Source organism: Pseudomonas coronafaciens pv. oryzae str. 1_6 (assembly GCF_000156995.2).
Classification (GTDB): domain Bacteria; phylum Pseudomonadota; class Gammaproteobacteria; order Pseudomonadales; family Pseudomonadaceae; genus Aquipseudomonas; species Aquipseudomonas tremae.
This window is the reverse complement of record NZ_CP046035.1, coordinates 5,467,672-5,525,179: the sequence shown is the minus strand read 5'-3', so window position 1 is coordinate 5,525,179 and position 57,508 is coordinate 5,467,672. Positions and strand designations below refer to the sequence as shown.

Genomic DNA, 57,508 nt, shown 5'->3' with positions numbered 1-57,508 from the left:
AAAACCGCATCAGCGCCAACATGCAAGTCCCTACGCAGGGGAAGTAGCTCAATCGAAAGGCGGCCCACTGTTCAAAATCGCGCCTAGGGACTCCCTTACATGGCCGATATAAGAACCTAGACCTGCTTTTACGCTTTCTGCTGAGGCCGCCGATGATATTCCGAACACCATGTCCAAGGCCTTATCCACTGCTGGATTTGAACGCACCGCATGTTGGGTTGCGTCTGCATCAAGAGCAACGAATCCTTGGACTAGAGCCTCAAGGGTGATGACCTTTTTAATCAGCTGAGGTCCGACGTGCTCAAGGTGCTGATCTGAAAGTCCCGCTAGTGCACGCTTGTCTCCCGTCAGGACTCGGCCCTCCGTACCTTTTGCGGCGGCGGCAAACAGCAAAGCCTCGCCGGCATCGATCCCTGGCGTAGCGTATAACCGCTCCAGTACATCGATATCTACATTTGCAGGCGCCAAGCTCGTTGCTTGTTCGAGAAAGGCTTCGATACACAAGGCTGCTGCTTCCGTTTTGCACAGCTCGGTTCGATTCCGCTTTGGAAGCAGTTTGTAGCGTGCAGAGTCCAATGCGAACAGGTGAGTCTCTCCGTGGTGGTTTGGAAATAACTTGGTCAGATGCTCAAGGATTCCGTATTGAGCAAGCTTCAAGATGACGTCGTTATCTACGAAAAGATTGAGCGCCATGCGAAAGTCCTATTCGGCTGGTGCCACACGGCGGAGCAGGTCGATCGTGTCATCAGGAAGAACACCTTGATGCACCCGCCGCCAAAGCAGTTCGTTAACGATGCGACCGGCAGGCTTAAAGCCAGCCTGCAACTCATTGATCGCCGCCATTCCTAGGGCCCAAGCGTTGTTGTGCTTCGCAAAATTAAGCACTACATGGCCTGGGTCGATTTTATTTGCCGTTCCATAGGCCATGGCAGCATCTGCTAGACCGCGCGCAGACATCCTGCCCGCTTCATGGCCATACGTAGCATCCTCTCTGCCATTGAGCAGTGCGATAGCAAACCGATCTGCAGCTTGTTCATCTTCGTCAGGATCATCGAGGGCATATGACTGCTCACCTAACGACTCGTCAATGAGAATTTCGTCAGCTTCAATGTGTCCAAGCGCGCAATGGCCGATTTCGTGGGCGATGATGAATAATTGCCAAGCCCATGATGTACTCTTCTTGGAGAGAACGATTACTGGACGTCCTTCGAATATGGTTACCATGCCATCCATCTTTGGAAGGCCATCACCGACGTGGTCCAAGTAGATCACCGGAACTCCGTGTCGCCAGCAAGCCTGAAGCAGGTTGCGAAGCCCCAGCCATTTCCCACCTTCAGTACCGAGGACTTCGGTTCTGAACTGAAGCGGATCCTGGGGGAACGGGGTATAGGCATGAGGTGTGGCGTACGCGACCGACTCTGCCACAAACATCGCCAAGGATGTCGCGGCGCTGAGGTTCTTCGATCTGTTAGGTATCGATCTTTTATACTTTGTGTCTCTCCGTCGAAGCTCCTCGAGCCCCGGCTGGTCGGAGAACAACGGTGCCACCCTCAGACCGAGGCGCTTTGCCAAAATTGAGGCCACCTCAAGCGTAGCGCCCTCATCCTGCAACATCTCACCAGTCACCCATCCGGGTAGCAACGAATGCTGAAACTCTCGCGGATAGCCTGCGGACTCCAACGCGCCGAATATTCGATCAATTTGTGTGGTCGGCATCGCGACCTCCTTCAGCAATAAGCTGGGCAGATTGACCATGGATAGTTGGTGCAAGCCCTTTGAGGCTACGAAGTACTTTGATCAGCGCCCGGGCATGAGCATCAGAGCCGTCCCATATTGACATTATCGCATCCTTCAACGCGCTCTCCAATGAAGCTTCGGGCATTGTAGGTTTCAATTCAGTAACGCCGTAAAAAGAACATAGCTTGCTGAATTGAGAGCTAGTCCGCGCCCTTTGTTGCCCACCGTTGCGGAGACGCCACACGGTAGGCTGTGACACCCCGCTTTTGCGCGCTATTTCTGCGTCGCTGCGGAGATCTTGCCTTAGGTAATCGGTGAGTTGGCCATAGAGGGCCCGAGTTTTTTCACTATTCATAATATTCAATATAGGCGAATTTTCTTCTAAAATGAATAGAAAATTGGTATGCTTGTGTCTGTCAACGTAACCCCGGACCGTTTAGTAATGATTCCCTCTACCTTCTGCTGGACTAAAATGGGTGTCGAATCAGGCGAAGACTTGGCCCTGATCATTCGTCGCAAGGAGTGGGAGAGGCAGTTGGGCGACGGCCTTTTTTTCTGGGGAATTGGCCAGTCTCTGGGTGAAAATGCCCGCGATGCGGCTGCGTCTATCGATCAGGAGATGAAAGTGTTGTTCTCCCCGATGTCCAGTAAGGCCAAAGATATCGACGTGACTCCTGGGGACGTGTTCGTTTGGAACAGCTGGATCGATAGCCGGGGTAATACTGTTCCGCTCCCGCAACATGTATTGATTACTAGCCGCGCAGACCTGCCGTCAGGACGTCGGAAGTCAAGTCACTACGCGCTTGTCTGTAAATCCGCTGATTGTTTGGGGAAAGGAACAAACTTTGAGGTAACGGCGGCATTTCTGAGAAACTTCTCCAGCGACAAACCTCTTGGAGCGTCGCAGGTCACTGCCGTGGTCAAAAACGCTGAGTACGCCATTAGCGGCAACGTCGCGAAAAAGTATGCAGTAAGCTTCGTCGCAACCATGGAAGCTCCCTATTCGGTCCAGCTCTCCGACCCTGAGTTGCTTATGCCGCGTGACCTGCAGGCCATCAGTGAGGTAACAGCGGCCGGGGACGTTGCCGCTTGGAATCGGCTGGTTTCAAGACTCCGCACTAGACGCAAGCCAGAGCCTTGCGCGCTTTTCACCCTTGATCTATTTGGTGCCGATCACGGGTCAGCTGCTGCGGTCTGAGATTGTGATTCGAGATACCTGTACGAAGTTCTCCAATACTTCAAAACAAGGCTTTGAAGCGTCTAGATAGTATAAGGAAGCCCCTGTCTCGAATGCATACAGAGAGGCAATCTCGCATTGCAAGCCCACATGCCGATCTAGCTCGTTTGCCGGCGGCAGAGGCCTCCCTTCAGGGGTTGCCGTAATACGTGAAGCAAGTGTTGTTGCGTCAGCATATAGGCAAACAATCACGTCCGGCGCTAGGTCCTGCAGCAGCGCTTTGGAGAATGGGGTAACCCTGAAGCCAAAACTCTCAATAGTCACGGGGTGTGAATCAATCACAAGGTAGCCGTCTGTTTGCCTGAACCGGCTGCTATCTGAACCAGTTCCTTGTCAACCAGCCTAACATCCTCCCGAGTGATCAGTCTGGCCGATTTCTCTCGCATATCAGCCTGGCTGATTGGCCCCACTCGGGTAGAAATAACCCTAGCGAGCTCTTTACTGTAAGTGAAGACAGTAATCCGGGATGACAACTCCGCAAGACGCTCGGTCAGCGTGGACTTACCCGTCGCCGGTGCGCCCGTGAGGTAGATTATTTTCCCCATATGTAGCCACTCCGTTCAGTTTTTGAGAAACACGGCGTATGGAGGCTTCACTCTCGCGATAAGTCCTATCTGCTTGATCACCCGTTGCTCAGGTGGCGGAGGAATATGCAGCTCGTGGTAGATCAAGCAGCCCTTATCATTCTGTCCTTTCAAGTAGTCAGAAGCGACTTTGCCTCGGGATTGGCCTAAGCCCACCTCAAATTCATTGAGGTTGACTTCAAACTCCTCGACCCGAAGCTCATCAAGGACAAGCGCAAACCGAGAACCTCGCACTTCTATGCCTTTTGGAACGGCTTCCCAGTCGACACCATCTTCAGAGTAATGGGAGGCGGCAACCGGGGGGGCGGTGTGCTTAGAGTTCATCTCGTTCATGATGATAAGAAGATGTTTGCCCTCTTCCTGCATCGACTTCCCAAATGGCTGCACCATCGTACGAGGATGGCACGAACTACCGCCATAGCCCCAAAAAATTGCCCCCGCTGCTTCAAACTCCTGCTGCTTTCTTTTTACGATATCTTCGAGGGTTTCTGAGGCATGCAATCCGACCTTCATAAAGATCACACCTTGCCCATTTTCAATTGGATTAGGCATCGCGAAACTCCTCGTAATGCTCAAGGGAATAGCGCTGGTCGGCCTCTCGGTTGACATTGAGGTCGGGCGTTTCACGCACATATTTGTAGGTTAGCGGATTGTTTTTACCGTAGAAGTTTCTTAGCCGATCCGCTGACAATTTGTCGGAGCTATTCTCCATCAAGCTGGGAACCACTCGCCGAAATAGGCAGGAGCAGGAGCGTAAATCCGGTGCGTCATCTAAATGATAAAGGTGAAGCTGGGGGAGCATCTCTGATACGACATATCCCAGTTCGATAGCTCGTTTTTGTGTATCCCTGAGCACTTCCTGAGTCCACGGCAGATTTGGGTCATCGGCGATGACTACGATCCCCAACCCTCTCGCGTTCGTGGCCTGACTTCCACGCTCTAGAAATGCTGTGACACTCTGGCCACCGTTACTTGCCCCCCACGGTGGGTTGATATGAAAGCCATCGTAGACGCCGAAGTGACCCAAAGGTAAAGGGTCCGCGACGTTGTACAAGTGGGCAGTAATTTCGACCTTAGGGGCGAGTTTCTCGCCGAATCTCAGAACAGAGTTCACGATGCGTTCGTCGAAATCGAGCAACGTAATCGAGGATGGGCCGTAATCAATCACGTCTTGGGCCTTCAGATGTGCTGCGGACAGCGCGATGCCATCGCCGTCGCCTACGAATACGACCTTTTTTCCATTGAAGACCCTAGCTACGTATTCAGCCTGGATGACCATATCGGCCACCTTCATGTATATCTGGTCGAACTCACGGAGCGGCGCAGGTCGATTCATCACGACATCTGAGATGCTGTTGATCGCATTCCTTAGATCGAATTTCACTTTCAACCTTCCTGTGTTTCGAGTGAATCCCTAGCGGTAGAGGGGGTGATAGCTAAGGGCTTGCTTGAGAATAGTCTTGGATCCAACCAGAGTGGAAGCCTCACGTATCTCTATTTCGACAGACGGGTGGTGTACCTGTCAGCGCCAATGCTTAATTGATCCGAGTGCTGACGTTAGACCAACCCACCTTGAAATCAACACGAATCCAGTAAAGGTAGTGGTGGGCGAGGAGTCTGACTGGGTCAGTGATACCCCGGTAATGGAATCAATACGGCATAGGCGCCAATACATCAGGAGGCAGACGCTTACCTTAAGCAAGCACTGCGAACCTCGAGGTATCTGGATCTATGGCGAGATGAGCTTGAGAGGAGTGCCTGGCAGTATCAGGTCGCTATTATGGAGGCATACGAGCTTTCAACCCGTCTCCCAACCGAGCCCATCCAAGGGAAGGGCCAGTTTTCTAAATTGGCTACCTGCCTGCGTAGGGCTCTCTCTGATTTGGGCGGATGCGCTCAACGCTTTCTCAGGCACCCAGAGTGACGAATATGTTCGGTACTATATCGCTTGGGTGGGCCGTCGATTTACCCGTCAGCAATGATTCAAGGCACACTCTTCTCTTTTTCTCTGGGCGCCATTCATTTGTTATGGCGGCATCCTTCCCGCTTTTTACGTACAAAGGCCAGATGTGACGAATCTTGATGATTTTATGAACCCCACGGCTAACCAGCATTTCATTTCTCAATCCGAGCAGCGATTGAACTCATGCTCAGACCCGAGTGCCAAAAAGCCTGAAATCTATCGATTTTCAATCGTCGATAGAAAAACGCCGACCATGCAGCTGAAAGGTAAGATTCCAATCTGGAAAAACCTCGGGTTTCAGGATCTTTTCACGCTCATGAGGACAACCGACAACAGTCGGTTGAATTTTGAGCATTTGTTCGAACGTTACGAAGGGCCGTACCCCCAGCATGTGTCTAGCTTACTTGCGATGATCAACGATGTCAGAAATAGCCTGTATGGCCAGTCTCCGATTCATTTGCGTGATGTAAAGGGATTCGATTTCGAGAGGTTTCTGGACCACGTCAAATTCATTTATACTTACAAAACAATGAACTGGCTGAGAAATCCACACAAAATCAAGGAGGTGTTAAAGCAGTTTGATACCTTTTTAGACCACGTTCTTGATAAGCCTGGCGCGATGGCGCTGTATGTGGCGTTAGCTGAAAAAAATCCCGCTGAAGAAAATTATATCTGCAAGACCTATGACGTTTCGTCGAAAGAGTACAAACAGTGGATCCGGCTGTTGCTTCTATTCCTCTATATTGACAAAGATGAGGACTCATCCGTATTGGATAGCTTTATTCACGAATTTTTCATAGCTCCAGAGTTTGCCACAACTATATTCGTCGCAGTGTTCGATGAGCATTGCGCGCTGCTCACGGATACTGGGGTGGTTAAAGACTCTGGAAATGGACCGCTCACCTACATGAACGTGGCCAAAAACTGCATTATCGCACTTGAACACGCGCGTCTTGATGTCACGTTGGACAAGCTGATAAAGGGAAAGGCCATTGATAAGCCTTTAATAGAGGAGCTCAGGGCTAGGATAGCCACGGATGTGAACGCAGTGCTTATGGTAAATGACTACGATATTCTTCATGGTTATAACCAGATTTGCGTTCGGGCGACTGCAAAGGAAGTTTTTTGCGCAGCACCGGACGTCCATGGCGTTCACGTTCTTCCACCCGAGCAGGATAGAACTTAGATCGCTGCCTCGGTTGCCAAGCAGTCGTTTTGCGAAGACTGGCCGATGCATTTGTAGGACGAGAAGGTGATTCCCGAAAAGGAGCGCCCTCAGGCTTTAAAGCACTGCAAGAAGCGGCACCTAGTCCTTTGCAAAACTTGTCTCATATCAGCAAATGCTCGACCCAGCTCACTGAACTCAAGACGGGAAAATTTATTTTTAATCGCGGCGGCAGGTGCACACCATTGGCCATCTGGCAGTTGCCGCTGATGCAGAATTGACCCAGCTGTCGAAATTTCGCCGACCCAAGCGTCTACTTCGTAAAGCATTAGCAGGTCTGACTTTGGGCTGAATACTTATGTGACAATGCCAAGTAGGCAGATGGGTCAATTCTGCATCAGCGATACCAAGCGGTTACGCAGCCAGGGAGTCGACGGCTGCAGCGGACTGTTGCTAAAGGGGTTTTTCCAGGCTACGAATATTCAGCAATATGCTCGAACCATGCCGCATAAAGTGCTGCCAGCCGTAGCAGGTTACGCAGGTTGCCATGCAGGTGGGAAATTGCACGGACTTGCTCACCCATCTGCATTCCACCTGACCAGTCATTTCCATCGGATATGACCAGTACGATTCGTAAGCATGACGGCAGAGATCTACCCTTTGCGGCCGTTCACTTCCGTCGCTATTCGACCCATCGCGGTCGGTCAGCAGCGTAAGATATCGGTTAAAAGCAGCTATTTAGGGAGCCGTAGACGACGAATAATTTTTCGCAACGAATCGAGCGTGAACATTTAATGAGTAGCGATGCGTGCGAAGTGGTTGCAATGCGTGTCAGTTATCTGTAAATCGAACCGTTGATTGAGGTCAAAATGTGTTTTGACCTAAAAATACTCCTTCAAGGATGGATGCCGAATGGCTCAGATGGATGTGTTTGTAAGCGTTGGTGGCACAGCTACCGCAGAGCAGGAAGCGTTCGTGCATGCCGTCGAGCAACGGCTACGTAGCGAAGGATTGATACCTCATACACTAGGCCGAAATGCTTTTGGCTCAGAAGCACCGCTTAAGACTATTAGTGACATGATGGGAAAATGCGTCGGGACTGTAGTCATCGCGCTGGAGCGCACATGGTTCGCGCAGGGCCTGGAGAGGCGTAATGGGCCTAAAGAGCGGCAACTTAAAAATGTTAGCTATCCCACACCATGGAATCAGATCGAAGCTGCCCTTTCGTACAGTCGAGGCCTTCCGCTCCTAGTTATTTTGGACGAGAGTGTCCAAAGTGAAGGCTTGCTCGAGCCAGGTTATGACTGGTACGTGCAGAAAATACTCCCAACCCCCAGCTCCCTTATCTCTTCAGAATTTAATGGCGTGCTCGCGAGTTGGAAGCAGAAACTAGCTGATCAATCGTCTAAACCCAAGCTATATAAAAACCCGGCAGAAATGACCATCAAAGAGCTGCTTGCTGCACTCAAGCCTAGTGATCTCTGGAAGGTGCTCGGAGCCTTGATAGTCATAGTCGGTGCGGCTAGTACCGCTGCCGTTGCATTGAGCAAGCTAGCGTCCTAAGTTCTGTGCGTGGTAGCTGGTTGATAGAGCGGATCCTTTAAGGGCGCCTGCTCTCGGTTCGGACAACGTAAACTGTTCAGCCCCAAGACGGGATCCTAGGCAGATCAGCTACTTCGAGTCGATTTCGGTGTTTCGTAACCGGCAGCTACCTGCTTGGTATGGACGTCTTCGACCCCTCTCTTCAATCACTCGGGGCTGCATTCGGCAGTCCCTTAACTAGGAAATTTAGTCATGCTGCTACTAGTTCGAAAAACCGGTTGGGGTGAGGTAACAGCTGAAGAAATACAAAACCTGCTGACTGACGTTACCAAACAACTCCTCCAGCACGTTCAGGTAGAGCAGGATGTGAAAATCAACATCGAGCCAGGCAAAGATGACTATCCTGAGGTCAGGTATCGAAATGTCTCTTCAGATCCATACTTAGTACTTCTCTCTGCTCGGAACCGCAAATGGAGCCAGTATTCTTACCAGTTCGCGCATGAGCTTTGCCACATTCTATCTAACTACGAACGGCTGAGGTTGCCCCAAAATAAATGGTTCCATGAATGTCTATGTGAACTAGCTTCCATTTTCGTACTTCGGCAAATGGCGGTCACATGGCAGGCTTCCCCGCCGTACTGGAACTGGGCATCCTACTCAGCCGCCTTGGCTAGCTACGCAGCAGACATTCTCGCACAACCTGCAACCACTCTACCGAGTGGGCAATCTTTTCAAGACTGGCTAGGACTCAACGAGCCTAGGCTCCGAGCTGATCCCTATCAACGTACGCTAAATCGCTTGGTTGCGGTGCGGCTATTGCCCAGTTTCGAGCAAACTCCTGGTATATGGCGAACCATCCCATTCCTACCGAACTCCACGGCGAACTTGCAGCTCTATCTCGAGGAGTGGGCCTCGGCATGTCCCGAGAGTGATCGCATCTATGTTCAGGAGGTCAAAGCTGCTCTCTTCGATTTGGGCGCTATCTAACAGTAGCTTAAATCACTGACTTCATTTGCATGGGCGCTTAACGCTACCCTGTAACCATTCTGCGGTCGATGCTTGAGCATTGCCACCTGGGTCTCAACCAAACGGCTCTTCCCTGTACTGCGCTCGCCTGATATCAACAGCGGCACACCAGGCAAGCGTGCGAAACGAAATCGGTTATCGAGTGCGAATTTCTTTACCAAAGTTCATATAAATCAGTTGGTTACATGTGTCCGACAGACTTTATTTGGTAGATATTGTCGCAGAGTCCGCAAAAACCGGTATAGCGACAGACTTTATTTCTGATTCGTCCACTTGCTACCCCATGAATTTGCTGGGATCGATCCGACAGACTTTATTCCGTAGGATCAATGTGAAGTGAAGCTAAGAAATAAAGTCTGTCGGAAATAAACAAAGTCTGTCGCTGGCGCCTCCGAACCCTGCGGTCGAGTAGCCGGTGACGCTTTTTCCGGGCCACTGTGCTCGGGACGTACCACAAGGTTTTGACGAGCGAATGGTCTTAACTGCCGATTGATAGAGCAACATCGCAATCTTTCGCTGTCAGCTCAGACCGCTGTCGGCAGGTCCTCACCGAACCACACGACACCCAGGTCGGAGTTTGCAGTTTCAGCTTGGGCAGTGTGGCCGCTCGATTCTGCGCTGGCGGTAACAGAGTGAGGCATTTCTCGGCCGTCATAGCCCTATTGTGCTTGCACTGGGTACATTTGCTGGTTTTATTGAAAATCATTTTTTAACCAATAGCTTACATGTCCCCGACAGACTTTATTCCGTGGGATCAGACCTGCGAGATCCAAAACTGCCGCAGGCTTATCAAAAAATCAGCCCTCACCTGCATTAAATAATCCCCCCGCCCTCTCTGTTCTGATTGATACAAACCCCAATCCCCAGTTCTGGAACCAGACTGATCCCGCTGACCACTCATCAAAAATACATGGCTGCCGGTTAGCAGTATGCGAGAGATTTTCCAGGCAGTGCCCTGTACAAGGCATCCACATCGACGAACAAATGCCGTCGCCAGGTTATTCCAAGTCAGGGTAAGTTTGTTGTCCCTACAAAAGAGTTGTTGAATAAGGAGTTTTCATGAAAGGTTCTGCGACGTTGGGTCTTTTGGTCGCCGCGCTGTTTTCCTCCGTCTCCCAAGCCGCTGACGTCAAGTCATGCAGCGATCTGGCGGGGCGGTGGGAGACAGCAGCGGGCGGTCAGCATGTCGTGATGGACATATCCCCATCAGCAGAGGCGTGCGGGACTGACTGTGTGACGCTGGAGTTAAAGTACAACCTTGATGAGACGCGCGTTAACAAAGCCTACTGTCACGAAGGGGTTGAGGGCGTCAAAGGGCAGGGGCCAATGGTCATCTCGTTTGAGGGGGCCTACGGTGGGCATTCCATAGGGACATACAATCGAAAACTGAACGTGCTGTGGGCCGGCGTCATACCGAAAGACAGCAAAGGGAACTGGGAAACAAAAATGGACAATTACTGGTTCAAGCGAGTGGGCAACTAAGCATCCGGCTGTTTATCAAGTGTGGCCGGAGCAGCCTCAATCCCGCTTCATCATGAAAATGAAAAACATCCCGCCCAATAGCGCTGTCGCGATACCTATAGGCAAGTCCTCAGGCGCGATCAGCGTGCGGGAGACGACATCCACCCAGATCATCAGTAACCCGCCCAGCAGGGTGGCGACGGGCAACAGTCTTCGGTGCTCCGAACCCACCAGGCGTCTGGCGATGTGCGGCACCATCAGGCCGACAAAGCCGATGGAGCCACACAGGGCGACCAGTACGCCAGTCATCAGTGAAGCGATCAGGAAGACCAGCAGGCGCACGTTGCGCACTTGCAGGCCGAGGCTTGTGGCGGTTTGATCGCCGCCCATCAAGGCGTTCAGGGAGCGACCCAGCCCTTGCAACAGCACCCAGCCGGACAGGATCGTGATCAGTGGCACGGTCAGCAGTTCCCAGCGCGCAAGCCCCAGCCCGCCGAGCATCCAGAACAGCACTGAGGAGCTGGCGCGGTGGTCGCCCAGAAACAACGACAGGTTGGCGATCGCCATCATCACGAAGGACACGGCTACTCCGCCGAGCAGCAGACGCTGGCTGTCCAGGCGGCCTTTATGGCTGGCCAGCCACAGCACCAGGCACAGGCTGACCAGCGAGCCGACAAATGCGGCCAGTGGCAACGTCAGCATGCCGAACACTTCCCCTACGTGCATGACCACGATCACCGCGCCGAGCGTCGCGCCGGAGGTTGCTCCCAGCAAATGCGGGTCGGCGAGAGGGTTGCGGGTTGCTGCTTGCAGGACGCTGCCGATCAGCGCCAGCCCCGCACCTGCCAGCACGCCCAGTAACACACGTGGTGTGCGTATCAGCCAGACGATGGTTTCCTGTCCCGCTGTCCAGAGCTGGGGGTTTTCGTTAATGCCGAACAGTTTGAACATCAGGATACCCATCACCCGGTTCAACGGCACAGGCGCTGCGCCGAAGGTGATGCACACCACGCAGGACGTCAGCAGCAATAGTGTCAGGGCGATCAGTAAACCGGTGTAACGGCTTGGGCGCTCGGTCAGCCACTGCGCCAGGGTCATCGCTTCACGTCGTGAAATGCTGCTGCAAGTGTTTCGATGGCCGTGACGTTGTCGAGCCCGGGCGTCACTGCTAAGTAAGGCAGTACCACATAGCGTCGGTTGCGGATCGCGTCGATGGACTGCAGGGCCGGGTTGCTTTCGAGGAAGTGCTGTTTCTGCGCAGCGCTGACTTCGCCATAGTCGACGATCACGATCACCTCGGGATTGCTTTGCACCACCGACTCCCAGTTGACGTGGGTCCAGCTGGCGTCCACGTCGCCCATCACATTGTGCCCGCCAGCGGCGCTGATCAGTGCCTGGGGGATAGCCAGGCGGCCGGCGGTCATGGGCCGGTCTTCGCCGCTGTCATACAGAAAAACCCTGGGCTGCGATTTGCCTGCAACGCTTGCCTCGACGTCACTCACGCTGCGGCGCATTTGTGCAACCAGCGTTTCTGCACGGTTTTGCACGTCGAATATCCGGCCCAGATTAAGCAGGTCGTTATAGACATCCTCCAGTGTCGCCTCGGCGCGCGGCATTATCTGCGCGCAGGACTCGGTCAGCTCGTAGGCTTTGATGCCCAAGGGTGCCAGGCTCTGCGGCGTGACGTCGCCGCCCACCCGCATGCCATAGTTCCAGCCGGCAAAATAGAAGTCGGCGTTGGCGTTGAGCAGTGTTTCCAGAGACGGGTATTTGCTGGCCAACTCGGGCAGTTTGCCAAGATCGCGCAACAGAGCCTGATCAGGTTTGTTCCAGCCGGTGATGCCGCTGTAGCCCACCATGTTTGATTGCAAACCCAGCGCGACCATCATTTTGGTGAGGTTCACATCGTTGCTGACCGCACGCTGCGGCGCAGCCGTGAACGTTACCGAGCGGTCGCAGCTTTGCACGGTGACGGGGTAGGCAGTGGGGTCGGCTTGCGCCATCGGGCTGCACAGCAATGTGAGCAAAGTCAGCCGGGCGAACAGGGCATTCATCTCAGGGGATCCAGGTAATGCGCGGGTAGTCGCGCAAAGGATGATTGTCGACCAGCGCCTTGGCGCCGAAGACGTTGAGCAGCATTTCCGGGGTCAGCACTTCCCGAGGTGTGCCTTGGGCGATGAGCCGGCCGTGATGAATGACACACAGACGATCACAGAATGCTGCCGCCAGGTTCAGGTCGTGAATGCTGGCCAGCGTCGCGACGCCAAGCTGTTTGACCATCCCCAGCAGTTCCAGCTGATGACGCGGGTCCAGGTGGTTGGTCGGCTCGTCCAGCACCATCAGCCTGGGTTCTTGCACCAGTGCCCGTGCCAGCAGGCAGCGCTGCTTCTCACCACCGGACAGCGTGTCGAAGCGGTGCTGTTCATAGCCTGCCAGGCCCACGGCAGTCAGGGCTTTTTGCACTATGGCGCGGTCGTGCGCACTGTCAGGGGCGAAGAAACCCTGATGCGGCGCGCGACCCATGCTCGTGACGTCCAGCAGCGTCAGGCCGAATGCGTCGGGAAACTCCTGGGCAACCACTGCAACGTGCCGGGCGCACCAGCGTGGGCTGCGCGACCAGATATCGTGAGCGCTGATGGCGACCTTGCCGCTGTGCGGACGACTGAAGCGGAACGCGCAACGCAGCAGGCTGGTCTTGCCGCTGCCATTGGGACCGATCAGGCCGACGAACTCGCCAGTGTCGATCTGCAGGTCGATATCCTTCAGGGCGAAGTGCTCGTGCGCACAGACTGACGCCTGTTCCGGTGCCCACGCGAGGCGCTCTATCGCAAGCATCAGAAACTCAGGTCCGCAGTCACGTACAGCGAGCGAGGCTCACCGAGAATCCATTGCTGGCCGCCGTTGTACTGGCTTGCTGCGTATTGGCGATCAAACAGGTTGCGCGCCTGCAAGCCGAGTGTGGTATTGCGCAGTGCCTTCCAGGACAGGCTTGCATCGGCGACGGTGTAGGCGGGCAGTTTGCTGGTGTTGGCGATATCAGCGTACCGGCTGTCGACATAGCGCAGCCCGCCGCCGATCTGCACAGAACTGCCGAGCTGCTTGTCGAGCCACAGGTTGGCCGTGCGCTTTGGCACATCGACGGGCGTGTTACCGTCGCGCGATACAGCTACGCCCGATACGCTCTGGTCAAATTGGTCATAGCGGGCGCGAACGAAGGCTGCGTTGGCGGTCAGCGCCCAATCCTGCGGCAGTTGCAGTTTCAGGCTCGCCTCAAGCCCGTCGGAAGACTGCTGGCCTACCTGCTGGGTGAGGTCAGGATTACCGGCATCGGTGGTGAGCAGCTTCTTCTTGACGATATGGTAGGCCGCCAGCGTCCACTCCAGACGCTTATCCCAGAGCATTTGCTTGAAGCCCAGCTCCGATTGCCTGGCAGTAGCCAGGTCGAATTGTTGCTGCGTGGGGTTGAGCGAGACAAGGCTGCCCACGCCATCGGTGCTGGTCGAATATTGAGCGTAGGCGGAGCTGTCCGGCGTCAGCGCGTAAACCAGGCCAACCTTCCAGTTGTTGCCGATCAGGTCTTTTTCAGTGCGGCTGTCATCACGCAGGTTGTTGCGTTCGATATCCACGTAGTCACGCCGCACGCCGGTTATAACCGAGAGTTGGTCGCTCAGTTGCGTACGGTTTTCGCCGAACACGGACAGTTGTCGGGTCGTGCTTTTGAAAAGCTCCGAATAGGGTGACGCACTCTGAAAACGACCCGCTGCGGGGTTCTCGATATCGACCGGGTCGCCCGCCGGGTTTACATCGTCGTAGGGCGAATTGTTGGTCAGCTTGAAGCGGATGCGGTTGACATCCATGCCCAGCACACTCTGGCTGTCCAGCCCGGCGAGGCTGTGTTTGAAGGTAAACGTCTGGCGATCGCCGGCCTGTTCCTGATTGTGCTTGATGCTGAAATAGCCGCTGCGCGACAGTTGCTGAGTGGCGGCGTCCCAGTTGTAATTTTCGGCGTTCTGCCAGCGTCGGTGCGAGGTCAGGTAGTAAAGCTCGTTGGATGAGGCTACCTGATCGGAGATCTGCCAGTCGGTGGTCAACCGGGTCCATTGATCGTCGTAATGCTGCTTGTCGTTCTCGATGTTGTAGTTCTTGTCGCGCAGGCCTTCGTGGTAGCGGCCGTTGATCATCGGCACGCCGAAGTAGTTCATGGGCCGCTGATTGCCACCGTCATGGGCGAGGGTGAACGACAGGTCTTCGCTGGCCTGCCAGTGCAGAGCGCCACTGACGAACGTGCTTTGCGAGTCGCCGTTATCGATCCAGCCATTGCTGTGCAGCTGATTCAGGTTCAGGCGATAGCTCAGTTGATCGGTTAACGAGCCGCCACTGTCGAGCGCTGTCTGCCGGTTATCGTAAGAGCCGTAGCCAAGGCGCAGGTGGTTCTCGATATCGCCTTCGAAGGGTTTCTTGGGGATCACATTGATCACCGCGCCCGTCGCACCTTCGCCATACAGCACAGAGGCCGGGCCGCGTAACACATCAATGCGGTCGATTGCCCAGGTGTCAACGGGCATGGTGACGGTACCCATCGCGCTGTACATACGGCTGCCGTCATACAGTTGCATCACCGACCCCTGGCCTGTGAAACCACGCGCAGACAGGGCAGTGCCTCCGTCGCCGGGTGTACCGACAGCCGTGATGCCGGGGCTGCGTGCCACGGCTTGCTGCACGTTGGCGTCACCGCGACTGCGCACTTCGTCCCCATCGAGCGAACTGGTGCTCGCCGGAGTCTGTAACGCCGTCAGCGGCAGGCGAGAGCCAGCGCTGCTGACGGAGTCGAGATGTTCTACGTCTTGCGACCGGGCTGTGGCTTTTATCGAGGACGGAGCAAGCTCGACCTGTTCTGAAGCATTTGCATAACCCACACTGCTGGTCAGCAGACAGAACGTTGTGACTAGACGACGGGAGCGGAAAAGGGGGCTGATCATGGAGTTGAGGATCGCTTCGGAAGGCTGCGTTTGATAACCGGCAAGTGTTATAACATAACATTTGAGAGTCGGCATACACGCTTCTCGATCAGCCCAGCAGGCGTCAGAATTCTCTGTTCAGTCACATGCCTTGCTCTGTCGGCACTGCGCTCAGTAGATCGCCCAGCAGCCTGGCGTCAGCAGCTCAAGCAGATTCTCATCAGGGTCGCGGAAATAAATGCTCGAGCCGCCTCTGGGCCACTCGGTGCGGCCTTCGATGGCTACTTCGGCCCGAGCAAGTCTGTCAGTCCAGGGTTGCATCTGGTCGGCATCGATGGCGAAGCACACATGGATGCGTCCCTGCGCATCATGAGGGGGAATTTCGCCGCCGCTGAGGTGTTGCGTCTCTAGTGATGCACCGCGTTTGAACAGCAAAAGCGTGCTCGAACCTCCGACGTTGAAAGCCACCAGTGTCGGGCTTTCAAACATGATCTCCAGTTCAAGGGTGTCGGAGTAAAAGCTTCTGGCTGCGACAAGGTCGTCTACGTAGAGCGCGGTCTCGATGATCCTGTTGAGTCGTGGCATGCGTCGTCATCCTTTTCGTACTTGCGATAAATCAGCCTGATCAACAAGGGGCGTCGATCAAGGGCTTATGGCAAGTCTTGCAGAGACGCAGACAGGCTGGCCAATTCCGATTTTCTGGATGCGCGATCCAAGCGATCTATCGACAGATAACGGCAGCCAGCTTCCTGCCCTTTTTCACGCGCGGCGAGTCACTATCAGTTCGACCGCCGCAATACGGTCTACGTCCTCGTATCCGTCTTCCAGCAGTTCTTCGCCGAACACATCCGGATCAAGTTCTCGATAGGTCCAAGCCAACGCAGAGTGACTGATATCGCCTCGCACCGACTCCAGAAACGGATCATGTTCGCCCACCATTGCTACGCCGGTGTACAGCACCAGCGAGCCGCCAGGTGTCAGCCGATCCAGTGACTCGCGCACGATACGCACCGACAGGTCTGCCCCCAGTGCATCACCGCCGTGGCGATAGGCCCGGCGTTTGGCGTCTTTCATGTAAGGCGGGTTGGCGACTATCAGGTCGAACGTACCGGTGACGCCCGAAAGGATATCGCTCTGGCAGCACTCAACGTTTTCCAGCCCGGCCAACGCGGCATTGGTCTGGGCAAAGTGCAGCGCTTTGGGGTTGATGTCGACGGCAAATACCTGCGCGTCGGGGCGTGCAACGGCGATCAGCAAACCTCCGGCACCGGTGCCACAGCCGATGTCTACAGCGCGGCTGATCACCTGCGATGTGTCTTGCAGGTGACGATTAATGGATTGAGCAAAACGGTAGGTATCAGGGCCGAAGAATACCGAGTCCTCATCCGACGTCGGGAAAGCCGAATGCATCAGCAGCAAGTCATCCAGGCTTGAAAACCTCACCCGGCTCTTCAAACCGTCGTCGCTGCGTTCAAGCACACCGGCTTCCAGCAGGCCTTGCGCTTCCTCGGCAGGCAGCATTGACTCCGGGATCTGACGGCTCCAGCCGAACACATCTCGCAATGATGCAGCAGTGCGATTTTCCGGGCGCTGATTCACACGCTCGTGGGTCAACGGAGTGGGCGTGATGAAGTGGTAGCCGTTGGTCTTCAGGCGTTCTGCCAGAGCGATCAATGCATTACGGTCAGGCAGCGGGTGGCTCATGCGTGTGCTCCAGTCATTCGTTCCGTCATGCTGCTGACAAACAGGCGCGTGGCGTGCAGTCCGGCGGCCGTTGCATGACGCGCTGGCGACATGCTTTCGATCAGGGTAGACATCTTTTCAGTGGCCGACGCTGACTCCAGCTTCATGTGCAGTTCGCGTACATCCGGATCGGTTTCCTGAGCAGTGCTTGCCAGCGCCGGCGCTGGTTGAGCGCCGGTTTGAACGTTGCGAAAGCGCGAACGAAATGCCTCGGGCAACCGCTTGCCGGTCGATGGCTGGGCGCTGCCGTCCGGCAGCCAATCGCCAGCAATCCAGTCATGCACCAGCTGTTTTTCGTAGCCGTTGAACACGCCGAACATCGGCGCACCAGCGCCTTCGAACAACTTCCAGAAACGGCTGTGAATAGGGTCTTCGTGACGCTTGATCCAGCCCCGGTTCTCCAGCACAGCAAGAAACTCCGGAATCTGATCCGGCTCGGCCAGCCACTCATTGACTGTTTTTCCATCCAGACGGCAGTAGTCGGAATGCATATGCTGACCGAACGTGCGCTTGCGCTCGAGCATGGCCACAACTTCCTGCTCGAGATCGAACGACTGAATGACCTCGCGGGAGCCCATGCCCAGCTCGTTCAAGCGATAACCATTGGCGACACGTCGATAAAACTCGTCGCGCTCCTGACCTACCGGCATCAACTCGAGGACGCTCTGCGCCGCTTTGCGGGCATGCCCGGTACTGGCGTTATCGATGGTGACGTGCAGAGTAAAGTAATAAGGATCGATCCCCAGCTCGTTCAGCTCGAACGAGGTAATCAACAAATGCAGCGGCAGTTGTTCATAGCCCAAATTGTAGCCAATGACTTCAGGAAGGTACTGATCACTCAACTGGCCCAGCGAAAGCTGGATGGCCGCTTGCAGGTACGCTTCATCCGGCAGCGGGGCGCTAGTGTCGCAATCGAGATCGGCCAGCAGTTTGCGATACAGCGACACGTGGTTCTGCGCCTGCTCACCATCCCCCAGCTCTTCCAGGTACGTGCGAATCAGGCCGTGAAACCGGTAGTCCGCCCAGTGTGGCAACAGCCCGTACAGCCAGGACCCATCCACTAGCTTGACCGGCGCAACGTGCTGAATGAAATACATCGCTTGCGACTTGTTCTTGAAAAAACGCCGTGGCTCACCATTACGGCGCTGTTCCAGATAGCGCGCATATTGATCTGCAACGACGCCAACGTTGTGCTCCATCCACTGCTCCAGTACTTCCGGTTGCGTCGGAAGATCACTGTTTTCTCGCTCTGCGCGGGCAAGGCAGTGGTTCAGAAAGGTGACCGCATCATGTTGATGTTCTGGAGCTCGATCATTCATCCATGAGTGGTAGATGGTTTTTGAACGGGCTTCTTCAACGACGGTTTTGACGACGGCTGTGCCGTTCATCACTTGAAGAGACGTCATGAAAATCGTACCTCGGCAGTTGAAAATCACATAGACGCGGTCACGCAGGACTTTCTGTTTTCTATAAAGCGTAGAGAAGGGAGTGTGCAGACAGCCAGAAATTCAGCGCATTTTGCAGAGGACCGATAGGTGGCCCTCCAGGCATACGGCGTTATGCCAAGAAGGCAAATATCGGGATGGAAATCGGAATTCAGGTTGTATGGACAGGGCACGAGCAGCGCTCGGCAAGCATGGCAAGAAGGAATGAAAAAACTCGGAACGCAGGTTTTTGAGGCAGGTCCGAATCTGTATGCCGTCGATAACGACAGCATGTTTACTCCACAAAAGCTTGCCAAAAAGGATGACCGAAAATGACCAACTATTTTCGTATAAGCGCCATTGCCGCTGTACTTACCCTGGGTTCCCAGATGGCCGTTGCTGCCCAGGACCCTGATGACTTTGTAGAAGACGCGTCTGCCAAAGGCATCGCGGAAGTTCAGGTAGGCAAATTGGCCCAGGATGAAAAAGGCGTAGCTGCGGACGTAAAAGAGTTTGCTCAGCAGATGGTCAAAGATCACACGGCTGCCAATGGGAAACTGGACGCGATTGCCAAGAAAAAGTCGATCGAAGTGTCCACTGACCCTATGTTGATGGACAAGGCCAAAGCGATGATTCTGGAAATGCGCGGAAAGTCGTTTGATCAAGCCTATGCGAACAACCAGGTTGTTGCGCACGAAGAAGCCATCAAGCTGTACAAAGAAGAAGCCGAGAATGGCAAGGACGCAGAGTTGAAAGCCTTCGCCAAAGAAACTCTTCCTACCCTGGAAAAGCATCTGGAGCACGCCAAAAAGCTGGCTGCTGCGCACGGCGGCATCGCTGCCAAGCAATAATGTGACTGGATGTAAATTCAGATAGACCGCCTGGCCTGAACTGTTTTGCTCAGGTCAGGTGGTTACATATACGTTCACTACTTATCTGCTTGAAACTATTTACTTGAAGTGGCTGCCTGATTGCCGCCCTGTTCGGCGATAGCCGTCAGCTTCTCGTCAGCGCCTTTCTCTTCGGCCAATGTGGCACTGAGCAGTTTCACTGCCTCTTTCATCCCCAAGTGTTTGGCCATTGCGATGAGCGTGCCGTAACTGGCGATCTCGTAATGCTCGACCTTCTGGCAAGCGCCGATCAATCCTGCGTCCAAAACTTCGCCTTTTTCGATCTCGTCCAGCAGCTCCTTGCTCTCTTCGATCAAGCCTTCCATCGCCACGCATTTCATGCGCTTGAGTTTCAGGCCTTCGGCTTCCACCAACTGATCGATTCGCTCGATCTGCCCATTGGTCTCTTCCAGGTGAGCCTTGAATGCTTCGGCCAACAGCGGATTAGTGGATGCACGAGCCAGCCGCGGGAGAGCCTTGGTGATCTGCTTCTCAGCGCTGTACACGTCAGAAAGTTCGTGAATAAACAGGTCTTTTATCGTAGTACGAGCCATGCAGATGATCCTTTTTTGCACATGAAGTTATCCACAAGCGAGGCTAAAAGTCAGCCTCGCTTGTGGGGTTGCAACAGGTTGAAAAGTGCAGCTGAAGACGGGTTGATCAGCGTCTGGGCAGGTTGTTGTCCAGCAACGTTCCGACGCCGAAGACTTTGGCAGCCATGACCACCTGAAACCCCCTGCGTGCCAGAAGCGCCTGTGCCTCAAAGGCACGAAGCCCATTCACGAATACCGCATCTGTCAGTGCATTCCCGAGTTCGCCATCAGGCGAAAAGTGCTTGCTGGAGCGTGTTTGCTTCATGATCCTTTCTCCTGATCGCGGTATCAGAGCTCTCTTTTATAAGTCAGCTTCTTTAAGAAGCAGTCCTCAAAGATCTTTGCCCTGAACAAAGCCCGACCCAAGGTCAGCACCAGTAATGGGGTTGGATGTCGGGTCGGACATGGTCCGTTCCTTCATCATTTCCAGAACCTCTGCGTCTTTGGCATCCAGGGTTACAGAGGCAGAACCATCACCACCGTCGACCGCTGGCTGAGGCGACTCGACGAACTCCCACTCGCCGCCCTGATTCCAGGGGCCACGTACATTCGGCTCACCGGACATGTTGAAGTACTTGTTGGTAAATTCCGGCATGCCCGGCAGTTTGCCTTGTGGGAAGTTAGGCTGAATGGCGTGCAGGGCTTTTTCGAATGACAACTGGTGAGCGATCTCACGGGTCATCAGGAAGCCCAGTGCTTCTTTTACGCCTGGGTCATCGGTAACGTTCATCAACCGCTCGTAAACGATCTTGGCGCGTGCTTCGGCGGCGACGTTGGAGCGGAAGTCAGCAGTCGGCTCACCAATGGTGTCGATATAAGCAGCGGTCCACGGCACACCGGCCGAGTTGGTCAAAGGCGCACCGGCACCGTACAACAGGCTGGTGATGTGTGAGTCATTGCCATTGCCGTTGATAGCGCGGTACAGCTCACCTTCTTCTTCGATGCCTTCAGCCAGTTGGCCTTTGGCACCTTTGTTCAGCATGACGATAATCGAGCCTACGATTTCGAGGTGGCTGAGTTCCTCGGTAGCGATGCTCATCAACAGGTCTTTACGGCCTGGATCATCTTCGCTCAGCCCTTGTGTGAAGTAGCGTCCCGCAGCTGCCAATTCACCTTGTGCGCCGCCGAACTGCTCCAGTAGCAGATTGGCGAGTCCAGGGTTAGGGCGTGCTACACGAACGGTATATTGAAGTCGTTTGTTATGAATGAACATGTCGTTTCCTCAGGCTTTGTTTCTTGGGAAGCGTTAACCCATATGAATGGGCCGATTCAACGCAGTCATTGGTTATGAAAAGAGAGGCCTGTAAACGTTGCTCATAACTTTCAATTCATGGGATGAACGGTGTCAAATAACGAGTTCAATAGAATTTAGTTATCTTGGTTGTCCTACAGGATCGACGCGTAAGTCACTGAACACCGGGCGCAGCGGGGCGCTCAGCGAAGGGGGCTCGACGGGTGAAATATTTCAAAAACAGTGCTTATAAGAAAAGACTATTAGTTGATTAAAGTCTTCGTCCGGGTCTTGCCCAAGCTCTTTAAGGTGGCTACATGCTATCACTTACATGATGGTGTTAATATTTTGAATTTTTCGAAAACGCCGCGATCTGTTTTTCGAGTCGACAAAGCAGGAGCTGCACAATGGCTGAAAAACACTACCGTATTGATTACCTGCTCCATGGCAGTTACAAAACGTTCTATGTAAGAGCAGGTGTCATGGACAACAGAGAAGCCTGGCATTGGGCATCAGTGGATGCGGGATTCGGTGCGATTCCCAAATACCGTTCTGATCCAGTACCAAAGCTGAGCAAACCCCAGGCTGAAAAGCTCGGGCTTTCAAATGTGGAGTGGGCCCAGGCGTGAAGCGCCTCAGGTTCACTACAGCATGATGCACACCGTCGTGCGGCACGATGCCGCATGACGGCGTGCAGCCACGTCAGTCATTGATCGACTTGAAACGTTTTATTTATGCATTTTGATCTGAAAACACTCTTTTTGATCAGTATCTACGAATGATACGCAGGTGCTTGACCTCCTTTTGTCCCCCCTTCCGTTTTTATCCTGTTCACGTTTGACGCTGCTTCGCCGATAGCCCGGTATCAGATGACGGCCATCATTGAACTTCCTATGGAGGCTTAGCTCTGAAGTGATATCACATTGCCTTCATCTGGGTGGGCGTCCCTACTCAGCTTGGTTAAACATGGCTTTTGGCACCTGTCGAGATACGAAGAAAGGAGTTCTTTTAGCCGTATCAGGCCTCCCTATCTAAAAGAGAACAACATGAAGATTCTGTCGCCGGGCATCTACCTCACCAATCGCTTGCGCTTCCCTGCCAAATTCGCCGTTCTGGCCATCATCATCGCCATACCGTTAATCGTCCTCGGGCTGCGCGTTTTCGACAGCCTGAACACCAGCATCGACTCTATTTCGCAAGAACGCACCGGTCGTGAATATCTGCAGGTCGTGACACCCATCCTGCGACTTTCAATGCTGCAGCGAGCGCACACTAACCGTCTGCTCTCTGGTGATGCCTCTGCCGCGCAGGACCTGAGCACCAACCGGACACAACTCGACGCCGCCTTCAACAACCTCGCTGATGTGGATGCTCGCCAAGGCGCCGCGCTGGAAACAGAGAGTCGCGTGCAGCGTCTTCGTGACGGCGCTCGATCTCTGATGGATAGCGTCAAGCCGGGCGCAGCCCCGGACGAGCTGTTCGCGCAGTGGAATGATCAACTGGCCCAGACGCTGAACTTTATCTACTACGTTTCGGCAACGTCGGGCCTGGTGTTGGACGAAGATTACGCATCGTTGTTCTTGATCGATCTGAGCACCATCCGTATGCCCCGAGAAATCAACGTCGCCGGGCAGATCCGCGGGCTTACTGCAGGGCTGAGTACCGGCCAGGGCCTGAGCCCGACAATGCGTGGTTCGCTTGAGGGCCTGTTGAAGAACGAACTGCAATTTCGTGGTGAGCTGGAGCAAAGTATCCGGCTGCTGAAGCGTCGCGCTCCAGAACTTGCCAGCCATGTCGGTGAGTCCATCGCGGTTGCCACTACCACGATGGACAGTTTTCGCAGCGATTTGCAGGCTTATGTAAAGGGCACAAATTTCTCGGCAGAGCAGGGCCTGGCACTGAGTGCGCGCGGCAACGTCGCAGTGTCGGGCCTCTATAAAGCTCAGGACGATATTCAGATTGCGCTGAAAAATGAATTGGACTCGCGTTACGACGCATTGCTGTTGCAGCGCGAAGTCGTGATCGGCATGTGCGTAGTGATGGGGCTGCTGTTGTTCTACGCGTTCCTCAGCATCTACCGCGCTCTGCGTCTGGCCATCGACAGCCTGCTGGGTGTCACCCGCCGCTTGGCCGACGGTGATCTGAGCGCTCGCGTTCAGGTGGTCAGCAAGGACGAAGTCGCTGATATCGGTAATGGTCTCAACCTGATGGCAGAGGCGTTTGCCAGCTCCATCTCGCACATGGATCGTACGTCGTATGAACTGTCCGATGTGGCCGCACGATTGGGTACTTCAATCGGCCTGGCCAAGCAGTCGATGAACGCCCAGCAGGCCGAAACCGAGCAGGTGGCCACAGCCATCAACGAGATGACCGCAAGCGTTGCCGATGTGGCGCAGAACACCGAAGGTGCAGCGCTGGCTGCGGATGAGGCGAACACAGCCTCGCGGAACGGCCTGCGCATCATGCATCAGGCCCACTCGACCATCCAGGCGCTGGCCGAAGAGGTTGAAGTCAGTGCTCAGAAGGTTCAAGCGCTGGCCCTGCACAGCCAGTCGATTGGCGGCGTCATCCAGGTCATCAGCACCATTGCCGACCAGACCAACCTGTTGGCGCTCAACGCTGCCATCGAAGCAGCGCGTGCCGGTGAGCAGGGGCGCGGCTTTGCGGTCGTCGCCGATGAGGTTCGCACGCTGGCATCGCGCACTCAGGCATCCACCGAAGAAATCCGCACCATCATTCAGCAATTGCAGGCTGCAACCGACGCTGCTGTTCAGCAAATGCAGGCCGGCCAACACAAGGCTCAAGCGTGCATCAGCGCTGCCAGCGAAGCCTCCGGCAGCCTGTCGAGTATCAGTCAGGGCGTCGAGCGGATCGTCGAGATGAACACGCAGATCGCCAGCGCCGCCGTGCAGCAGCATGCTGTTTCCGAGGACATAAACCGTAACGTTATGGAGATCCGTAACAGCTCCGGGACGTTGATGATGGGTATCGATAACAACGCCGTGACTGCCGAAGAGCTGGCACGTGTGGCGCACGACATGCGCAATGTGGTTGCGCGCTTCAAGCTGAATGCTTGATATGACCGGGGGGCTCACAGCCCCCCTGTCTTCACCTGAATCAACGGCCGAACGTTGATTCTTTTTTTTGATCAAGTTTTGCTTGTCTGCGGCCGATAGCTCTGGCGCGCGGGTTTGCTGTCCATAAAAACAAATCTTCAGCTCCTTCAGTGCGCATAAAAAAGCATATTCAGGAGATGTTATGAACAGCAGATTTGCCAATATCAGCGTCAACATGAAGTTGGCTCTGGGCTTTGGGACCGTTCTTTTTTTTACTGCCGTCCTCGCTTTCGTCGGCTGGACCAGCCTCGACAAACTCATCTACCGCACCGACAGAATCGGTGACATCACTCAACTTGGGGATAACCTGACCTCGTTGCGGGTCGCGCGTCTGCAATACATGCTCACCGATGGCGATGAAACCGCCGCCCAGAACATGCAGAGCAAACTGGACGTTTTCAAGACGCAACAACAATCGCTTCTGAAAAGATTCAGCAACCCGCTCAACCTCAAACCTCTGGGCGAGCTGGCTGATGTCACACGCGATTACGAAGCCTCGCTCACCCGCATGCGTGCGGCTTATCAGGCCGGTTCCAAGGTTCGGACCGAGATGGCAGTCAATGCGGCAGCTGCAGCGCAGACGATTGAATCGCTGAACACCGCCGTGATACAGACGGACCCTTCGGAGCCGACGCGTTTCGATCAGATCCTGTTGGTTAATACGGCCCGGCAGGACCTGCTTCTGGTGGGTAACGAAGTTCGCAGCTATACCGTGAAACCGGATGAGAAGTCTGAGAAAGCGGTCTTCCAGCAACTGGATACTGCGATCGGCCACCTGGACGCACTCAAATCCACTTTTGACGCGACCAATCGCGAGCAGATAGTACGGCTGGAAACGGCCCTGCGCAGTTATCGCGGCTCGGTCGAAGCGTTCAAGGTGACGACCCAGACAGCCGGCGCGGTCCGTAAAGACCTGACCGCTCAAGGCGCGGCCATCGTCCAGCTTGGCGAGCAGCTGTATGGCATTCAGATGCAGCTTGCCAAGGAGGATGCCGCACGAGCGCGGAACCTGCAGCTGGGCTGCGTATTGCTGGTTATGCTGCTGGGCATTCTCGCTGCTGTCGTGATCACGCGTCAGATCACCCGTCCGTTGCGCGATACGCTGGCAATTGTCGAGCGCATTGCTTCCGGCGACCTGACACACACCGACGCCATCACCCGACGCGATGAGCTGGGCGTGTTGCAACAGGGCATTCAGCGCATGGGCACCACCCTGCGCGAGCTGATTTCCGGTATTCGCGATGGCGTCACGCAGATTGCCAGCGCGGCCGAGGAACTGTCGGCGGTCACCGAGCAGACCAGCGCCGGGGTCAATAGCCAGAAGGTGGAAACCGATCAGGTCGCCACAGCAATGCAAGAGATGTCCGCGACCGTCCATGAAGTGGCACGCAATGCCGAGCAGGCTTCCGTAGCCGCCTCTGATGCCGACAAGCAGGCTCGCGAGGGTGACAGGGTGGTCGGCGAAGCCATTGACCAGATCGAACGACTGGCCGCTGAAGTGGCTCGTTCATCCGATGCCATGAATGTCCTGGAGCAGGAAAGCGACAAGATCGGCAAGGTCATGGACGTGATCAAGGCGGTTGCCGAGCAGACCAACCTGCTTGCGCTCAATGCGGCTATCGAGGCTGCGCGTGCCGGCGAGGCGGGTCGTGGTTTTGCTGTAGTTGCCGATGAAGTTCGCGGTCTTGCTCAGCGTACCCAGCAGTCTACCGAGGAGATCGAAGGCCTGGTCGCTGCCCTGCAGAACGGCACCCGCCAGGTGTCGGGCATCATGCTGGGCAGCCGCACGTTGACCGACAGCAGTGTCGAGCTGACCCGCAAGGCTGGTACTTCACTGGAAAGCATCACCAGGACCGTGTCGAGCATTCAGGCGATGAACCAGCAGATCGCGGCAGCGGCCGAGCAGCAAAGCTCGGTTGCAGACGAAATCAGCCGCAGCATCGTCAACGTACGCGACGTATCCGAACAGACAGCAGAAGCCAGCGAAGAAACAGCCGCGTCCAGCGTTGAACTGGCCCGCCTGGGCGGCCAGTTGCAGATGATGGTCAGCCACTTCCGCGTTTGATCCAGCCAACGCGAAGCTGCAGAACGCATTTCGTGACGCTCCGCGCCGCACCTCTGACCCGAGGTCGGACGCGGAGCGTCCAGAAATGCATACCCACGCGGAGCATGGGCACGATGGTGTTCTTCCAGTCGCCTATCGTTCCCGCGCTCCAGCGTGGTAACGCATTTCTGAAGCTGTGCGCCACACCTCTGCGCCACGCCGCTGACTCAAGGTCTGATTATCAGCACAGGCATGAACACACTTATTAGATAACTATACGTTCGTATATATAGCGCATACAGACGGATCAACATGACCTACTTTTGCAGGTTTTAACAGTTGTTCGAAACTCTATAAGCTTGTCCTCATTATCCGGCAACCACTATTGCCCTTTATTTGTAATCGCTGAGAGCCCGTCTGCTTATAAAGCTGGCCGGGCCGTGCCTGTGCAGCCGATTCGAGGTGAGCTATGCATTCAATATTTGAATTCGGTAAAAGCCTGCGAGCGCCCCGTTTTATCAAACACGGTGCGCGTAATACGTATTGGGCCGATGGTGTCTGTCTGGTCCTGCTGGCGGTGTTTGTCGGGCTGTTGCTGTATGGCGCAGGCCAGATGCTGCAGCCAATTGACGTACTGACTTCAAGCCCGGTAAGCCTCGACCCCGCGCGGTTGCCCGAGTATGCCTGGCGTACCACTTTGCGCATGTTTATCGCGCTGGCGGCTTCGTTGGTGTTTACCTTTGTGGTGGCCACGCTGGCGGCAAAGAGTCGCAAGGCTGAACAGGTGATTATTCCGGCGCTGGATATTCTTCAGTCGGTTCCGGTGCTGGGGTTTCTGACGTTTACCGTCACGTTTTTCATGGGCCTGTTTCCCGGTCGGCAACTGGGCGTCGAGTGCGCCGCCATCTTCGCTATTTTTACTAGCCAAGCGTGGAATATTGCATTCAGTTTTTATCAGTCGTTGCGCACCGTACCGAGTGACCTGAGCGAAGTCAGCCGCCAGTTCGGCCTGTCGCCCGTGCTTCGTTTTACCCGGCTGGAGCTGCCGTTCGCCATTCCCGGGCTGGTCTGGAACATGATGATGTCGATGTCCGGAGGCTGGTTTTTCGTGGTGGCCTGCGAGGCGATTTCGGTGGGCGATACCACCGTCAATCTGCCGGGCATCGGTTCGTGGCTGGCGTTGGCCATCGAGCAGAAAAACCTCATGGCCATTGCATGGGCAGTGGGCGCAATGGCGCTGGTGATCCTCGCCTACGACCAATTGCTGTTCCGTCCGATTGTCGCCTGGGCGGACAAATTCCGCTTCGAGCAGACGGCGTCGTCGAAGCGTCCGCGCTCCTGGATGTACAGCCTGCTGCGTCGCTCTCGTCTGGCGCCCATGCTCGGCGCGCTGCTGGCCGCCCCGTGGAAGGGCCTGATGCTGATCGACTGGCGCGTGCTGTCGAACGTCTGGAAGGTCAGGCCCACGCCCGCCGTGTCGCGGTTGATCGATTATCTGTGGCTGGGGCTGGTCATGGCCGGTTGCCTGGCCGGTGGTACGTACCTGTTCCGGTTCATCGAGGCCTCGCTGGGCCTGAGCGACATGGCCACGGCGTTTGGTCTGGGTCTTGCGACCATGTTGCGGGTGATTGTGTTGATCATCATCGCCAGCCTGATCTGGGTGCCGATCGGGGTGTGGATTGGTCTGCGTCCAGTGTGGGCCGAGCGGTTGCAGCCAGTTGCGCAATTCATGGCGGCGTTTCCGGCCAACGTCCTGTTCCCGTTTGCAGTGATCGCAATTGCCGGCTTGCACCTGAATCCAGACATCTGGCTCTCGCCGCTGATGGTCCTCGGTACCCAGTGGTACATCCTGTTCAACGTGATCGCCGGGGCCAGTGCCTTGCCGACCGATCTGCGTGAAGCGGCCAGCATGTTCAACATGCGCGGCTGGCAGTGGTGGCGCCGTGTGGCCCTGCCGGGCGTGTTCCCCTACTACGTCACTGGGGCGTTGACCGCTTCGGGCGGTTCGTGGAACGCCAGCATTGTCGCCGAAGCGGTGTCATGGGGCGATCAGCATCTGCAGGCGGCAGGGCTGGGTTCGTACATCGCCAACGCGACACAGGCGGGGGATTTTCCGCGCGTCGCACTGGGTATCGTCGTGATGTCGGTCTTCGTGATTGCTTTCAACCGGTTGTTGTGGCGCCCGCTGTACGGGTTTGCCGAGCGACGTCTGAGTCTTGTGTGACCTTGGGTCATCTTGTTTAAGGGAGGGCGCCATCATGATGGCTGTCGAAACGCGTTGCCTGGTTGATGTTCAGAAAGTTCGACACGTGTACGGCACAGGCAGCAAAGAGCGCCTGGTGCTGGAAGACGTAACACTGCAACTTAACGAGAACGAAATCGTCGGTCTGCTGGGCCGGTCGGGCTCTGGCAAGTCCACGCTGCTGCGCTCCATTGCCGGGCTGGTGGTGCCGACCGAGGGCGAAGTCAACTTCCCTCGCCGGGCGCAAGGGCGGGCGATGTCAGTGGGCATGGTGTTCCAGAGTTTCGCTCTGTTTCCTTGGCTGACCGTACTGGAAAACGTCGAAGTCGGGCTTGAAGCGCAGCGTGTGCCCGCGGCTGTCCGGCGCAAGCGCGCGCTGGCAGCTATCGACCTGATCGGCCTGGACGGATTCGAGAGCGCCTACCCCAAGGAGCTTTCCGGGGGCATGCGCCAGCGAGTGGGCATGGCACGGGCGCTGGTGATCGACCCTGACGTGCTGCTGATGGACGAGCCTTTTTCCGCGCTCGACGTGCTAACCGCCGAGACCCTGCGCACCGATCTGCTGGACATGTGGAGCGAAGGGCGCATGCCCATCAAGTCGATCCTGATGGTGACGCACAACATTGCCGAGGCTGTGCTGATGTGTGACCGCATCCTGCTGTTCTCCTCCAATCCGGGGCGAGTCATCAGCGAGATCAAGGTCGACCTGCCGCAGCCGCGCAATCGCCAGGACCCGATCTTCCGGGCGCTGGTCGAAGAAATCTATGTACTGATGACGCAGGACAACGACGCAAGCGAAATCCGTCAGGGTGTATTCCCCGGCACTGGTCTGGGTATGGTCTTGCCACAGGTCTCGACTAATGCGCTGGCGGGTCTGATTGAAGCGATCCATGCGCCGCCTTACAGCCTCAAGGCTGACCTGCCGGAGCTGGCCAGCGCGCTGCATTACAACGCCGACGAATTGTTTCCGATTGCCGAGGTGCTGCAACTGTTGCGCTTTGCCGAGCTGAAAGGCGGTGACATCCGTCTGTTGCCTGCGGCGAATCGCTACGCACTGGCCGACGTGGATGAACGCAAGCAACTGTTCGCTCAGCATTTGCTGAGTTTCGTGCCACTGGTGGCGCACATTCGACGGGTGCTGGATGATCGCCCCACGCACACGGCACCCGCGCGGCGTTTTCGCGATCAGCTGGAAGACTTCATGTCTGAAAGCGATGCCATGCAGACCCTGAACGCGGTGACTCAATGGGGCCGTTACGCCGAGCTTTTTGCCTACGACGAACTGGCCGATCAGTTCAGTCTGGATAACCCGTCGTGAGGTTTGTACGACATACTCTGCGGGCCTTTTGAAGAGCGAGATGGTGCAGATGGACGAGCCGCAATCCTGCAGCACGGCTGCGATGGCAGTCAGGTGGGTCGCTTTGCTGGCGTTGGCGCTGGTCATTGCGATTGCCGACACGTTGACCGATCTGGAGATCGCCGTGGGGGTATTCCAGATCGCGGTGGTGCTGCTGGCTGTCAGACTGTTGCCGGTCAGGGGCGTTATTGCTGTCGCGGTGGTGTGCATGGTGCTGACGGTGGTCAGTTACGAGATGACCACCTCCAGGGGCAGCGAGGCATCCGGGCTGATCAATTGCGTTATCAGTCTGTCCGCCATCGCCATCACGACCTGGCTGGCATTGCGCATGGCCCGGGCGATCAGCACAGTTCATGAAGCGCGCTCACAACTGGCCCGGATTGCCCGAGTCAATCAGTTGGGCGAGCTTACGGCGTCCATCGCCCATGAGGTCAATCAACCGCTGTCCGCCATCGTCATTAGCGGCAATGCCTGCCAGCGCTGGCTGGCCGCCGAGCCGGTCAATCTGGACAAGGCACGTCAGGCGGTCGAGCGCATGATGAGTGATGCGAACCGTGCCGGCGATATCATCGTGCGGGTGCGCGCCCTGGCAAAGCGCTCCTCGACGCACAAAGAGTGGATCAGCGTGGCTGACACCGTGGCTGAAATCGTGGCCCTGGCGCACAGCGAGATAGACGGGCAGGGCGTCGCGCTGACGGTCGAGGTTCCGGAAGGCCTGCCGCCGTTGCTGGCTGACCGGGTGCAGATCCAGCAGGTGCTGCTGAACCTGATGCTCAACGGTGTGGATGCGATGAAAAAGGTCGCGCCGGATCAGGCGCAACTGGAGGTTCGGGTGGATTGGCGCGAGGGCGGCGATATCGGATTTTCGGTGCATGACAATGGCGTCGGCGTGCCGCCGGAACACGTTCATCAGCTGTTTGATGCGTTCTACACCACCAAGGAGGAAGGCATGGGGATCGGCCTGGCGATCAGCCGGTCGATCATCGAGGCCCACGGCGGGCGTATCTGGGTCACACCCAACCCGACAATGGGTGCTACGTTTCACTTCACGCTGCCCACTGGAAAGATGGAAACCTGATGATTACACCCACCGCAGACCCGCAGGCCGCCGAGCCGATCATCTACGTTATCGATGATGACCTCTCGGTGCGCTCTTCACTGGAAGACCTGCTGGCCTCGGTGGGTTTGCGCAGCCTGCTGTTCGGCTCGACACGGGAGTTCATGGAGGCTTCGCGCCCTGATGCGCCGGGCTGCCTGATTCTGGACATCCGCATGCCTGGCATGAGCGGCCTCGACTTTCAGGAGCATATGGCCAGGTCAGGTATCTTCCTGCCCGTCATCTTTATCACCGGGCACGGCGACATTCCTATGTCGGTGAGGGCGATGAAAGCCGGAGCCGTGGAGTTTCTGACCAAGCCCTTTCGCGAGCAGGACTTGCTGGATGCCATCCAGCAAGGGTTGGCTCAGGACCGCAATCGCCGCCAGAACGACGCAGTCGAAAGCGAATTGCAGCGCCGTTATCTTAGCCTCAATCAGGGTGAGAAGCAGGTGATGGACCTTGTGGTCAGCGGCTTGTTGAACAAACAGATTGCCGCTCGACTGAATGTCAGTGAAATCACCGTCAAGGTCCGACGCGGCTCGGTCATGCGCAAGATGGAAGCCGACTCGCTGGCTGATCTGGTCAAGTTTGCCGAGCGTCTCAAAGAGCTTCACTGAGCCTCTACGGGTTCATCAACTGCGGCAGCACGTAGTTGCGCACGACGTACAGCGAGCCTTCAGCACTCAGGTGCCCCGAGTCGATCTGCAAAAGCGAATTGCTGTCTTCCGGGCGCACCCGACAGGCATCGGCAATGCACAGTTTGTCGATCAGCGAGACGAAGCGGATGCCTGCCGAAGCAGCCAGCTGGCGGGCGGTCTGATCGGTTGCCATGATGCTGCGGTCCAGTGCCGGGTCGTTGATATATGGCTCGGTCAGCCCCCAATGGCGGTTGACGATGACACTTGGCAGCGATGGGTTCCACTGTGGCAGCGGGCCGATCAGCACAACATGTCTGACGCCAAAGCCTTTGAGTCGAATTGCTATGCGGCGCCAGTCAGTCTTGTCGTGGCCGTCTTTCTGCGCAATGACCACGGTATCCGGACGCAGCCTCTCAATACTTTGCAGGGCCGTTCTGTTGGAGTAGTCACAGGCCCGGCTGGTGGCCGATGCCCGTCCGGCGTGGTCGAGCAGATCAGGCAGGCAACTGGCCGATGCCACCTGATAGAACGGCGTATTGCGCGCCAGTAACGTGCGCAGCCCAAGTGACAGCGCCTGCGCGTGGGAGTCGCCCCACAGGAATACTCCGCCTGCGCCCTGCTGATGCGTGCAGGCCTCGTCGATCCCGGTCTGCCCGCGCTGGGTCATGGCGGAAAAGGCGTCGCACTTCAGCCAATAGGGTTCATACAGGTGGTGCTGGCGATCGACGTATTCTTCGATAAACAGCGCTTTGTCCGAAACACTGATTGCACGCAGCGGCGTTATCACGCCTCGGTTCATGCTCACCAGCGCGCCTGCGACGAAAACCAGAGCGGTCAGCGAGGCAAATTTCCAACGGCCGACGCGCGCAGGCTTGCTGACAGGCTGTTCGATCAGTCGCCACGAGACCAGGCCCAGTGTCAGCGCCAGCAGCATGCCCGGCAATATCGTACGCATTTCGCCCAGCCAGCCGGCGTAGCTCATCCACACCACCAACGGCCAGTGCCAGAGATACAGCGAATACGACAGTTTGCCCAACCACTGCGACAGCGGATTGCCGGTCAGCGACGAGTCATTGCGTGCCGCCGTGATCACCGCAAAAGTCCCCAGCACTGGCAGCGCCACCAGATACCCCGGCCAGGTGTCCTGCACCGAGAGCAGAAAGAAGCCGGCCACTATCATTGCCAGCCCGAGCGCTTCCAGAGCCCGCTGCTGCAGCGCCCTTAACTGAAACGGAAACACACACGCCACGCCACCCGACAGCAGTTCCCACGCGCGAGCCGGCAGCAGGTAAAACGCAGCTTCTGGCGCTTGCCACGATGCCACGATGCACAAACCAAAACCGGTCATGCATCCACCAAGCACCCACCAGCGCAGGTTGTGCAGCGCAACGACGCGGCTGAGGAGCAGCAGCGTAATCGGGTAGAGCAGGTAAAACTGCCATTCGACCGACAGCGACCACGTGTGCAGCAACCATTTTTCATGGGCGCTGGCGGTGAAGTAACCAGCCTCGCGCCAGTAGACGACATTGGAAACGAACCCCAGGCTGCTCGCCACATGGCTGCCCAGCGCGCTGTAGTCCAGTGGCAGCAGATAAAACCAGCCCAGCAGCAAGAGGCAGAAACACAACACCGCCAGTGCCGGAACGATGCGTCTGGCCCTGGAAGCGTAAAACGTCACCAGCCTGAATGTGCCGTTTTTCAGCCCGCGCATGATGATCCCGGTGATCAGATACCCCGAGATAACGAAAAAAACATCTACCCCCGCAAAACCGCCCGGCAGCCAGGCGGGGTGGAAGTGGAACAGCACTACGGCAACCACCGCTATGGCACGCAGTCCGTTGATGTCTTTTCGGAAGGCCGTGGGTACGCCGGATGTCGGAGGAGCGGCAGGGGCTGGCGCGACTGTGCTGCAGTCGCCTTGGCGATTCATCACTGGCTGCCAAGGGCGGGTGCCGGTGTTCTGGCAGTGATTGCATAACCGATGGCCAGGCCAGCAAACAGGTTTGCGACCGCGACCTCGAACATGTCGGTAGTCCAGCTGATCAGGCACCAGCAAAAAACGACCGTCAGCAGCATTCGGCCGACGCGGGTCTTGTCGTCGATCAACCTGAAAAACAGCGGAATCTGCAGCGCATACAGCAGTAGCCCGAGCACACCCAGCATCGTCCACAGGTACAGGGCGGAGCTGTCCATGCCGAGAAATATCCCTGCGCCCTCGACCGGAAATATCCCCATGGTGCTGCCGACCATGCCGAAGCCTGCTCCCGTGATCATCCAGCCTTCACGGCGCATGGCATCAATCAGATTGGGCCACGTGTTGATCTGCCGGTCATACAGCGAGGCCATCGAGCTGCCGTTGCTGACCTCGTACGCATCAAGGTTCAACACCAGCCCCAGCGTTGGCAGCAGCAAACCGACAAACACCGCCACCACACCGATAACCCGACAGGTCCAGCTCATCCGCTGGATCATCAACAGGCCGATGGTGGCGGCGAATGCGGCGGCGGGGGCTTTGCTGGTGGTCATCACGATGGCGTAAAGCGCCACGGCGCCCAGCATTGCCATGAGCAGGCGCGAGCGCAGGAACATGAACAGGTACAACGTGTAAAAAGCGATCATGATCGACAGCACGTTGGACACTCTGGCAAAGCCTGCGAGGCGGTCCGATTCGTCAGCGCTCCATGTGGTGTTGGCGCTCAGTTCGGTTCCGCCGACGTTGTAGCTGTAACCCTTCCATGGCACCGAGAGAAACCTGTCCAGCGCAATCCCCAGCAAGGACGCCAGCAGGCAGAACACGATGGCCTGGCAAAACAGCTTGCGACGGTGCAACAGGTGTTTCCCGCAGACAAGGCCAAACAGCAAGGGGCTGAGGGCGAATAAGCTGAACGCCAGGTTGTGAACGCTGGCGCGATGCAGCATGGCCAGCAGGCCTGAGATCAGCCACAGGACCACAAACGTCCAGAACAGCGGCCCTGCCTTGAACGTGCGCAGTTCAAGCACAGCCAGCAGAATGCAGGCTGCCTTTGGCAAGTAGAGCAGGGGGCCTGTGCCGGCCTGATCGAAGTAGAAGCGCAAGGCTCCGGAGAAAGTCTCGACCAGAATCAGGCTGATGGCGACCCACACCATTACCGTCGACTTATCAAAGGACATGATCGACGCGCGCGCGTCGGCGCGGCTCACAGGGTTGAACGCCATGCTGAGTGCCTTCTGAAATGCATCAGGGGAATTGCGCAGACAAAGCTACCGCCCGACGCTGCGGAGCGCGCCGACAGGGCTGAGCTTTGAGGAGGTGGTGCAAGTCTGGAGCGAATGCTCGCAACGGCGTGACACGACGTATATCAGTCGCAGTTCGGGAAACTGTCAACTAATTAGTCAGGATTTGTGCGTAACGGGGCGCAGAGCGCGGGGCGAGAGGTGTCGGACCCTGCGCCCCGCTATTTCGGGTGTGAAGACTCAGCGCATCAAGGGTATTTGCGCTTGTCAGGTGCTGGCGGGAAGTACTGATACAACCAGGTCTCGCTCAGCGTGCGGTCTGCGGTGCGGATGAACATGCGCATTTCAACCGGCTCGACCGAATCGCTGTCCGGTACCCAGTCAAAGGTGACGCGATAGCCTTTGATGTCCGGCAACACAAGGATATTGAAGTCCTGAACCTTGCCGTGAGTGACCGTGACAATAGGCTCGATGCCTGTGCCTTCCGGCAGACGATCCAGACCGCCACCATTGAAGTCCACTGCAAAGCGACGTGCCCAAGTGGTCGGGTAGTGCTCGCCCGGTGCCCAGCCTTCCAGGAATCCGCCCATGCCCGAGCGCGTAGCGTGGACCTGAGCCAATGGGGTGCTGACCGGTGGCAATGGGCTCCAGAACAGCTTGTAGCCATAGTTCATCGAGTCCCCGGCCTTGACTGGCGTCTTTGGGGTCCAGAACACCACGATGTTATCCATCGTCTCACCGGTGGTCGGCAATTCCAGCAGGCTGACTTCGCCTTCACCCCACGCCGTAATGGGTTCGACCCACAGGCTTGGACGGCGGCTGTACCAGACCACGGTGTCCTGGTAGCTGGAAAACTCGTGATCGCTCTGCACCAGACCGAAACCTTTCGGGTCCGTGTCTGAAAATGCGCTGAATTGCGGTTTGACCGGGTTGTTCAACGGACGGCAGATCCACTCGCCGTTGCCGCGCCACATGGACAGACGATCCGAGTCGTGAATTTGCGGGTGGATGGTGTCGCACATGCGGCGCTCGTGAGTGCCGCAGCTGAACATGCTGGTCATCGGCGAGATGCCCAGTTGGAGGATATCGGTACGGGCGTTGACGTGTGCGTCGATTTCCATGACCACCTGACCGGCCTGGCAGTCGATGTCGAAACGGTAGGCACCGGTCGCGCTGGGTGAGTCGAGCAGCGCGTACACCACAAAGCGGGTCGCATTCTTGTCCGGGGTTTCAAACCAGAACTTGGTGAAGTCGGGAAATTCTTCCTGACGCTTGGCGTAGCTGTCGATTGCCAGACCGCGTGCCGACAGCCCGTACTGCTTGTTGCTGTCCACAGCCCGAAAGTAGCTGGCGCCGAGGAACGAGACGACATCGTTGATGGCGATTTCTGGCGCCTTGAACAATTTGAAGCCGGCAAAACCCAGGTCGCCCTTGACCAGATTCTTGTCGATGCCGCTGCTTTCGTAATTGAACAGGTCATGGCGGAAATGCACTTCCCGCGCCTGTTTGTTTTTCGGGTCTACGCTGTACATCCGCACCGGCGTCTTGAAGCCCATGCCGACGTGGAAAAAATGCACGTCCAGCTGACCGTTGACGTCTTTCCACAGCGAGTGGTTCGGGTCGTAGCGAATGGCATTGAATTGCAGCGGCGTCATGTTCGCCAACACCGGTGGCAGGACTTGCTTGTTGCTCACATAGCCTTTACTCGCGAGCTTCTTGGCATGAGCTTGCAGCTCTGCAAAATCGAAATGCTCGATCTCGCCATCGGCCGCTGCGGCTAACGCTCGAGCGGCGAAAAGCCCTGAAGCCGACACGCTGCTGTAAGCGGCCAACGCCATGGACGCTTTCAGGAGATTTCTGCGATTCATAAGGGTGAAGCCTCTGAGTAATTCTGTGCGTCCTGCACAAAAAATGGCGCGCCAACGACTCCTTGCCGAACGCAAACTACCCACAACAGATAACAAAGACGAGATACGGTTCGGAAATCGGCCAAAAAAAAATGCCGATCATGCGCAATGATTACGGTGCTACGCTGCAAAAGAAGACGATATCAAGGCCCACCGGAATCGCCCATCGCCACGTAGCTCAAGGCCTCCAGACCAGCCGTGTATAACTGTCCGACCGCCGAGGTACTTACACCACCATCAACAATTCATTCCGCCAAGCAATATTCAGCAACGATTTTAGTGGCGCACGGGTGGTCGAAAAGGGTGCTGCCGGGCTCTTTGGGACAAGTTTCAGACAGTGCGCTGCGGCTATATCGCATTCGTTCAGCTAATAGTCCTGACGAAAGTTTCACTCTGCGTGTTATATCGTAACGCTATGATGCGCAGGCATTCTCATGCCAATGCATGGGTCTGTCACAGGGCAATAATCAGCGGGTTCCGGGGTAGTTGATGCGGGTTGATCTGGATGAGCATGCAGGCCTGGAAGGTCTGCCGCGGTTTCAAATGGCGATGCAGCAGGTCAAGCGTTTTGGACGGCTGATGTACCTGACCGGCGGGGCAGGCGCCTTCGGGCTGTTGCTGGCGTTTTCCATCGACCTGTTTTCCCCTGGCTCCCTGTGGATGGCCGTGCTCGGCAACGTGTCGGCAGCGCTGCTGCTACTGACCGCTGGCCTGCAATCTGCGAAACATGTGGCACTGTGGCGCGCTCGTGCGTTGGGCGCTTTCGACGCTGGAGTGCTTTCCGAAACACCCGTGACCCTGGATGAAAGCGGCTGGTACGAGCGTCTGCTGACCCGACTCAGTGACTCGGGTGAGTCGCTGATCAGGCACATCGGTGCATCGACTCTGTGGCTGGCCGGTTGGGCTGTGCTGGCATTGATCGTTATCCGTACCTTCTGGAATCTGGTGTTGCTCGGCACGGACCTCTCGGCGACGAGCAGCCTGGCCGGTAGTGTGATGCTGCTGCTTGCATTCGGGTTGCTGGTCATCGAGCGTCAATTGAGCAGCGAGCCCGATGGCCAGGCCCCGGAAGCAGGGCCGCTGGCGCAACTGGTCCGCATGACCATTGCCGTGATGCTGATCGGTGCGCTGTGCCTGTTTTTCTCCAGTGCCGACAGGGTCTGGCCTGTGCGTCTGGCCGTTTTGATCGGCCTGCTGCCGATGGGTGTCGCATTCGAGTTCCTGCTGCGCGCGGGCTTGTCGGTCTTCAGCCCGCGCAACCCTCGCGTCGAGCCGCGTCTGCTGGCCAGCAGCTTTATCGCTGACCTGCTGCGCTGGCCACCGCGCCCGCTGATGGCCTTGCAGCACGAACTGCACAATCGTTTTGGTATTGATCTGCGCCAGATCTGGGCCTTCACCTACATGCGCCGCGCCTTTATGCCGGTACTGGCGGCGGTGGCTGCGTTGGGCTGGGCGTTGAGTGGCGTGCATGAAATACCCATGCAGGGACGAGGCATCTACGAGCGTTTCGGCAAACCGGTCGAGGTCTTCGGCCCAGGGCTGCATGCAGGGCTGCCTTGGCCATTCGGGCGTGTTCTGGCGGTGGAGAACGGCGTGATTCATGAGCTGGCGACCAGTGTTTCCGCAGCCGACGCTGCCGAGCAGATACTGGACCCTGCCGAAGGCCCGCCGCCGAACAGCGCCAACCGTCTGTGGGATGCCAGCCACATCAATGAAAAATCCCAGGTCATTGCCAGCAGTACCGGCGACAAGCAAAGCTTTCAAATCGTCAATATGGACGTACGCTTCGTCTATCGCATCGGCCTGACGGACTCGGCAGCGATGGCCTCTACCTACAACAGCGCTGATATCCCGGCCCTTATCCGCAGCACGGCCAGCCGCGTGCTGGTACATGACTTCGCGTCGCGCACGCTGGACGAGCTGCTTGGCGAGCAGCGCAGCGGCCTGGCCGACGATATCGGCAAGGCAGTGCAGGCTGACCTGAAGCGCTTGGACAGCGGCGTCGAGTTGCTCGCCACGGTGGTCGAAGCGATCCATCCGCCAGCCGGCGCGGCCAATGCATACCATGCTGTGCAGGCTGCGCAGATCGGCGCGCAGGCATTGATTGCCCGCGAGCGCGGGGCTGCCAGCGACAAGGCTAATCAGGCCCAGCTCAACGCCAGTGTCGCCCGCGACCAGGCCACTGGCGCTGCCCGCGAAGTGATGGCCACAGCACAAGGGGCGGACCTGCGCTTCAGTGCCGAGCGGCAGGCTTACGCCAAGGCAGGGCAGGCGTTTCTGCTCGAGCAATACCTGGCGCAGCTTACCGAAGGGCTGGGCAACGCCAAACTGCTGATACTCGACCACCGTTTGGGCGGCGATAACGCGCCGACCATAGACCTGCGATCTTTCACCCCACCGGCAGACCCAACGGCGCCGCGTAAAGCCGTTCAGTAAGGAGTCGTCCCTTGAGTCTGTTTCATCATCATCACGATCACAGTGACCACGAAAGCCACGACACACATGGGCATGGTGGTCATGGGCATCACCACCACCATCATCATGCTGCGGGTCCGGCGAGCTTCCCGTGGCGACGGGCAAGTCTGGCGGCGCTGCTGATTGCATTCGCCGTCGCGGCGGCCAGCCTGGTACAGGTGCGCTCGGGGGAGGCCACGGTGGTGACGCGTTTCGGCAACCCGTCGCGCGTGCTGCTCGAGCCAGGTTTGAACTGGCGCTGGCCTGCGCCGTTCGAAGCGACCATCCCGGTGGATCTGCGGCTACGCACCACCTCCAGCGGCTTGCAGGATGTCGGCACCCGCGACGGCTTGCGCATCATCGTTCAGGCCTATGTGGCCTGGCAGGTGCAAGGCGATGCGGCCAATGTGCAGCGTTTCATGCGCGCAGTACAGAACCAGCCTGACGAGGCCGCGCGGCAAATCCGTACCTTCGTCGGCTCTGCGCTGGAGACCACTGCGAGCAGCTTCGACCTGTCCAGCCTGGTCAATACCGACGCCAGCAAAGTGAACATCACTGCCTTTGAAAACCAGCTGCGTCAGCAGATCGATCAGCAACTGCTGGCAACCTATGGCGTGCGCGTGCTGCAAGTGGGCGTCGAGCGACTTACATTGCCATCGGTAACACTCAACGCCACCGTGGACCGCATGCGCGCCGAGCGGGAAACCATCGCCACCGAGCGCACCGCAGTGGGCAAGCGCGAGGCGGCCCAGATACGCTCGGCAGCCGAGCGTGATGCGCGCATTGTCGAAGCGGATGCGACGGTCAAGGCCGCCGATATCGAGGCGCAGTCCCGGGTCGAGGCGGCGCAGATCTACGGTCGTGCCTACGCTGGCTCACCGCAGCTGTACAACCTGCTGCGCTCGCTGGACACACTGGGCACTATCGTGACGCCAGGTACGCGCCTGATTCTGCGCACCGACGCCGCGCCGTTCCGGGTGCTGGTGGATGGCCCGCCGACGCTGGACGGCAAGAGCGGAACGCAGCCATGAGCGAGCCTGTGGCGCAACGGCCGCCTGTTAACAGCCCTTGGTTGCAGGCCAGTCGTCTGGCGTTCATCGGGCTATATGGCGTTACCCTGCTGGCAGCGCTTGGCTGGATGACGTCAAACGTGCGCGAAATCGACCCGCAGAACCGTGCGGTGGTGATGCGTTTCGGCGCGCTCGAGCGGGTTCAGAACGCAGGCTTGCTGACTGCCTGGCCGCAACCGTTTGAGCAGGTGGTGCTGCTGCCGTCGGCTGATCGAGTGATAGAGCGCCGGGTAGAAACCTTGCTGCGCTCGCCTGCGGCCTTGAAAGCCGATGAGATCGCGACCTTGTCGGCGCCCATGAGCGATGCATTGGCAGGCTCGGGTTTTTTGCTGACTGGCGACGCGGGCGTCGTGCAACTGGATGTGACCGTGTTCTATAAAGTGATCGACCCCAGGTCCTTCGTTCTGCAGGGTGACCATGTGTTGCCTGCGCTGGACCGGCTGGTCAATCGCAGCGCCGTGGCGCTGACTGCCGCGCGCGACCTGGACACCATTCTGGTGGCCCGGCCCGAGCTGATCAGCGCCGACAGTAAAGCCGCCGAACGCCGAGAACGGCTGCGCGGTGATCTGGTGCGCGGCATCAACCAGCGTCTGGCAGAGCTTGATGCGACCGGCATGGGCATCGGCATCGAGGTTGCACGGGTCGATGTGCAGTCGAGCCTGCCCACCTCGGCGGTCAATGCGTTCAATGCCGTACTGACAGCCAGTCAGCAGGCTGATCAGGCCGTGGCTAACGCGCGCACGGACGCCGAGAAACTGACCCAGAACGCCAACCAGCAGGCTGACCGGACCCTGCAAGTGGCGCACGCCCAGGCGTCGGAGAGGCTGGCCAAGGCTCAGGCCGACACTGCTACCGTAGCCAGTCTGTCGGAGTCGGCGCGAAGCGGCAGCGATCCTGGCCTGATGCAGCGACTGTACCGAGAACGCGTGCCGGGCATTCTGCGCCAGGCCGGTTCGGTCACCACCGTCGACCCCAAAGACGATTCCCGCCTGATCATCCAGGGAGCACCGCAATGAGTGGCGAAGCCGTTCACACCCATGACGCCGCCACAGTCGAGGCGCCCGGCAGCCTGTTGAGCAGCGCGGAGCAGCGGAGCGCTGCCAGGCAACTGACTCTGGCGATGCTGGCGTTGGGCTTGCTGGGTCTTGGGCTGATCTGGCGCTTTTTCTCCCCGGAGCAGACCGGCGTCAGCCAACTGCTGCTGGGCGCAGCCTCGCTGCTGGTAGCGATCCCGGTGATCAGCGCGGGCTGGCACAGCTTGCGGCATCCGAGCCTGCATGGCATCACCGATCAACTTATCGCACTGGCCATGCTGGGCGCCTGGGCTACGGGTGACCTGATGACCGCTGCGTTGCTGCCGATTATCATGATCTTCGGGCATGTGCTGGAAGAGCGCAGCGTGATCGGCTCTCAGGAAGCCATTGAGGCGCTGGGCCGCCTGACACGCAGCCAGGCGCGTTTGCTGGAGGCCGATGGCAGTATTCACGAGGTCGATAACTCCACACTCAAGGCCGGCGATCAGGTTGAAGTGCGTGCAGGCGACCGGGTACCGGCGGATGGTCGGGTGCTGTCCGGGCAAGCGAGCCTCGATACGTCATCCATTACCGGCGAGTCGGTGCCGCTGGAAGCGAGTATCGGCGTTGAGGTGTTTGGTGGTGCGATCAACCTGGATGGCCTGCTGCGCATCGAAGTGACTCGTATCGGCGATCAGTCCACGCTGGGCAAGGTGATTGCGCTGATGCAAAGCGCCGAACGCTCTAAGCCACCGATCACCCGCCTTCTGGAGCGCTACGCAGGCAGCTACATGGTGCTGGTGTTGCTGATTGCAGCGCTGACATGGTTCATCACCCAGGATGCGCAGGCAATGCTGGCGGTGCTGGTGGCTGCCTGTCCATGTGCGCTGGTGCTCTCGGCGCCAGCCACTGCCATCGCCGGCATTGCCGTGGCGGCGCGCCACGGGATTCTGATCCGCAGCTCGGCGTTTCTCGAAGAGCTGGCGGACCTGACCTCGCTGGTGGTGGACAAGACCGGCACGCTGACATTCGGGCGTCTGCGTCTGCAAACGGTGCAGGCAGAAGGTCCGGAACATCCCCAATTGCTGGAGTTGGCGGCGAGCCTGGGTTCGGCCAGCAGCCACCCAGTCAGCCGTGCATTGGCCGGGCTTGTGGATAACCATCAATTGCTGCCACTGACCGATACTCGTGAACGCCAAGGGCTGGGTGTCGTGGCATCAACCGAGCATGGCGAAGCGGCCTTGGGTCGGCCCGAGCTTTTCGAACAGCTCGGCATTGCCACGCCTGCTGTACCGGCCCATGACGGCCCGTTGGCCGGGCTGTCTCTGGACGGTGTATTTCTGGCCTGGCTGCTGCTGGCCGACAGCGTCAAACCGGAAGCACAAGCTGCCTTGCTCGAGTTGCGCGAACTGGGAATGGGAAGGCAATTGCTGCTGACCGGCGACCGGCAGAGCGTGGCCGACAGCCTGGCTCGGGAAATCGGCATCGCTGATGTTCAGGCGCAGGCGCTGCCTGAAGATAAGCTCAACCGCGTCATGGGCGAAATTGCCAGTGGTTTCCGGCCGATGGTGGTGGGCGACGGCGTTAACGATTCGTTGGCCCTCAAGGCGGGTGTGGTGGGCGTTGCGATGGGGGCGGGCGGGGCGGACATCGCCCTGGCCTCTGCCGACATCGTGCTGATCGGCAGCGATCTGCGTCGACTGGGCACATGCGTGCGACTGAGCCGCCAGTGCCGCCAGACATTGCAGGTCAACGTCATCATTGGCCTGGGCTGGACCCTGGCGATCGTTGCGCTGGCGGCCTTTGGTCTGCTTGGCGCAGCAGGCGCCATGGTCGCGGCTATCCTGCACAATCTCAGCACGCTGCTGGTGTTAGGCAATGCCGGGCGTTTGCTGCGCTTTCAGGAGCCTCTGCTCAAGCTTTAAGCATGTTATGCGCTGTGCCAAGGCTCTAGCCGACGAACCTGATCAGGTTTGAAAATGGCTTGAGCTTTGAAGCGTTCTGTTACAAATTAAGCGCTAGTCTTCAATGCGTGATCCGAATTCAGGCTGTTACCCGGCTCGAATCAGTGGGCACAAGGCTGTTCCCCCGAAGTCGATTCATCGCAGTTATGCCGTCGCCGATAGCCTTTACTGGCCCTTTAGCAGGGGCCTCGCTGGATTACTCTTTTTTGAGTTTCTGGATAAAGGGGTGATTTTGAATGCATACGCAACTTCCAACGGCTTTTCAAAACCTGCATTTACCGTTGCGGCTCAAGCTGTGGGACGGCTATCAGATGGATCTCGGCCCTGCGCCGAGCGTCACCATCGTGATAAAGGATCCGCAATTGGTGGCCGATTTCACGCACCCCAGCCTGGGCTTGCTGGGCAGCGCATTTGTCGAAGGACGTCTGGAACTCGAAGGCTCGATCAGCGAAGTCGTGCGCGTTTGCGATGAGCTGACGCACGCGCTGGTAGAGGATGACGACAGCGACGGTTCTCCGTCACGGGTTCGCCATGACAAGGACACCGATGCTGCGTCGATCGCCTACCATTACGACGTGTCCAACGACTTCTATCAGCTCTGGCTTGACCGGGAGATGGTCTATTCCTGCGCGTATTTCAAGACCGGCAGTGAGACTCTGGAACAGGCGCAGCGGGACAAATTCCATCATCTGTGCCGCAAGCTGCGCCTCAAACCAGGCGAGCACTTGCTGGACGTCGGCTGTGGCTGGGGCGGGCTGGCACGGTTTGCCGCTCGCGAATACGGTGTGAAGGTGTTCGGTATCACCCTCAGTCAGCAGCAGCTTGCGCTTGCCCGCGAGAGAGTGTGTGCCGAAGGGCTGCAGGATCAGGTTGATCTGCAACTGCTTGATTACCGCGATCTGCCGCAGGACGCGCGCTTCGACAAGGTCGTCAGTGTTGGCATGTTCGAGCATGTCGGGCACGCCAACCTGTCGCTGTACACGCAATGCCTGTTCGGCGCGGTAAAGGCGGGCGGGCTGGTGATGAATCACGGTATCACTGCACTGCATACCGATGGCCGCCCGGTGGGGCGCGGTGCAGGAGAGTTCATTGACCGCTACGTGTTCCCCAACGGCGAGCTGCCGCACCTGGCGATGATGACTGCCCACATCAGCGACGCCGGGCTGGAAGTGGTCGACGTCGAGAGTCTGCGTCCGCACTATGCCAAGACGCTGGAACACTGGAGCGCGCGTCTTGAAGAGCGGCTCAGTGAAGCCTCTGACATCGTTCCCGCACATACCCTGCGCATCTGGCGTCTGTACCTGGCGGGGTGTGCCTACGGCTTCACCAAAGGCTGGATCAACCTGCATCAGATACTTGCCGTGAAACCTTTCGCCGATGGGTCTACGGGGCTTCCTCTGACGCGCGAGGACATTTATCGCTGACCTGCAACGCGGGCTCCAGGCACCTCACAAGATCGGCGAAATGAGCCTCGCCACGCGCATGCCAAGCTGGTGCAGGCGTCGGGTTTCGTGGCTTTCCTGCAAGGATATTTCCCGCGCCACGGCAAAGTCGGCGACGAGCATGGCCTCGACCTGACTGGAGAAGTCGCTGTCCACTGTCAACAGCATCAGTTCGAAGTTGAGGCGGAACGAGCGGTTGTCGAGGTTGGCACTGCCGATGGCGGTGATTTCGTTATCCACCAGTACCACCTTCTGATGCAGAAAACCCGGGCCGTAGCGGAATACTCTGACGCCTGCACGCACGGCATCGAACGCGTAAAGGCTGGAGGCCGCGTAAACCACGTAATGGTCAGGGCGCGAAGGCAGCAGTAGTCGCACGTCGACGCCGCGCAGTACCGCGAGGGTCAGCGCTGCTGTAACCGCTTCATCGGGGATGAAATAGGGGCTGGTGATCCACACGCGCTCTTCGGCAGCGTGGATAGCTTCGACGAAGAACAACGAACAGGTTTCCTGCGGGTCTGCCGGGCCTGTGGTCAGCAACTGGCAGAGTACGCCATCTTCGGGAAATTCGTCGGGCAGGCTCAGTGGCGGCAACTCACGGGTGGCCCAGAACCAGTCTTCGGCAAAGGATTCCTGCAGACAGGCGACCACCGGCCCGATGGCTTCCACATGAGTATCTCGCCACGGTGCCAGCGGCGGTTTCAAGCCCATGTACTCGTCGCCGACGTTGTGCCCGCCCATATAGCCCTTGAGACCATCCACAACCACTATCTTGCGGTGATTACGGAAGTTGATCTGGAAACGGTTAAGCCAGCCACTGCGCGTGGCGAATGCCTTGACCTGTACGCCGCCGTTGCGCAACTTCTCGATATAGGACCACGGCAGCGCATGGCTGCCGATGCGGTCATACAGCACAAAGATCGCCACGCCCTGGGCGGCCTTTTCAAGCAACAGTGTTTGCAATTGCCGACCGAGCTTGTCGTCATGAATGATGAAGAACTGAATCAGAATAGTTTGTTTCGCCTCGCGGATCGCCTGAAAAATCGCTCCGAAGGTTTCTTCGCCATTGATCAACAACCTGACCTTGTTGTTGGCCAACGCAGGCATGTTCCCCAGCTTGGGCATCGCGCGCAGCTTCTCGTAGGCATCCGACCGACGCGCTGCCACGGCTTCTTCGATCCACGGCCGCCAATTGAGATTGCCGATAGCTGCACGCATCTCTTTGTTGGCCTCACGGCGCGCCTTGATGTAGGCGTCGAATGAACTGCGTCCGAATATCAGATAGGGCAGCAAAGTGAAGTAGGGAATGAACAGCAACGGCATCGCCCAGGCAATCGCGCCTTGGGAGGTGCGTACGGTCAACAAGGCGTGAATGGCGGCAATTGTGCCCAGCAGGTGTATGAAGCCAATGACATAACCGAAAAAATACGGGTCGTGATAATCCATGTGGAACAATGCTCCTCGCCTTGATCGCCTAAAAGACCACAGCTGGGCGGGAATGTCGCTATTTTATTAGCCGTGCAACTGGACGACGCTTGTGTCGTCTAAGGCTTATCTTTCGGCTGGTTTGCTCCGGCCTTGTCCGCACTTGCAAATGCCTGATCAGGAAACTTGAAATGAACAAACGCATGTTGGCTTGGATGTTTTGCCTGGCGACCCCGTTGGCTCAGGCGCAAATGCTGCAGCCGGGCCTTTGGGAACTGACCTCTAGCAATATGAAGGTGGATGGCCAGCAATTGCCGGACATGCAATTGATGCTGGGGCAGTTGCAGAACCTGCCACCTGAGCAGCGTGCCATGATGGAACAGATGATGAAAAAGCAGGGTGTCACGCTCGGCGGTAAAGGCGTGCGTGCCTGCCTGACTCAAGCTCAGGTGCAGGCGGACGACATTCCGCTGACCGATCCTGCTTCAGGCTGCACGCAGAAGATCACCGCTCGCAACGGCAAGACCTGGAATTTCCAGTTCTCGTGTCCTAAAGCGCAAGGTACAGGGCAAGCGCAGTTCCTTAGCGACCGTGAGTTCACGACCAAAGTGGTCGGTACTTTCAATGCGACTGGCCAGCAACAGAACGGCAGCATGGACACCCGTGCGGTCTGGCTAGGCCCGCAATGCGGCAACGTTGCGCCGCGTACCTGATCAAATTCATAGAGTTATGTTCCACGTGGAACACAGTTCATGAAAACGATGAGATTTTGTCGTTATCTACCTGTGTTTCATGACGGAATCTTCATGAAGGGCTTCATCTTTCACGCGTAACTGCATGTTATATTGTTACTAATAATGTGGATGAACCCTTCGTGAGCCGGGATGCTCGATTTGCTCTTTGAGACATTCCATGCACCGACGCCAAGTATTGCTCAATATGCTGCTGGCCAGCGCCGCCCTGACGCTGCCGTTGGGCGCCTATGCCACGCAAATCAGCAATGCACGCCTGTGGCGTACCAATGACAAGCTGCGGCTGGTACTCGACCTCAGCGGCCCCGTGCAATACAAGACTTTCACGCTCACTGCACCTGACCGGCTGATCATTGATGTCAGCGGTTCTCGGCTGACCGGCGACTTCAGTCAGTTAGCGCTAGATCGCACAGTTATCAAATCGATTCGCTCCGGGCACTACGGTACAGGCGATGACACGCGCATTGTTCTGGACCTGACCGCTCCTGTGCAGCTCAACAGCTTCCTGCTCGGCCCGGAAGGTGCGCAGGGTCATCGGTTGGTGCTGGACATGAGTTCCACCGCGCGCGCCCCCGTACAGATGGCCGAATTGCCGCCACCCGTGCCGGTTCCGATTCAGAGCAGCAAGGCGCACACCGGCCGCGACATCATGGTCGTGGTCGACGCCGGTCATGGCGGCAAGGACCCTGGCGCAGTCGGTTCTCGTGGCGAACGCGAGAAAGATGTCGTGCTGTCCATCGCTCAGTTGCTGGCTAGACGCCTGAAACGCGAGAAGGGCTTCGATGTGCGCCTGGTGCGCAACGATGATTTCTTCGTGCCGCTGCGCAAGCGCGTCGAGTTCGCGCATAAATCCAACGCCGACATGTTCATCTCGGTGCATGCCGACGCTGCGCCTCGTCTGACTGCTTCGGGGGCTTCGGTGTTTGCCTTGTCCGAAGGCGGAGCAACGTCGGCGACTGCGCGCTTCATGGCGCAGCGCGAGAACGGCGCAGACTTGCTGGGGGCGTCTTCGCTGCTCAACCTCAAGGACAAGGACCCGATGCTGGCGGGGGTCATTCTCGATATGTCGATGAACGCTACCATCGCTGCCAGTCTGCAACTGGGCCATACCGTTCTGGGCAGCCTGGAAGGCATCACCACGCTGCACCAGAAGCGCGTTGAACAAGCAGGCTTTGCGGTGCTCAAGTCGCCTGACGTGCCGTCGATTCTGGTCGAGACCGGGTTCATCTCCAACAGCCGCGACAGCCAGCGCCTTGTCACAGCGCGCCATCAGCAAGCCGTTGCCGACGGGTTGTTCGAGGGGCTGCAACGTTACTTCCAGCGCAACCCGCCTGTGGATTCGCACATGGCCTGGGTGCAGGCGCAGAAGCGCGAACAGCAAGCCTGACTTTATCAGCGGCAGCCGTTCAACCGGCTGCAGGTGATTTTGCTGCGCGTGCCGCTTGAGCTAGATACCCGCGTGATCGTCGTCCAGCCCACACGCTGCACGCTGCCAACCCAGGCTTCGCCATTCGAGGCCAACCCGGTAAAAAACGTCAGTTGCCCATAGCGGCTATTGGTCTGAGCCCAGCGGCGGTTGTCTATCCGCTCGTAGCCCCTCAACCAGGTTGTCGACCCGGCTGTCACCACGCTGTAGCTGTTGCCCAGCGCGTCGTGGCAGGCCAGCACCGTTGCGCTGCGCGTACAGCGTGCGAGGTCTGGGGCAGCCGCCATCGCGGCTGTACTGCTCAGTGTCACAAGCATGATCAAGCCCATTGCCAGTTCTTTCATGAAAAACCCGTCATCAAGGCTGATAGCTATTTTGTGTTGTTATACTATAACATCGCAAAGTGATTAGAGTCGGTTGCTTCAGGGGTTCGTTGCAGCCGACATGAACAAGGCCCGAGCCTTGCACCGCCTGGAGAATCCTGATGCCCAACCGCCTTCCTGTGACCGTTCTTTCCGGTTTTCTCGGTGCCGGTAAAAGCACTTTACTGAATTACATACTGCGCAATCGTGAAAATCTGCGCGTGGCCGTCATCGTCAATGACATGAGCGAGATCAACATTGATGGCAGCGAAGTTCAGCGTGATGTCAGCCTGAACCGCGCAGAAGAAAAACTGATCGAGATGAGCAATGGCTGCATCTGCTGCACCTTGCGCGAGGACCTGCTTGAGGAGGTCAGCAGACTCGCTCAGGACGGTCGTTTTGACTACTTATTGATCGAGTCCACCGGCATTTCCGAGCCGCTGCCCGTCGCGGAAACCTTCACCTTCCGCGACGAAGCCGGCCAGAGTCTTACCGACCTGGCGCGGCTGGACACGATGGTCACCGTGGTCGACGGAGTGAACTTCCTGCTTGATTACGAGGCTGCAGAAGGCCTTGCCTCGCGCGGTGAAACTCTTGGCGAGGACGACGACCGCTCGATTACCGACCTGTTGATAGAGCAGATCGAGTTTGCCGATGTGCTTCTGCTCAGCAAAATCGACCTGATCAGCTCCAGCGAGCGTGAGGAGTTGATGGCGATTCTGAAACGCCTGAATCCCGATGCCGAAATTGTACCGATGGTCATGGGTCAGGTGCCTCTGACGAAGATCCTCAATACCGGGCGTTTCAACTTCGAGCGTGCTTCCCAGGCCCCGGGCTGGCTGAAGGAAATGCGTGGTGAGCACGTAGCGGAAACCGAGGAGTACGGTATCGCTTCGACGGCTTATCGCGCTCGTCGCCCCTTTCATCCGCAACGCTTCTTCGATTTCATCAATCGCCCATGGACCAACGGCAAACTGCTGCGCTCCAAAGGGTTCTTCTGGCTGGCCAGCAAATACAAGGACGCGGGCAGCTGGTCACAGGCGGGCGGGCTGATGCGGCATGGTTTTGCCGGGCGCTGGTGGCGCTTTGTGGGCCGTGACAGTTGGCCTCAGGACAAGGAAAGCGTTGCTTCGATTCTTGAAAACTGGTCCGCCGAAACCGGAGACTGCCGTCAGGAGCTGGTGTTCATCGGGCAAAACATTGATTTTGCGCTGCTGACCTCCGAGCTGGACGGGTGCCTGCTCAGCGACGCCGAAATGGCAGATAGCGTCGAGTCCTGGAGCCAGCTGGAGGATCCGTTCGGGTCGTGGCACATGGAAGAGGTGGCTGCCTGATGCTCGCGCCTCTTCTGAACTTTCAGTCATCCGTGCGTCAGGTTCAGGGCGATACGCCCGGCGTGTTGAGCGAGGTACTGGAGAACGATGTCAATCTTGCGGTCTGGCAACGCCGCCTGCCTGCGCACATCGAGGACTTCAGCGCTTTGCTGCTGTCGATGAACGAGCCGCTTGCCGAATCAATGACCCTTGAGGTGAAGGGCGGCGACGTCGAGCCGAATCTGAGCATGCTTGCACCGGGATATGCCGACCTGCATGGCTATCAGGGCTTCATCGCTGACGTTTCCTGGCTGGTGAGCGCCTACGCCTGCCTGTTGGGGGCCGAATGTGTCGGGCTGCGTCTCAGGGTGCTCGACAAGGCCATGTGCCCGCGCTTCCATGTCGATCATGTGCCGGTGCGCCTGATTACCACCTATGGCGGTGTGGGCAGTCAGTGGCTGCACGAGGATGTGATGGACCGCACGCAGCTCGGTCGTCCTGAAGCCGAGCCGAACGATGCCGCCATCATCCAGCAGGTGGGCAGCGGCGACGTGGCGCTGCTCAAGGGGGAGCGCTGGCATGGCAATGAAGGCTTCGGTCTTATCCACCGTTCGCCGCCGCTGGCGAATAACGAGCGCAGGCTTATTCTGACCCTTGACTGGCTGGCGTAAGGCGCTTTACGGCGTTACCCACTGGCCTTTGCTCTGGCCTTCGCAAAAGGGCTTGAGGTACAGCGAATCACTGGCGACGCCGTAATAGTGAATGTTCTCGCGGTAAGGCATGTTGGCGACCTGCGCATTGCGGCAGATGCCGAACGCACCGCTCGGGCATTGCGCAGAGTAGGTCGTCTCAGTCTTCTGCCCGGCCAGTTGTGGCTGGCAGAAGCTGTCTTTGAACAGGTTGGCCGGGATATTGATATTTTCCTGGCAAACTTTGATGTCGAGCCGTTCTGCCTGGCTGTGTACCAGGCAGGCTTGCGCCCACGCCTGGCCCGAAGACATCGCCAGCAGCATCACTGCCAGGCGAGCACGCCGTATTACTTGCATCGTAACCTTCCCTTGCTCTTCAATGACCCACGCATTCGTCAAAAGTGATCTCATGCTGCAGAACATCCCCACGCACGTCATCGCAGGCCCGTTGGGTGCCGGCAAAACCACACTGATCAAACGCCTGCTGGCGCAGAAGCCTGCCAATGAGCGCTGGGCCATACTGGTTAACGAGTTCGGTCAGATCGGCCTGGATGCCGCATTGTTGAACACCGCCGCCGATGGTATCGCACTTGGCGAAGTGGCTGGCGGCTGCCTGTGTTGCGTCAACGGTGTGCCTTTTCAGATCGGTCTGGGACGATTGTTGCGTCAGGCCCGACCTGATCGCTTGTTGATCGAGCCCTCAGGCCTTGGGCACCCGGCGCAACTGATGGCGCAACTGCGCGAAGCGCCTTGGCGTGGCGTGCTTTCGGTTCAGCGCAGCGTGATGGTGCTGGACTCGGAAGCAATGGCTGCGGGGCTCCCGTTACCTGCCACGCAACGCGAGGCGCTGGTTGAGGCAGGCCTGGTGGTGATGAACAAATCCGAACAACTGGACCTGCCGTCGCGTCAGTCACTGACCGCGCAACTCAAGCCGCATGCCTTGCTGTGGACCCGCCACGGCGAACTGCCGCTGCACTGCTTGCCAGGGTTTGTCGACGGTTCGGCTGTGGATAAACAGTCTGTGGATAACCTTGCCTTACCCGAAAGCGTTGGCCAGCTGCCTGCGCTCTGGGCCAACCCGCGTGTGCCGATATGCCTGAGTCAGAGCAGCCCTGACGGCTGGAGCGTCGGCTGGCGCTGGCATTCGTCGCAACAGTTCGATCTGCAACGGCTGATGCATTGGCTGGAAAGCCTGACCTGGCAAAGGGCGAAGATGGTTATCCACAGTGAGGGCGGCTGGTATTCCGGCAACGTCGCAAACGGCGCGCCGATTGCCTGGCAGGTCAGCGAATGGCGCAAGGACTCACGCCTGGAATTGATCTTCTCGGTGCCCCAGGATGTGGATAAGTTGCAGGCGCAGATGGCGGAGTGTCTGGTGTGATGCGCGCTCAGCACAAAGCTGCACGCTAGCGCCGAGTGGCACCAGCAAGTCCTGAAACACCTGCAAAATGAGTTTTCGTCGGAGCGGGCTTGTCTGCGATGACGCTGCGCGCTGGCTCACGCTCATCCAGACGTCAAAGCTGAATAGCCCGCTACTGCTTCCACTTCTGATGCGATTGACGCCATTCGCTCATCTGAATGACTTCTGCGCTGGGCGGTGGTGTCTTGATTTCGAACGGGTAGGGCGCCAGTTCGATGTGCGCGGTGTGCGCGCCGAACATGGTGATCGTACCGGGGTGGCGTTGTTCGCCTGTGACGGTGAACTCAAAGCCATACACCCGAGCCAGGCGCTTGCGGCCCTGAGCGTCGGGGGCAAAGGTCAGGCGGCGCAGGGCAACGGCATCGTCGAGCAACTGGAGCTCGAGGCGTGCGCAATGCTGCTTCACACGTGCCAGCGCTTTTTCTCGCAAACCGTGGGCGTGCCACCACCAGGCCGCGGCGCTCGCGAACAGCATCAGCACGAAAATGTTTCCCAGGGTCAGCATGACGGAGTGCTCCAACAAAGGAGTGACCAGCTTAACTGCCCGGAGGGATTTACAGCCATACTGCGCGACTTATATTTATCATTACTGCACTTGCATCGTGTTCAGGATTCTACCCGCCATGAAACGTACGCCCCACTTGCTCGCCATTCAGTCCCATGTGGTATTCGGCCACGCCGGGAACAGCGCAGCGGTGTTCCCGATGCAGCGTATCGGGGTCAATGTCTGGCCGCTCAACACGGTTCAGTTCTCCAACCACACCCAGTACAAGCAGTGGACGGGTGAGGTGCTGGCCCCGCAGCAGATCCCCGCACTGATCGACGGTATCGCTGCGATCGGCGAACTGGGCAACTGCGATGCCGTCTTGTCGGGTTATCTGGGCAGTGCGGCGCAGGGCAGGGCCATTCTGACCGGTGTGGCGCGTATCAAGGCCGCCAACCCCAAGGCGCTGTACTTGTGCGACCCGGTGATGGGCCATCCGGAAAAAGGCTGCATCGTTGCGCCGGAAGTCGGTGACTTTCTGCTCCAGGAAGCCGCCGCCATGGCGGACTTCATGTGCCCCAACCAGCTGGAGCTGGACAGCTTCTCGGGCCGCAAACCGGAGTCCCTGCTCGATTGCCTCGCAATGGCCCGCGCGCTGCTGGCAAGAGGCCCAGAAGCCGTGGTGGTCAAGCACCTGGATTATCCCGGCAAGGCCGCCGACGGCTTTGAAATGCTGCTGGTGACTGCCGAGGCAAGCTGGCATCTGCGCCGTCCGCTGCTGGCGTTCCCTCGTCAGCCGGTCGGCGTGGGCGACCTTACGTCCGGGCTGTTTCTGGCACGGGTCCTATTGGGTGACGACCTGGTTGAAGCGTTCGAATTCGCCGCGGCAGCCGTCCATGAAGTACTGCTGGAGACCCAGGCCTGCGGCAGCTACGAGCTGGAACTGGTGCGCGCTCAGGATCGTATCGCTCACCCCAGGGTCAGGTTTGAAGCAGTAAAGCTCTGAGCCCGGCGCGTTGTCAGTGGCTTGGGCATCCTTGCCTGAGCCCGCTGATCAAAGCGCTTCTTCTTTGATGTCCTGATAACGCTTTTCCAGTTCCTGGCGAATCTGGCGGCGTTGCTGCGCCTGGATATAACGACGCTTAGCATCGGCAGATTCAGGTTCCAGAGGCGGCACGCTGGCGGGTTTGCGGTTGTCGTCCACGGCGACCATGGTGAAGAAGCAACTGTTGGAATGACGAACCGAGCGCTCACGAATATTTTCGGTGACCACCTTGATACCGACCTCCATCGAGGTGTTGCCGGTGTAGTTGACCGAGGCCAGAAAGGTCACCAGCTCGCCGACGTGTACCGGCTCGCGAAAAATCACCTGGTCCACCGACAGCGTTACCACATAGCGGCCGGCGTAGCGGCTCGCGCACGCGTAGGCCACTTCGTCCAGGTATTTGAGCAGCGTGCCGCCGTGTACGTTGCCAGAGAAGTTGGCCATGTCCGGGGTCATCAATACAGTCATCGACAGCTGGGCGTTTCCGGGTTCCATAGCGTACTCACACGGTCAAGTTGTTCAAGGGACGCCTATGCTGGCGCTCAGAAGGGCTTGCAACAGTTATCGGGACGCTGGCCAGCAGGTGACCGTCACGCACCATAACTATCTGTTTCCATATATTGCACCGGCTTTATGTCGAAGGGGGCAGTGATAACCTGCAAAAAACCGCGGATCGGGTTTTTTCTTACGTTTTAATCGGATTTCGATGACGAACCGGGTGGCTCACGCCTTACAAGGTGTGGCGATGTCGGTTGCGAACGTCATCACCAAAAAGGAGCTTCGCCACCATGCATGCCATCAATTTCATTCAAGACCTGGCAGTGATCATGCTGGTGGCGGGCGTGGTGACCATTCTCTTTCATCGCCTTCGTCAGCCGGTGGTGCTCGGTTATATCGTCGCCGGCTTCATCATCGGCCCGCACACGCCTCCGGTCAGCCTGATCCACGATGAGGACACCATCAAGATCCTGGCCGAGCTGGGGGTGATCTTCCTGATGTTCTGCCTGGGGCTGGAGTTCAGCCTGCGCAAGCTGTTCAAAGTCGGTGCCACGGCCTTCATCGCAGCGTTTCTCGAAATAGCCCTGATGATCTGGATCGGCTATGAAATTGGCCAGTATTTTGGCTGGAAGACGATGGATTCGTTATTCCTCGGCGCAATTCTGGCGATCTCCTCGACCACCATCATCGTCAAGGCGCTCAACGACCTGAAGATGAAGAACCAGCATTTTGCCCAACTGATTTTCGGCGTGCTGATCGTCGAAGACATCCTGGGCATCGGCATCATTGCGCTGCTGTCCGGTATTGCGGTCAGCGGCTCGGTCAGTTCGGGCGAGGTCTTTTCCACCGTCGGCAAGTTGTCGCTGTTCATGATCGTGGCGTTGGTCGTGGGTATTCTGCTGGTCCCGCGATTGCTGTCCTATGTCGCCAGATTCGAAAGCAACGAGATGCTCCTGATCACTGTGCTGGGCTTGTGTTTCGGCTTCTGCCTGTTGGTGGTCAAGCTGGAATACAGCATGGTGCTGGGGGCGTTCCTGATCGGCGCAATCATGGCCGAGTCGCGTGAACTGCTGAAGATCGAGCGCTTGATCGAGCCGATTCGTGATCTGTTCAGTGCAATATTCTTCGTCGCCATCGGGTTGATGATCGACCCGAAAATCCTGCTGGAATATGCCTGGCCGATTGCGGTCATCACCGTCGCAGTGGTGTTGGGCAAGATGATTTCCTGCGGCCTCGGGGCCTTTATCGCAGGCAATGATGGCCGCACCTCACTGCGCGTGGGCATGGGGCTGTCACAGATTGGCGAGTTTTCCTTCATCATCGCAGCGCTAGGCATGACCCTGCAGGTCACCAGCGACTTCCTGTACCCGGTGGCCGTTGCCGTATCGGCGATCACCACGTTGTTGACGCCGTACCTCATTCGCGGCGCCGACCCTCTCTCGCTCAGACTGGCCGCGATCATGCCCGGACGCGTGGCGCGGGTATTCGGTATGTACGGCGAATGGTTACGCAGCATTCAGCCACAAGGACAGGGCGCAGTGCTTGCCGCGATGATCCGGCGGATCCTGCTGCAGGTGGGCGTCAACCTGGCACTGGTGATGGCGATCTTCTTCAGCGGCGGCTACTTCGCTGAACGTCTCGGCGGGTATATGAACCAATGGGTGGGTGACCCCAGCCACCAGAAAGCCTGGATCTGCGGCGCGGCATTGTTGCTGTCGTTGCCTTTTCTGATCGCGGCGTACCGCAAGCTCAAGGCGCTGTCGATGTTGCTGGCAGAGATGGGAGTCAAACCTGAAATGGCGGGTCGACACACCGTACGGGTGCGCAAGGTGGTGGCGGAGGTGATTCCGCTGCTGTCGCTGGTGGTGATTTTCATCATGCTGGCGGCGTTGTCGGCGAGTATTCTACCGGCCAACGAATTGCTGCTGGTGGTTGCTCTGGTTGCTGCGCTTGTCGCTGCATTGCTGTGGCGCTGGCTTATCCGCGTGCATACGCGAATGCAGATCGCCCTGCTCGAAACCCTCGGAAACAATCAGGAATCATCCGGGCATTGAGCCCGGCGATTCTCAGACTGCGCAGCAAGGTGTCTCAGCTTTCCAGCCAGACATCCCGAGCCCAGTGCCAGACCGATTCCCAGCTGTCTTCGGTGACCAGTTCTTCTTCGGCGGACCACAGCAATACAGTGCCGTCTTCCTCGACGCAGTAGTAGTCGTCACCGTCCTGGCAGATAGGGATCAGCTCGCGCGGCACGCCCAGATCCCAGGCAGTTGCACACACTTCGGGAAGGTAGGTGTGTGACTGCGGATCGGTAACGGTGACAGGCTCCAGGCTGCCATACACCACATCGCTGACCGTCAGGAGGAACTCCTTGAAGACGAACGGGATGTTGATGAACAGCTGCTCCTCGATCTCGACCAGCAGGTCTTCGTCAGGCAACTCGAGCGGAACAGGGACCGGCTCGTTAGCTTCACGCAATTGTTCGATGACTTCTTCCACGACACGGATCCTCTCACTTGATGGCGCGGGTTATACAGTAGCGTAAAGCCTTTCTCAAAATAACTATCCGAACGGATAAACAAAAACCCCGGACATGTCCGGGGTTCTGAACGCGAGAACGGTATCTGGTTCAACCGTTCTGGCGAATTCCTGCTACCAGCCAAGGCTGGTTATCGCCTTGCAGTCGCTCCATGTTCCAGCTTTCGCTGAACACTTCGCCCTGATCAAAGCGTGACGTCTTGGAGACGCCGGAGAACGTCAGCGTGGCGATAGTCTTGTCGGCACGATCATCGACACCGTCCAGCTGAACATTGAGGTTCTCGATGTAGGTCGACTGGAAGCCGTCGCCCAGGTCGGCACGTTCTTTTTTCAGGAACTGAAGCATTTGCGGAGTGACGAACTCGGCAATCTTGTCCATCTCGTTGGCGTCCCAATGCTGCTGCAATGACTGGAAGTGACCGCGAGCGGCTTCCAGAAAACGTTCT

At 57.6% G+C, this 57,508-nt stretch carries 49 protein-coding genes and 2 pseudogenes (1 of these 51 cut by a window edge); 27 read left to right on the top strand and 24 right to left on the bottom strand.

The features are described from left to right. Positions 1-48: 48 nt before the first annotated feature. Entirely contained in the window at positions 49-693 is a 645-nt protein-coding gene (locus POR16_RS25195) for a hypothetical protein (RefSeq protein ID WP_005894912.1), read from the bottom strand. A 9-nt stretch (positions 694-702) separates the two neighbouring features. Then, the gene (locus POR16_RS25190) at positions 703-1,716 is read right to left on the bottom strand and encodes an ImmA/IrrE family metallo-endopeptidase (protein ID WP_005894914.1); all 1,014 of its coding nucleotides are present in this window, start codon (positions 1,714-1,716) and stop codon (positions 703-705) included. A gap of 463 nt (positions 1,717-2,179) precedes the next feature. Between POR16_RS25190 and POR16_RS25180 the strand changes: the two genes are divergently transcribed. After that, positions 2,180-2,935 carry a hypothetical protein gene (locus POR16_RS25180; protein ID WP_042932868.1) on the top strand — a complete coding sequence of 252 codons (756 nt, stop codon included), beginning with the start codon at positions 2,180-2,182 and terminating at the stop codon, positions 2,933-2,935. 599 nt (positions 2,936-3,534) lie between these two features. Here the strand turns inward: POR16_RS25180 and POR16_RS25170 are convergent. Further along, positions 3,535-4,110 carry a hypothetical protein gene (locus POR16_RS25170; RefSeq protein WP_005894922.1) on the bottom strand — a complete coding sequence of 192 codons (576 nt, stop codon included), beginning with the start codon at positions 4,108-4,110 and terminating at the stop codon, positions 3,535-3,537. Then, entirely contained in the window at positions 4,103-4,942 is an 840-nt protein-coding gene (locus POR16_RS25165) for a bis-aminopropyl spermidine synthase family protein (protein ID WP_005894924.1), read from the bottom strand. Before POR16_RS25165 ends, POR16_RS25170 begins: the two co-directional genes overlap by 8 nt. 685 nt (positions 4,943-5,627) lie before the next feature. Between POR16_RS25165 and POR16_RS25160 the strand changes: the two genes are divergently transcribed. The 4 genes from POR16_RS25160 (at position 5,628) to POR16_RS25145 (ending at position 10,736) form a co-directional block, all read left to right on the top strand. After that, positions 5,628-6,707, top strand: a complete 1,080-nt coding sequence (locus POR16_RS25160) for a hypothetical protein (RefSeq protein ID WP_147460279.1) — start codon at positions 5,628-5,630, stop codon at positions 6,705-6,707. An 891-nt stretch (positions 6,708-7,598) separates the two neighbouring features. Next, positions 7,599-8,249 (top strand): hypothetical protein, encoded by a 651-nt coding sequence (locus POR16_RS25155; protein WP_005894929.1) that lies wholly within the window; start codon positions 7,599-7,601, stop codon positions 8,247-8,249. Between the two features lie 231 nt (positions 8,250-8,480). Further along, positions 8,481-9,215 carry a hypothetical protein gene (locus tag POR16_RS25150; RefSeq protein WP_005894931.1) on the top strand — a complete coding sequence of 245 codons (735 nt, stop codon included), beginning with the start codon at positions 8,481-8,483 and terminating at the stop codon, positions 9,213-9,215. Positions 9,216-10,313: 1,098 nt separating this feature from the next. Then, positions 10,314-10,736: a hypothetical protein gene (locus tag POR16_RS25145; protein WP_005894932.1), complete on the top strand. Its 423-nt coding sequence runs from the start codon at positions 10,314-10,316 to the stop codon at positions 10,734-10,736. A gap of 36 nt (positions 10,737-10,772) precedes the next feature. On the opposite strand, the gene POR16_RS25140 is transcribed toward POR16_RS25145, so the two are convergent. The 7 genes from POR16_RS25140 to POR16_RS25110 form a co-directional block, all read right to left on the bottom strand. After that, positions 10,773-11,813, bottom strand: coding sequence for a FecCD family ABC transporter permease (locus POR16_RS25140; protein ID WP_005894934.1), 1,041 nt, complete (start codon positions 11,811-11,813; stop codon positions 10,773-10,775). Next, complete coding sequence (locus POR16_RS25135) at positions 11,810-12,769, bottom strand: ABC transporter substrate-binding protein (RefSeq protein WP_024691471.1); 960 nt, start codon at positions 12,767-12,769, stop codon at positions 11,810-11,812. Before POR16_RS25135 ends, POR16_RS25140 begins: the two co-directional genes overlap by 4 nt. 1 nt (position 12,770) lies before the next feature. Next, a complete protein-coding gene (locus POR16_RS25130; protein ID WP_005894937.1) occupies positions 12,771-13,550 on the bottom strand; it encodes an ABC transporter ATP-binding protein in 780 nt (259 codons plus the stop codon). After that, positions 13,550-15,694 (bottom strand): TonB-dependent receptor, encoded by a 2,145-nt coding sequence (locus POR16_RS25125; RefSeq protein WP_234887623.1) that lies wholly within the window; start codon positions 15,692-15,694, stop codon positions 13,550-13,552. The genes POR16_RS25130 and POR16_RS25125 overlap by 1 nt, the downstream gene beginning before the upstream one ends. Positions 15,695-15,844: 150 nt before the next feature. Continuing rightward, positions 15,845-16,258, bottom strand: a complete 414-nt coding sequence (locus POR16_RS25120) for a VOC family protein (protein WP_005894940.1) — start codon at positions 16,256-16,258, stop codon at positions 15,845-15,847. 174 nt (positions 16,259-16,432) lie between these two features. Further along, positions 16,433-17,377, bottom strand: a complete 945-nt coding sequence (locus POR16_RS25115; protein ID WP_005894941.1) for a methyltransferase — start codon at positions 17,375-17,377, stop codon at positions 16,433-16,435. Then, positions 17,374-18,822, bottom strand: coding sequence for an iron-containing redox enzyme family protein (locus POR16_RS25110; RefSeq protein WP_005894942.1), 1,449 nt, complete (start codon positions 18,820-18,822; stop codon positions 17,374-17,376). The genes POR16_RS25115 and POR16_RS25110 overlap by 4 nt, the downstream gene beginning before the upstream one ends. A gap of 350 nt (positions 18,823-19,172) precedes the next feature. Between POR16_RS25110 and POR16_RS25105 the strand changes: the two genes are divergently transcribed. Then, positions 19,173-19,691 carry a DUF4142 domain-containing protein gene (locus tag POR16_RS25105; RefSeq protein WP_005894946.1) on the top strand — a complete coding sequence of 173 codons (519 nt, stop codon included), beginning with the start codon at positions 19,173-19,175 and terminating at the stop codon, positions 19,689-19,691. A gap of 95 nt (positions 19,692-19,786) precedes the next feature. On the opposite strand, the gene POR16_RS25100 is transcribed toward POR16_RS25105, so the two are convergent. The 3 genes from POR16_RS25100 to POR16_RS25090 all read right to left on the bottom strand — a co-directional run bounded on the left by POR16_RS25100 (position 19,787) and on the right by POR16_RS25090 (position 21,536). Next, entirely contained in the window at positions 19,787-20,284 is a 498-nt protein-coding gene (locus POR16_RS25100) for a YciE/YciF ferroxidase family protein (RefSeq protein ID WP_005894948.1), read from the bottom strand. Positions 20,285-20,390: 106 nt separating this feature from the next. Beyond that, a complete protein-coding gene (locus POR16_RS25095; RefSeq protein ID WP_005894950.1) occupies positions 20,391-20,588 on the bottom strand; it encodes a hypothetical protein in 198 nt (65 codons plus the stop codon). Positions 20,589-20,654: 66 nt separating this feature from the next. After that, positions 20,655-21,536 carry a manganese catalase family protein gene (locus POR16_RS25090; protein WP_005894953.1) on the bottom strand — a complete coding sequence of 294 codons (882 nt, stop codon included), beginning with the start codon at positions 21,534-21,536 and terminating at the stop codon, positions 20,655-20,657. Positions 21,537-21,961: 425 nt separating this feature from the next. Here POR16_RS25090 and POR16_RS25085 point away from each other — a divergent pair, with 425 nt between their 5' ends. From POR16_RS25085 to POR16_RS25055, 9 genes and pseudogenes are all read left to right on the top strand, one after another. Continuing rightward, positions 21,962-22,183: a DUF6555 family protein gene (locus tag POR16_RS25085; RefSeq protein WP_005894955.1), complete on the top strand. Its 222-nt coding sequence runs from the start codon at positions 21,962-21,964 to the stop codon at positions 22,181-22,183. Positions 22,184-22,600: 417 nt separating this feature from the next. Then, positions 22,601-23,761, top strand: a pseudogene (locus tag POR16_RS27205) (HAMP domain-containing protein); the annotation flags it as partial. Beyond that, positions 23,762-24,631: a methyl-accepting chemotaxis protein gene (locus tag POR16_RS27200; RefSeq protein WP_371906442.1), complete on the top strand. Its 870-nt coding sequence runs from the start codon at positions 23,762-23,764 to the stop codon at positions 24,629-24,631. A gap of 181 nt (positions 24,632-24,812) precedes the next feature. Then, positions 24,813-25,832, top strand: a pseudogene (locus tag POR16_RS27195) (methyl-accepting chemotaxis protein); the annotation flags it as partial. A 39-nt stretch (positions 25,833-25,871) separates the two neighbouring features. After that, entirely contained in the window at positions 25,872-26,735 is an 864-nt protein-coding gene (locus POR16_RS27190) for a methyl-accepting chemotaxis protein (protein ID WP_407059698.1), read from the top strand. A gap of 448 nt (positions 26,736-27,183) precedes the next feature. Then, positions 27,184-28,938 (top strand): ABC transporter permease, encoded by a 1,755-nt coding sequence (locus POR16_RS25070; RefSeq protein ID WP_005894963.1) that lies wholly within the window; start codon positions 27,184-27,186, stop codon positions 28,936-28,938. Positions 28,939-28,969: 31 nt separating this feature from the next. Then, complete coding sequence (locus tag POR16_RS25065) at positions 28,970-30,274, top strand: ABC transporter ATP-binding protein (protein WP_024669553.1); 1,305 nt, start codon at positions 28,970-28,972, stop codon at positions 30,272-30,274. A 49-nt stretch (positions 30,275-30,323) separates the two neighbouring features. Beyond that, positions 30,324-31,391, top strand: a complete 1,068-nt coding sequence (locus tag POR16_RS25060) for a sensor histidine kinase (protein ID WP_024669552.1) — start codon at positions 30,324-30,326, stop codon at positions 31,389-31,391. Next, positions 31,391-32,029, top strand: a complete 639-nt coding sequence (locus POR16_RS25055; RefSeq protein WP_005894969.1) for a response regulator transcription factor — start codon at positions 31,391-31,393, stop codon at positions 32,027-32,029. Before POR16_RS25060 ends, POR16_RS25055 begins: the two co-directional genes overlap by 1 nt. Before the next feature lie 4 nt (positions 32,030-32,033). Here POR16_RS25055 and POR16_RS25050 read toward each other — a convergent pair whose 3' ends face one another. The 3 genes from POR16_RS25050 to POR16_RS25040 all read right to left on the bottom strand — a co-directional run bounded on the left by POR16_RS25050 (position 32,034) and on the right by POR16_RS25040 (position 37,131). After that, positions 32,034-33,980, bottom strand: a complete 1,947-nt coding sequence (locus tag POR16_RS25050) for an acyltransferase family protein (protein WP_122381189.1) — start codon at positions 33,978-33,980, stop codon at positions 32,034-32,036. Then, complete coding sequence (locus POR16_RS25045; RefSeq protein WP_024669550.1) at positions 33,980-35,245, bottom strand: membrane protein; 1,266 nt, start codon at positions 35,243-35,245, stop codon at positions 33,980-33,982. The genes POR16_RS25050 and POR16_RS25045 overlap by 1 nt, the downstream gene beginning before the upstream one ends. Before the next feature lie 266 nt (positions 35,246-35,511). Next, complete coding sequence (locus tag POR16_RS25040; protein ID WP_005894975.1) at positions 35,512-37,131, bottom strand: glucan biosynthesis protein D; 1,620 nt, start codon at positions 37,129-37,131, stop codon at positions 35,512-35,514. Positions 37,132-37,659: 528 nt separating this feature from the next. On the opposite strand from POR16_RS25040, the gene hflK (POR16_RS25035) reads away from it, so the two are divergent. The 5 genes from hflK (POR16_RS25035) to cfaB all read left to right on the top strand — a co-directional run bounded on the left by hflK (POR16_RS25035) (position 37,660) and on the right by cfaB (position 45,095). After that, the gene (gene hflK, locus POR16_RS25035) at positions 37,660-39,606 is read left to right on the top strand and encodes a protease modulator HflK (RefSeq protein WP_005894977.1); all 1,947 of its coding nucleotides are present in this window, start codon (positions 37,660-37,662) and stop codon (positions 39,604-39,606) included. Between the two features lie 11 nt (positions 39,607-39,617). Continuing rightward, a complete protein-coding gene (hflC, locus tag POR16_RS25030; protein WP_053479797.1) occupies positions 39,618-40,655 on the top strand; it encodes a protease modulator HflC in 1,038 nt (345 codons plus the stop codon). After that, complete coding sequence (hflK, locus tag POR16_RS25025) at positions 40,652-41,710, top strand: protease modulator HflK (protein WP_005894985.1); 1,059 nt, start codon at positions 40,652-40,654, stop codon at positions 41,708-41,710. The genes hflC and hflK (POR16_RS25025) overlap by 4 nt, the downstream gene beginning before the upstream one ends. Further along, complete coding sequence (locus POR16_RS25020) at positions 41,707-43,632, top strand: cation-translocating P-type ATPase (RefSeq protein ID WP_122381188.1); 1,926 nt, start codon at positions 41,707-41,709, stop codon at positions 43,630-43,632. Before hflK (POR16_RS25025) ends, POR16_RS25020 begins: the two co-directional genes overlap by 4 nt. Positions 43,633-43,907: 275 nt before the next feature. Next, positions 43,908-45,095, top strand: a complete 1,188-nt coding sequence (gene cfaB, locus POR16_RS25015) for a C17 cyclopropane fatty acid synthase CfaB (RefSeq protein ID WP_122381187.1) — start codon at positions 43,908-43,910, stop codon at positions 45,093-45,095. Between the two features lie 24 nt (positions 45,096-45,119). On the opposite strand, the gene cls is transcribed toward cfaB, so the two are convergent. Beyond that, positions 45,120-46,559 (bottom strand): cardiolipin synthase, encoded by a 1,440-nt coding sequence (gene cls, locus POR16_RS25010; protein ID WP_005895001.1) that lies wholly within the window; start codon positions 46,557-46,559, stop codon positions 45,120-45,122. Between the two features lie 170 nt (positions 46,560-46,729). Here cls and POR16_RS25005 point away from each other — a divergent pair, with 170 nt between their 5' ends. After that, the gene (locus tag POR16_RS25005; RefSeq protein WP_005895004.1) at positions 46,730-47,251 is read left to right on the top strand and encodes a DUF3617 domain-containing protein; all 522 of its coding nucleotides are present in this window, start codon (positions 46,730-46,732) and stop codon (positions 47,249-47,251) included. 199 nt (positions 47,252-47,450) lie between these two features. Further along, positions 47,451-48,677: an N-acetylmuramoyl-L-alanine amidase gene (locus tag POR16_RS25000; protein WP_024669543.1), complete on the top strand. Its 1,227-nt coding sequence runs from the start codon at positions 47,451-47,453 to the stop codon at positions 48,675-48,677. A 5-nt stretch (positions 48,678-48,682) separates the two neighbouring features. Here the strand turns inward: POR16_RS25000 and POR16_RS24995 are convergent, their stop codons facing one another. Beyond that, entirely contained in the window at positions 48,683-49,060 is a 378-nt protein-coding gene (locus POR16_RS24995) for a hypothetical protein (protein ID WP_005895009.1), read from the bottom strand. A 140-nt stretch (positions 49,061-49,200) separates the two neighbouring features. Between POR16_RS24995 and zigA the strand changes: the two genes are divergently transcribed. Beyond that, on the top strand, positions 49,201-50,412 hold the full coding sequence (gene zigA / locus POR16_RS24990; protein WP_005895012.1) for a zinc metallochaperone GTPase ZigA: 1,212 nt from the start codon (positions 49,201-49,203) through the stop codon (positions 50,410-50,412). After that, positions 50,412-51,062 carry a DUF1826 domain-containing protein gene (locus tag POR16_RS24985; protein ID WP_005895016.1) on the top strand — a complete coding sequence of 217 codons (651 nt, stop codon included), beginning with the start codon at positions 50,412-50,414 and terminating at the stop codon, positions 51,060-51,062. Before zigA ends, POR16_RS24985 begins: the two co-directional genes overlap by 1 nt. A gap of 6 nt (positions 51,063-51,068) precedes the next feature. On the opposite strand, the gene POR16_RS24980 is transcribed toward POR16_RS24985, so the two are convergent. Continuing rightward, entirely contained in the window at positions 51,069-51,437 is a 369-nt protein-coding gene (locus POR16_RS24980) for a hypothetical protein (RefSeq protein ID WP_005895019.1), read from the bottom strand. A gap of 52 nt (positions 51,438-51,489) precedes the next feature. On the opposite strand from POR16_RS24980, the gene POR16_RS24975 reads away from it, so the two are divergent. After that, positions 51,490-52,461, top strand: a complete 972-nt coding sequence (locus tag POR16_RS24975; RefSeq protein ID WP_005895022.1) for a CobW family GTP-binding protein — start codon at positions 51,490-51,492, stop codon at positions 52,459-52,461. A 151-nt stretch (positions 52,462-52,612) separates the two neighbouring features. On the opposite strand, the gene POR16_RS24970 is transcribed toward POR16_RS24975, so the two are convergent. Then, positions 52,613-53,005 (bottom strand): DUF3301 domain-containing protein, encoded by a 393-nt coding sequence (locus tag POR16_RS24970; RefSeq protein WP_005895025.1) that lies wholly within the window; start codon positions 53,003-53,005, stop codon positions 52,613-52,615. 118 nt (positions 53,006-53,123) lie between these two features. Between POR16_RS24970 and pdxY the strand changes: the two genes are divergently transcribed. Continuing rightward, entirely contained in the window at positions 53,124-53,990 is an 867-nt protein-coding gene (pdxY, locus tag POR16_RS24965; RefSeq protein ID WP_005895026.1) for a pyridoxal kinase PdxY, read from the top strand. Between the two features lie 48 nt (positions 53,991-54,038). Here the strand turns inward: pdxY and POR16_RS24960 are convergent, their stop codons facing one another. After that, complete coding sequence (locus POR16_RS24960) at positions 54,039-54,524, bottom strand: acyl-CoA thioesterase (protein ID WP_005895029.1); 486 nt, start codon at positions 54,522-54,524, stop codon at positions 54,039-54,041. Between the two features lie 293 nt (positions 54,525-54,817). On the opposite strand from POR16_RS24960, the gene POR16_RS24955 reads away from it, so the two are divergent. Next, the gene (locus tag POR16_RS24955) at positions 54,818-56,581 is read left to right on the top strand and encodes a cation:proton antiporter (protein WP_005895032.1); all 1,764 of its coding nucleotides are present in this window, start codon (positions 54,818-54,820) and stop codon (positions 56,579-56,581) included. Positions 56,582-56,615: 34 nt separating this feature from the next. Here POR16_RS24955 and POR16_RS24950 read toward each other — a convergent pair whose 3' ends face one another. Beyond that, positions 56,616-57,023 (bottom strand): SMI1/KNR4 family protein, encoded by a 408-nt coding sequence (locus POR16_RS24950; protein ID WP_005895035.1) that lies wholly within the window; start codon positions 57,021-57,023, stop codon positions 56,616-56,618. Positions 57,024-57,153: 130 nt separating this feature from the next. Beyond that, positions 57,154-57,508, bottom strand: the 3' end of a protein-coding gene (locus POR16_RS24945; RefSeq protein WP_005895038.1) for a Tim44 domain-containing protein. Its footprint extends 488 nt past the window's final position; the window shows 355 of its 843 coding nt (coding positions 489-843); its start codon lies beyond the right edge, outside the window; it ends in the stop codon at positions 57,154-57,156.

What these genes read in the sequence shown, in the direction of transcription:
- POR16_RS25195 (WP_005894912.1), bottom strand. Translation starts at nt 693, where the DNA reads ATGGCGCTCAATCTTTTCGTAGATAACGACGTCATCTTGAAGCTTGCT.
- POR16_RS25190 (WP_005894914.1), bottom strand. Translation starts at nt 1,716, where the DNA reads ATGCCGACCACACAAATTGATCGAATATTCGGCGCGTTGGAGTCCGCA.
- POR16_RS25180 (WP_042932868.1), top strand. Translation starts at nt 2,180, where the DNA reads ATGATTCCCTCTACCTTCTGCTGGACTAAAATGGGTGTCGAATCAGGC.
- POR16_RS25170 (WP_005894922.1), bottom strand. Translation starts at nt 4,110, where the DNA reads ATGCCTAATCCAATTGAAAATGGGCAAGGTGTGATCTTTATGAAGGTC.
- POR16_RS25155 (WP_005894929.1), top strand. Translation starts at nt 7,599, where the DNA reads ATGGCTCAGATGGATGTGTTTGTAAGCGTTGGTGGCACAGCTACCGCA.
- POR16_RS25150 (WP_005894931.1), top strand. Translation starts at nt 8,481, where the DNA reads ATGCTGCTACTAGTTCGAAAAACCGGTTGGGGTGAGGTAACAGCTGAA.
- POR16_RS25145 (WP_005894932.1), top strand. Translation starts at nt 10,314, where the DNA reads ATGAAAGGTTCTGCGACGTTGGGTCTTTTGGTCGCCGCGCTGTTTTCC.
- POR16_RS25140 (WP_005894934.1), bottom strand. Translation starts at nt 11,813, where the DNA reads ATGACCCTGGCGCAGTGGCTGACCGAGCGCCCAAGCCGTTACACCGGT.
- POR16_RS25135 (WP_024691471.1), bottom strand. Translation starts at nt 12,769, where the DNA reads ATGAATGCCCTGTTCGCCCGGCTGACTTTGCTCACATTGCTGTGCAGC.
- POR16_RS25130 (WP_005894937.1), bottom strand. Translation starts at nt 13,550, where the DNA reads ATGCTTGCGATAGAGCGCCTCGCGTGGGCACCGGAACAGGCGTCAGTC.
- POR16_RS25125 (WP_234887623.1), bottom strand. Translation starts at nt 15,694, where the DNA reads ATGATCAGCCCCCTTTTCCGCTCCCGTCGTCTAGTCACAACGTTCTGT.
- POR16_RS25120 (WP_005894940.1), bottom strand. Translation starts at nt 16,258, where the DNA reads ATGCCACGACTCAACAGGATCATCGAGACCGCGCTCTACGTAGACGAC.
- POR16_RS25115 (WP_005894941.1), bottom strand. Translation starts at nt 17,377, where the DNA reads ATGAGCCACCCGCTGCCTGACCGTAATGCATTGATCGCTCTGGCAGAA.
- POR16_RS25110 (WP_005894942.1), bottom strand. Translation starts at nt 18,822, where the DNA reads ATGACGTCTCTTCAAGTGATGAACGGCACAGCCGTCGTCAAAACCGTC.
- POR16_RS25105 (WP_005894946.1), top strand. Translation starts at nt 19,173, where the DNA reads ATGACCAACTATTTTCGTATAAGCGCCATTGCCGCTGTACTTACCCTG.
- POR16_RS25100 (WP_005894948.1), bottom strand. Translation starts at nt 20,284, where the DNA reads ATGGCTCGTACTACGATAAAAGACCTGTTTATTCACGAACTTTCTGAC.
- POR16_RS25095 (WP_005894950.1), bottom strand. Translation starts at nt 20,588, where the DNA reads ATGAAGCAAACACGCTCCAGCAAGCACTTTTCGCCTGATGGCGAACTC.
- POR16_RS25090 (WP_005894953.1), bottom strand. Translation starts at nt 21,536, where the DNA reads ATGTTCATTCATAACAAACGACTTCAATATACCGTTCGTGTAGCACGC.
- POR16_RS25085 (WP_005894955.1), top strand. Translation starts at nt 21,962, where the DNA reads ATGGCTGAAAAACACTACCGTATTGATTACCTGCTCCATGGCAGTTAC.
- POR16_RS27200 (WP_371906442.1), top strand. Translation starts at nt 23,762, where the DNA reads ATGGCAGAGGCGTTTGCCAGCTCCATCTCGCACATGGATCGTACGTCG.
- POR16_RS27190 (WP_407059698.1), top strand. Translation starts at nt 25,872, where the DNA reads ATGGGCACCACCCTGCGCGAGCTGATTTCCGGTATTCGCGATGGCGTC.
- POR16_RS25070 (WP_005894963.1), top strand. Translation starts at nt 27,184, where the DNA reads ATGCATTCAATATTTGAATTCGGTAAAAGCCTGCGAGCGCCCCGTTTT.
- POR16_RS25060 (WP_024669552.1), top strand. Translation starts at nt 30,324, where the DNA reads ATGGACGAGCCGCAATCCTGCAGCACGGCTGCGATGGCAGTCAGGTGG.
- POR16_RS25055 (WP_005894969.1), top strand. Translation starts at nt 31,391, where the DNA reads ATGATTACACCCACCGCAGACCCGCAGGCCGCCGAGCCGATCATCTAC.
- POR16_RS25050 (WP_122381189.1), bottom strand. Translation starts at nt 33,980, where the DNA reads ATGAATCGCCAAGGCGACTGCAGCACAGTCGCGCCAGCCCCTGCCGCT.
- POR16_RS25045 (WP_024669550.1), bottom strand. Translation starts at nt 35,245, where the DNA reads ATGGCGTTCAACCCTGTGAGCCGCGCCGACGCGCGCGCGTCGATCATG.
- POR16_RS25040 (WP_005894975.1), bottom strand. Translation starts at nt 37,131, where the DNA reads ATGAATCGCAGAAATCTCCTGAAAGCGTCCATGGCGTTGGCCGCTTAC.
- hflK (WP_005894977.1), top strand. Translation starts at nt 37,660, where the DNA reads ATGCGGGTTGATCTGGATGAGCATGCAGGCCTGGAAGGTCTGCCGCGG.
- hflK (WP_005894985.1), top strand. Translation starts at nt 40,652, where the DNA reads ATGAGCGAGCCTGTGGCGCAACGGCCGCCTGTTAACAGCCCTTGGTTG.
- POR16_RS25020 (WP_122381188.1), top strand. Translation starts at nt 41,707, where the DNA reads ATGAGTGGCGAAGCCGTTCACACCCATGACGCCGCCACAGTCGAGGCG.
- cfaB (WP_122381187.1), top strand. Translation starts at nt 43,908, where the DNA reads ATGCATACGCAACTTCCAACGGCTTTTCAAAACCTGCATTTACCGTTG.
- cls (WP_005895001.1), bottom strand. Translation starts at nt 46,559, where the DNA reads ATGGATTATCACGACCCGTATTTTTTCGGTTATGTCATTGGCTTCATA.
- POR16_RS25005 (WP_005895004.1), top strand. Translation starts at nt 46,730, where the DNA reads ATGAACAAACGCATGTTGGCTTGGATGTTTTGCCTGGCGACCCCGTTG.
- POR16_RS25000 (WP_024669543.1), top strand. Translation starts at nt 47,451, where the DNA reads ATGCACCGACGCCAAGTATTGCTCAATATGCTGCTGGCCAGCGCCGCC.
- POR16_RS24995 (WP_005895009.1), bottom strand. Translation starts at nt 49,060, where the DNA reads ATGAAAGAACTGGCAATGGGCTTGATCATGCTTGTGACACTGAGCAGT.
- zigA (WP_005895012.1), top strand. Translation starts at nt 49,201, where the DNA reads ATGCCCAACCGCCTTCCTGTGACCGTTCTTTCCGGTTTTCTCGGTGCC.
- POR16_RS24985 (WP_005895016.1), top strand. Translation starts at nt 50,412, where the DNA reads ATGCTCGCGCCTCTTCTGAACTTTCAGTCATCCGTGCGTCAGGTTCAG.
- POR16_RS24980 (WP_005895019.1), bottom strand. Translation starts at nt 51,437, where the DNA reads ATGCAAGTAATACGGCGTGCTCGCCTGGCAGTGATGCTGCTGGCGATG.
- POR16_RS24975 (WP_005895022.1), top strand. Translation starts at nt 51,490, where the DNA reads ATGCTGCAGAACATCCCCACGCACGTCATCGCAGGCCCGTTGGGTGCC.
- POR16_RS24970 (WP_005895025.1), bottom strand. Translation starts at nt 53,005, where the DNA reads ATGCTGACCCTGGGAAACATTTTCGTGCTGATGCTGTTCGCGAGCGCC.
- pdxY (WP_005895026.1), top strand. Translation starts at nt 53,124, where the DNA reads ATGAAACGTACGCCCCACTTGCTCGCCATTCAGTCCCATGTGGTATTC.
- POR16_RS24960 (WP_005895029.1), bottom strand. Translation starts at nt 54,524, where the DNA reads ATGGAACCCGGAAACGCCCAGCTGTCGATGACTGTATTGATGACCCCG.
- POR16_RS24955 (WP_005895032.1), top strand. Translation starts at nt 54,818, where the DNA reads ATGCATGCCATCAATTTCATTCAAGACCTGGCAGTGATCATGCTGGTG.